We start from the raw sequence: 57,671 nt of genomic DNA, 5'->3' as shown, positions 1-57,671 counted from the left end.
GTAATGGTTCAGTTACTGGCTGACGGAAGATAACTCCAGGAGCTTTTCTTTCTAATGGCATTTCGTATAATTCACCTGTAATTGGTCCTTTACCATCAATTGGCTGACCTAAAGTGTTTACTACACGTCCTACCATTCCTTCTCCTGTTTTAAGAGAAGCAATACGTTGTGTTCTTTTGGCAGTAGAACCTTCTTTGATTCCAGTTGATGGTCCTAAAAGTACCACCCCTACGTTGTCTTCTTCTAGGTTCAAAACGATTGCTTCTAACCCATTTTCAAATTCAACTAACTCACCATATTGAACATTAGATAGCCCGTAAACACGAGCAATACCATCTCCAACATTAAGTACTGTTCCTACTTCTTCTAGTGTAGCACCAGATTCAAAACTTTCAACTTGCTTCTTTAATATTGCTGAAATTTCAGCAGGTTTGATTTCCGCCATCTTACTTTATAATTTAGACACTTAAATGTGTGATAAAACTAGTTACTTAATTCTCTTTTTAAAACTTGCAATTTGTTAGCAACAGAAGCATTGTATTGCTTGTCACCTATTCTTAAAATAAAACCTCCAATGATAGCAGGATCTATTGTATTTTCAATTTGAATTTTTTTATCAGAAAGGGTGGCAATTTTAGCCAACACTTTAGCTTCCAAAGCAGCATCCATAGGAATTGCTGTAGTAACTTGTGCCACTTCAACACCATTCATGATATCAAATAATTTAGTGTATTCTGAAGCAATACCTTCTAGAATTTCGAATCTTTTGTTTTCGAATAATAGATGAAATAAACTTTTAGTTACACCATTTGCAGAAGCAAAAACTTCTAAAAGGGCTTGTTCTTTAACTTCAACTTTTAAAGTTGGGTTTTGAATGAAAGTGCTTAATTCTAGATTAGAAGCAATAGTATCACCTATCAACTTCATGTCATTGTTCACTGCATCCGCTACTTGCTTTGCATAGGCAATGTCTAGAATTGCTTTCGAATATCGAATTGCTGCTCTTGTACCTGCCATGATTAGTTCAATTTAACGTCTCCTAACATTTTCTCAACCAATTTAGTTTGAGCTTCTTTGTTAGATAATTCGTCTTTTAATACTTTTTCTGCAATACTCAATGACAAAGTAGAAACTTGTAATTTCAACTCATTCATAGCCGCATTTTTTTCACTTTCGATTGCCGCTTTCGCTTGCTCGATCATTTTTTGACCTTGAGTTTGCGCTTCATTTTTGGCATCAGCAACGATTTTTTCTTTCATTTCACGAGCTTCTTTAAGCATGCTGTCACGCTCTAATCTCGCTTCTTGTAAAATACGTTGGTTGTCTGCTTGCAATTCTTGCATTTCTTTCTTTGCATTTTCAGCAGATTCTAAAGCATTTTTGATTCCTTCTTCTCTTTCGTTTACTGCGTCAAGAATTGGTTTCCATGCAAATTTTTTCAACAAAAGAATCAATGCAACAAATATTACTATTTGCCAAATAAACAAACCAAACGAAAAATCATTTATTAACTTATCCATTTTTATCTCTATTATATAATTTTAATGTTTTAATTTTAAAACAATAGTCACAACCAACCGTTGTAACTATTGTTTTTTTAGTCTTTAATTAAGATGCGAATAACGCAGCGAAACCAATACCTTCAATAAGTGCAGCTGCAATAAGCATAGCTGTTTGGATTTTTCCAGAAGCTTCTGGTTGACGAGCAATAGCGTCCATTGCTGAACCACCAATTTTACCAATACCTAAACCTGCTCCGATTACAATTAATCCTGCTCCTACAATAGTTGGAATTTGCATAATATATATATTAAAAATTAAACATTCTTTGTTTGTTGTTGAATCGTAAATTCGTTGAATCGTAAAACGGTTAAACAAATTAACGGTTAAACATTTTAATGGTGTGCTTCTTCGTGGTGGTGTGCTTCGTTACCAGCTCCAAAATAAAGAGCAGACAACATAGTAAAGATATACGCTTGAAGGAAAGCTACTAATATTTCTAGAATAGAAAGTGCAAATGCCAATCCGAATGACAAAGTACTTCCAATCCAGCTTTTGAAAATAAACATCAATCCAATGATACTCATCAATACTACGTGACCTGCTAAAATGTTAGCATACAAACGTATCATCAATGAAAATGGTTTAATGATTGTTCCTAATAATTCGATAGGCGCTAAGATAAATTTCATTGGTGTTGGCACTCCTGGCATCCAGAAAATGTGTCCCCAATAATTTTTGTTAGCTGTAAAAGTTGTAATTAAATAGGTTAAGATAGCTAATGAAAAAGTAATCGCAATATTACCTGTTACATTGAATCCAAACGGAGTTAATCCTAAAATGTTCAAGAAAAAGATGAAGAAGAAAATCGTCAATAAATAACTCATGTATTTTTTGTACCCTTTCTCACCAATGTTTGGGATAGCAATCTCGTCTCTTACATAGATTACTAATGGCTCAAAGAAACGTCCAGCTCCTTTGGCAATTCCTCCATTTTTAGCATACGATTTAGCTAAGCTTGAGAACAACACCAACATCAAAATAGCCACAAACAAAATACCCACTACACTTTTAGTAATTGACAAATCTAATGGCTGAACATTTGTTGGATGACCGTGCGCTTCAGTAAGTGTACCTTGAGCATCGGTTTTATAAATTTTTTCGTGGTGTAATTTATAGAAGTTTCCGTTGTGCTCTGCCACATCGGCTACAGGGCCGTGGTGAAATGCAGCTGAAGAGAATACTTGCAAACCATTATCCCAAAGAATAATTGGTAATGAGAAACCATAGTGTTCTCCTGTTTCTTTATTGGCATTAAAAGTAAAAGAATGTGAATCTAATAAGTGGTGATTGATGAATTCTTTGATTTCTGCCTTTACATCGTTTGCCTCTGTGTGAGCTACATCGTTTGAAGCTTCGGGTACAATAGCACTTTCTGAAGATACTGCTACCTCTTCTTGCTTCGTACTATCAACTACAGGATTGGCTACAGTAAAAAGGGGAAGGCAGGCTACTAAAATTGCAACTAAAAAGCGAAGTGGTTTGTTTGAAATCACCATAACAGTTAAATATCTTTATTTATTACGTTTCTGAAAATTTGGTGCAAATGTACATTTTTTATTATTATCCAAAAGGATATAAAAAATTATTTTTGACTGATTTTAACTTTTTTTAACCCTACTTTTTCTTTTCATTTACTAGTCCTATAGTGAACCCTGTTTCGAGTAGTAAGAAAAGCACGAAAAGACTCAAAAAATTAATTTTTTCGACTAAATTTTCGGGAGAGGAAAGCTGCAAAACTGGTCGCAATATGGCGTAACAAAAAATCATTTTTATGCTAGTAGCCCATAAAAAACTCATCCCTACTGTGTCAAAATTCTTTCTTTGAACTAATAGTAAGATGAAAACGATACACAAAGTGAAAATTGTAAAACATAAATAAAGTACGGGTAAGGAGTAATGGAAGCGAGAAATGTCTATCTTTAAAACATAAAATAGCCCTTCATGAGCTAGATACATCAAAAAAATAAGTACTAAAAGTGGGGTGATTTTTTTATAAAAATTGGAATTCATTTACTATTTTTGTTGATTTCGTTCACTTGACGATGCACATTATAAAGTGCCAAAAATACACCAAAAACCACTAAAAATTTCACATAATATATTTTGGGATGGGGATGTTTTTCATCTAACCACTGTCCTAAGTAGGCAAACAAAAAAATCACAACTCCCATTTGAATTGGTATATTGATCAAGGCCAACCATTTATTGGTTTTTCTTTTATTAGGATCGGGTTGCATTTACTTCTTTGGTTTCAGTTGTTTTCATTACACAAGTGGCTGTAAAAATAGCACCAGGCTCTATGGCTAATTTTCCGATACTAATTTCGCCTTCAACGGTAGCGGTCGCTTTTAAGTTCAACAATTCGTGTACTATCAATTTTCCTTTAAATATGCCTTCGATATCTGCATTTTTGCAAACAATATCGCCAATTACTTTTCCCGAAGGACCAATCACTAATTTCCCATTCGAAGTAAAATTTCCAATCAATTCTCCGTCTAGTCTAAAATCGGCTGGAGAAAAAATATCGCCTTTAATTTGAGTCGCTTCTACAATTCTATTGGTTTTACCTAATAAATCGGTGTAGGGTTGTTTGTTTTTTTTATCGAACATAGTTTAAGGCATTTTCGGAACTAAATAGGTGTCTAAATTCTTTTTCATTTGGACAATCTTATAATTTTCATCGCTTATCGGAATGGCCTTCTGCACCTCTGAAGGAGCTCCTTTTTTATTAAAAATCACCGAAACATCATTGGCATATATTTCGGATTGGAATCCGTGTACACATAAGATGCGTTCCTTATCGGTATAATTATCACAAGTATAATATAGATTTTCTAAATTTTCCTTAGCCATAAATTCTAAAACCTGCTTTTCGATGGCTCGTTCTTGTTTGTAATCCTCGATAGGAATTCTAAAAATAATCTTCCACTTTTTGGTGTCTACCGTACTAAATGCCATTCGTTCCAAAATTGGAATTTGTGTGGTGATAATCTCTTCCGCTTTTTTTCCTTCTTCGGTATTGGCATAGGTATCGGCTACATATTGCATCGCTTCTTTGTAAGCTGGCAGTCCTCTCGTTTTAGCTAGCGCATTTGCTTTGAGCAACTCAAACTTGGCTACAATTTCCTCGCCTGTCAACTGATTAATCATCGTGTTGCAACGCGCAATTACGGCAGTAAATTTTTCCTCCTTAAACCATTCGTAGCATTGATTGTATATATTTTCTGGAGAATCTTTCTCTTTCGAACCATCAAAATTTGGGTTGGTGATAATTTTAGCGTACCTAGAATCAGGAAACTGACTTAAGAGTTCTTGTTTGACTTTTTCAGCCTTAAAAGTACTAGTTTGTTGATAAATTTTATACAAATTATATTGCGTCGGAGGAATCAATTTTGCGTCAGGATGAAAACTTAGTAATTGTTCCAATTTAGAGCTCGCCAAATCATACTCTTTGAATTTTTCTTTATAAACGATTCCTAATTGATAATATTCTGTATTTCTCTCTTGAGTAATACTATCAATAGCCGCCTTTTTCGTAGGCAATTGATTCAGATAATAGGCCAAAGTAAATCGAGGATTTTCCACCTCTTTCTCTTCCACTTGCTCTTGATCTTCGGAGGTACTAGCCACTATTTCAGCACTTCCTTTTTTAGCGGTAGTAAAGAGCCAGTTTTCAGATAAAGGCCGGTTCCCGAAAGCTTTTCTAAATTCTAATTTCCCAAAAGCCACTGTTTTCGGATTATAAAAATAAAACGTATTGGTTGGCTCTGTTTGTTGGTTATCCGTTGGAGGTAAATAAGCTGTTTTGTTTTGTAACCCTGGTGCCGTTGATACCGCTGCAGGATCGGAGGAGGAAGCGGTTAAATTGCGTTCAATATTTGCCAATTTTTGCTTTTGTTTTTCCTCCAACACTCGCTTTATAGAATCTTGTTTTTTAATGGCCACGATATGTTTTTCATAGTAGGCATTTCGTTCCGATGGAGATAACGCCAAAACATTTAGAATACTGTCGTTTCTTTTGGTACTCGTTTCTAATCGAATGGCTTCGTCTAAATCTTTACGTTTTTTTTGAATTTTATAAAATTCTCTTGTTTTTGGATCAAGCTTCACTAACGTACTATCATAATATTTGGCTGCCAAAGGATAATCAGTGGCCTTGAAATAAATAGTACCAATGTTTCGATAATTGGACGCCGCTAAATAAGAGTCTTTAGGACGTGCCTTCAAGGAAGCTTTATAGAAAATGGTAGCCGAATCTGGTTTCTTATAATTGTCATAAAACAATCCCATATTATGATAGATAACATCATAGAAGGGGCGATTTTCACGATCGTTCATTAGTTCGTTATACACCGCTATAAAAGCATTGGAATTCCCCGTTTGATAATCAAACAATTGGGCTTTTCTTGCGTAGGACTGAATAATGTACTCTCTTTTGGCACTACGATTCATGGCAATTACGGCATCGTAGCAAAAAAGTGCACTGTCCCGCTTTCCTAGTTCTTGGTATAATTGTCCTAAAATAAAACGATACCGCGCCTTTTCTTCCTTATTTTTTGTAAAATCTATTGCAGTTTTAAGTTTAGCGACAGCGCTGTCTTTTTTTTCTAAATTCAAAAAAGCCTCTGCCAAAAGTGCATTGGCATCCGCAAAAGGTTGGTCTTTGAATTTTTCATCTTTGAGTAACTTTTGAATATTTTTTACTACCAAAGCATCGTTACCCAAACGCATATTGGTTTTTTCACGCCATACTTTCGCTTCGTAAATTTTACTGCTTTCGGGATATTTGTACAATATGTAATTGAAAGCATCTAAAGCAGGAACAAAACGCTGGTCGTAATATCTTGCTTTTCCTAACAAAAGGTACGCTTCATCAGTTTGATAATTAACCTCTCGCCCACCAATATTCATAGCGTGTTTTTGAATGGCTTTGGTGGCCTTGGTTTCAGCCAATTCAAAATCAGCATTTTTGGGTTTATCTTCAGGGGAAGTATTCTCAGAGAATTGCATTCTTTCTATAGGCAAACGTTCCCAAAAATTATCCTGGCTGCCCGTTGTAAGTCCGTTTACTCCTTTCTCTAAACCAATTTGACCATTGTATAAAATATTGTAACGCGTACTCAAAGCGTGCGAATTTCTGGCCAAAAAAGTATTCTTCTTGGTAGAACAAGCTATCAAGAAAATGAATAAAAATAGGAGATAAAAAGGCTTACAACCGGTAGTCTTCAATAGGAAACGTTTTATCATTTAACTTGAAAAACATCATTTTAGTATAATGACTGGTAAAAATACGTTTCTTTTTGAAATATTCGAATTTAAACCGCAAAAAACGCTTCTAGCTCGGCCAAAGTCTCAGTTGATGTTTGAATGTCTTTCACTACTTCTCCTTTATTCAAAGCAACAATTCGGTTACAAACTTCAACAGTATGTAACAAATCGTGACTAGAAACTAAAACGGTTACGTCTGGATTTTGAGCCAATTCTTTGATGATTTTTTTCAATCGGTTTACGGTCGTTGGGTCTAAGTTGGCAAAAGGTTCATCTAAAATAACGACCTCGGGATTGCCAATTAAAGTCGCAATTATCCCAACTTTCTTTTGGTTTCCTTTAGACAAGTCTCTCAGGTATTTTTTGTTTTTTAAGATTTCGCCATTAAAAAACTCTTCGTGTTTTGCCAATAAAGCATCTACATCGGCTTTGTTTTGTCCGCGTAAATCGCCAATGAAATAAAAGTATTCCTCAGGGGTTAAATACCCAATCAAAAAGCTTTCGTCCAAAAAAGAACCCGTAAAAGGTTTCCAAGCTTCGCTGGTATTCACTTGAACACCATTGTTAATAATGGCTCCTGTTGTAGGATGAATTAAATCAAGTAGTAAACTGAAAAAAGTGGTTTTTCCAGCACCATTATTTCCGACCAATCCAAAACTTTCTCCTTTTGGAATTTCTAATTGGTCTATTTTTAAAACGGTGGTTCCGTTGTATGATTTTGAAAGGTTTTGTACTTGTATCATAATGAAAAGTCTGAAGTTAGAAGTTAGAAATTAGAAGGTAGAAGGTATTCCTTTAAATTAGCTTTTTTGTTTGTAAGCCGCAATGGTTTTGTATTTTTCTCTTTTGTAAATTTTTTCAATTTGAAGGAACACCCAGTTTCTCATTGCAAAACCAATTACTCCCGCAAGAGCAACAAGGCCCAAACCTAATTCTTGTCCGCCAAAATATTTCCCCAAACCATACAAAAGCAAAGGCAAAACTAATTTTGGAATAGAGAGCAACATCGTGTTGACATTGAATGCTTTTTTGTCACCAAAGGCGCCTTGACTTTGCGTTAAATCGATTGGCGTTTTCGTAAAAGCCCCTCCTAAGAGCACCAAATGAGAATTGATACCAATATTATAAATCGCACCAGCCACAATAGTCAAATACACTTGCCACCCGAAATAAAGATAGAAACTAGCCAAAATCGTAGAAGCAAAAGTTGCTATGACAATTAACCACCATTTGGAATTCAGATAGCCACGATACGGAATATTTTGCGTCATCATCAATTGGTAATACGAACTGTCCCAACTCGGTACAAATTGACCAAATGTGAATAAAAACCCACCCGAAACAAAAATCCCAGCGAAAATATACATCACTTGTGGATGTGTTGGATTGCCAAAAAAAATCAATCCATAAAACAAAAACAGCACACTCATAAGAACCGTTGTTTTGGAACGTTTGTTTCTTTTAATTAATTTAATGTCATTCTTCAAGAAAGTTCCCAAAGTACCAAATTGATTCAACCAAGTCAAATCTTCTGTCTTAGCAATTTCACCTTTTACAGCCAAACCAGCATCGAGATACAATTCGTTTTTGAAATAAACAAAGGTATAATAGTACAACAATCCTAAGATTACAAGCAGAATACCAAACACCCCTGGTGAATGAAATAAAGCCTCAAAAAATGGAGCACTGTACACCGTTACATCAAAATAACCGTAATATTGTAATCCACCAAGCACTGCAACAATAGCAAGAAAAATTCCAAACAATTGATCTTTATTACTCAATATAATATTCAAAAAATTATTGATGTACACCAAAGCAAAAACACCCAAATGCCAATACACTACAGATGCCACATCATACCCTTCATAAATCAAAACGACACTTAAAGGAATAAAAAGAAAAGCGTGCAAAATATTGAAAAAAGACAAGGCTGTCTTTCCTAGAGAAAAATGTACAATCGTAGGTCGTTTAATCGGTAATACCAATAAAGGACGAATGTTGAGCACAGGGATTTTTTGAAGCATTAATCGAAAAGCCAAATCAAATAGAAAATAGTAGACCAAAAATTTATTGATAGTTACCAATGGGTCTAAATTCATTTTCTTAAGGCCGTAAAAACCGCCAACTCCTAGCGCTAAAAACAACAAGGTGAAATAAGCAATCAAAAAGCCCATTAAAATTCTCATCGCCAAGCTTGTTCCAAAGGAAGCTGAACGCAAAAAGGCTTTCCACTCGAGGTAAATAAAACGTAAAAACATAGTTATTTGGGTTTAGTTGAAGAGTAAGTAAACAAAAAATATAAAACGTTACAGATCAGATAAAAATTTTAATCAAAAAAACCTTTGGTCACCATACTAAATAGTTTATTACTTTTGTAAAAAAAATCAAATTATGCCTTCCTTTTTAAAACTCCTTATCAAAGAAGTAAAACGCGAAACGAAAGATGCCGTTTCCATACTTTTTAATGTCCCAGAAGAACTTACCTCTAATTATACTTTTACCGCAGGACAATACCTAAACTTGCGTTTAACCCTAGACAATCAAGAGATTCGCAGAGCCTATTCTATTTGTGCTGCTCCTGAAAGTGGGGAATTGCGCATTGCTGTAAAAGCTGTAAAAAATGGACTGTTTTCTCAATTTGCCACTAGCCGATTAAAAGCGGGAGACGTACTCGAAGTAGGACAACCCGAAGGGAAATTCACCTTCACACCTGATGCCGAGCGTCAAAGAAACTACGCCGCTTTTGTAGCAGGTAGCGGAATTACTCCTGTAATTTCTATCTTAAAATCGGTATTAAAAAGCGAACCAAAAAGTTCCTTTGTCTTGGTTTACGGTAATAAAACACCTGAGGAAACCATCTTTCATCAAGAATTACACGACTTGCAATTGCAATATGTTGGACGTCTTTTTGTACATTATGTTTACAGCAAAGTACACGCTGGAGAAGGCTTTTTTGGACGAATTGACAAATCGGTTGTGAATGCTGTACTTACGCAAAAACACGCCGCTTTGAATTTTGACAAATACTTTTTGTGTGGTCCCGAAGAAATGATTACTACTGTTTCTAATATCTTGAAAGAGAAAAATGTAAAAGAATCCGCCATTAAATTTGAATTGTTTACTTCTTCTACGCAAGAAAAAACCATTGCTACAGCTGTAGATGGTCACACTACTATTACCGTATTGGTAGACGACGAAGAAACCACTTTCGAAATGTCGGCCAAACAAACCCTACTCGAAGCGACTCTTAAACAAGGTATCGATGCTCCTTATTCTTGCCAAGGCGGAATTTGCAGCAGCTGTTTATGTCGTATCACCGAAGGTACAGCCGAAATGAAGAAAAATTCTATTCTTTCTGATGATGAAATTGCCGAAGGTTTAATTCTAAGTTGTCAAGCTTATCCAACTTCAGCGACACTTCGTGTTGATTTTGATGATGTGTAAGGTAAAATTCCAAAATAAAAATTCCAAATACCAATAATTACATAATAAACGAAAACTTCTCTGAAAAGGGAAGTTTTTTGGTTTACAAAAGTTTCATCACTGCTACAATCCCATTCACTATTCTTGATATCCTTGATACTATAACTTTATAGATATTGCCTACTTGAGTCTTTCTCTTGGCATTTAGCAAGGACTGCTTGAGTTCCGTAAAGAGGGCTTCGAAGGATAAATTGAAAACAAAAAAGTCGGAAGAAAAATCTCCCGACCATGACAACTACATTAAGAGGTTATGTTTTATATGATTTTTAAATCCGCCATAACTTTAAATTCTCCTTCTGTCAATTGATTTGACACATTTGCTCCCCAATTCATTCCTGTTGGCATGTACAGCCAAAGTATCTCATTTGTTTCACAATCTACAATTATTTTAAAATATACGATCGTAGAAAGCTGTACTACCATCATATTTGACTTAACAATTCCGTAAGGAGCAGTATATAAAACAGCGCAATTTTTAGATTTGTTCACGAGTGCATCATTTAATTCAGATTCTGGAACAAATTTTAAATCACCACCGTAATTTTTTATTGCTGCATCTTTTGTTCTACCCTTGGCCAGCATATTATCCTCAACCAACAATGTTTTTCCTTTTAATTTTGACACATTTTCTTTAGCTATTTTTTCAGCATATTTGTCAAAATTTAAAACTTTTTTATTAGCAATAATCCAATCCACATTCGCTTGTAAAAGAGATAAAGTGTATTTGTAGTCAGCTTCTGATAAAGATTTATCATTATTTAAATGTCTTGATGGTAGATAAATCTTAGAATCTGTTTTAACAATATTACTTTCAATTCTTGTAAATGCAATTGCGGGAACATTTTGATTTGTTTTAAGTCCCCAATAACCATTATCATTTAATTGAACTAGTCTTAAAACAGCATACGATTTATTCTTTGCTTTTTGTAGCGTTTCAATTTCGGTAGCGGTTTTAAATTCCATTTTGTCAGTGTAAATCCAATATTTTTGGGCAAAAACTTTAAAATCTCTGTTAAAATCAACTATAAATTTTTTGTAATCTTCTAATTCTTCCGCCTTTTTTGGTTTACTCAATTTCTTTAAAACATCTGGATCTTCTTCTAAAACTTCAACAAGTAAAGGCCTGGTTTTTAATTGTTTCAACTCTTCAGGATCTCCATAAAAATTAGCATTTATCTGAGCTTTTGAAACTACAGAAGTGAATAGAAATAAATACAATACGATTCTTTTCATACATTTTGTTATTAGGTTAATTTGAATTCAAAGTTAAAAAAATTAACAAATTAATTTGTATTAAAATTTATATTTTGCTTTTTAGATTTGTTATCAGTAGTAATACCGCTGTTTTAGTCCTACATGATTGAAATTCAGATTAATAAAATAACTAGTTTTTTAAAGTCTGATGTAATTTGACAATATCCTGATTGCGTAAAATTATTAACCTTACCGCCCCTCTCTGAAGTATGCACCCAAAAGCTGTGCTAATGTTTCTTCTGAGTCTTTGCAAATATTTTTGTAGTAAGCTTCCAATAAAAAAAATTTAACAATGTCAATTCCTGTTAGGAGATCAAAGTCCAAACTTCAAAAATAGTAGTTACTGTTCATTAGTATATACAAAAAAGATATACTTTTGTGTTATAAATTTAAAGCAGATGAAAACAGTATCCTTAAAAATTGACGATTCCATCTTCGGAGAAACTGAAAAAATTCTTTCTAAGATTAGTATGCCAAGAAATAGATACATCAACGACGCTATTGCACATTACAACAAGATTCAAAAAAGACAACTTTTAGAAAAAAAACTAAAAACAGAATCCGCCTTAGTAAAAAATGACTCGCTAAATGTATTGAAGGAATTCGAAAAAATAGACTATGCAGATTAATCAATACGAAATTTGGATCGCTGACTTGAATCCTAAAATAGGAACTGAAGCTGGAAAAACAAGACCCGTTCTAATTGTTCAGACCAATTTGTTGAACAACATTTCACATCCTTCTACAGTTATTTGTCCTCTGACAACAAATGTCCAAGAAGATTCCGATATTTTAAGAGTGCATTTAAAGAAAGGAATGGCAAATTTAAAAGAGAATTGCGATGTAATGATAGATCAAATAAGAGCAATTGACAACAAAAGATTGGTAAAAAAAGTGGGGGTAGTGCCAACAAATTTGATAGCTAAAATTAAAGAAAACATAGCCATAATTATTGACTTAGAATAAAACAGCATTGCCAAATTTTCCTAAAATCGGCTGTGAATAACAACAAAAAACTTTAAATCTTCATAGTATGAAATCCATACAAGACATTTTTAAAAACAAAGACTATCTTTTGGACGAGCCTGAAGTAGAAGAATTGATGGACTATTGCGAGGCTTTGCAAGATGAAATTGTGGAATTCAAATTTAAAAAAACCAACAATGGATAATTTTGATGAATATTTACGGCAAGGTGAACCAAACAAAGCAGAAAAAGCAAAAGTATGGAAAACCGCTATCGGCTTGCAACAAGTTGATGGACTAAAACCGTCTGACTATCTCATAACCATTGCTAAACAAAACATTGATGGCGATATTACCATTGAGGAAGTAAAACAACGCATAGACAGTTATTACATACAGCATCCTGTAAAAAATGACTCCAACAAAAATCAGGATAGAACCGAAGAAGCCGATAAAGTTTCGGCACGTATTGCAGAAATGCTAGGCGAAAAAACATTTACCTTTTCGCCTGCTGAATATCTTAGCATTCATCGCAGGTTGTTTCAAGGCATTTACAACTTCGCAGGGAAAATTCGGGATTATAATATTACAAAACAAGAATGGATTTTAGATGGAGAAACGGTTTTATACGCAAGTGCCGAAAGTTTAGAGGCTACGTTTGAATACGATATTGAACAAGAAAAAAAATTTAGTTTCAGTGGTTTAAGTCAACAGGAAATTATAGAACATTTAGCCCAGTTTATTTCCTACTTGTGGCAAATTCACCTTTTTGGAGAAGGCAACACAAGAACAACGGCTATTTTTTTAATAAAATATCTTCGCAAATTGGGTTTTAAAGAAGCAAACAACGATTTGTTTGCCGAGCATTCGTGGTATTTTCGAAATGCGTTAGTGCGAGCCAATTACGAAGATATATCCAAAGGAATATACAGAACAGAAAAATACCTTATTCGCTTTCTTTCCAATTTACTTCTAAAAGAAAACCACTCACTAAAAAACCGAGAACTGCATGTTCATTACGTTACACCTGTAAATGAACCTGTAAAATTAGAAATTGACACTGTAAAATTAGAAATTGACACTGTATTTGACACTGTATTTGATTTGATAAGGCATAATAACAACATAACAGCCACAGAAATCAGCGAACTTTTGAAGATAAGTTTAAGTACTACAAAACGAAAAATAAAAGAGCTTAAAGAACAAAAAAAAATAGAACGCAGCGGAAGCGACAAAACGGGCAATTGGAAAATTATTGAACCATAAACGTAAATCCCAATAATTGAAAATAATTTTTGAAATAGAAATTACCATTGTATATGAAATCCATACGAGACATTTTTAAAAACAAAGACTATCTTCTAGACGAGCCCGAAGTATTAGAATTGATGGACTATTGCGAGGCCTTGCAAGATGAAATTGTGGAGTTCAAATTTCAACAAGCCAAGAACAAAGAATTAGCGATGCTCGATATGCTTAAAGAAGTGCTCAAAGGTTGCAACGCTATCGAAAAAGAACAAATGGAACACGAGCGTTTTGGCTACGAAGCGCCGAATTATCAAGCCACTATTTCGAATTTGAAAAGCTATATTCTTGAACGCTGTCGAGACGAGAAGATTTATTTATAATTAAAATCCAAATTCATCAAATCACAATAAAAAAATTCCAAATTCCAAAAATTAAACAGTAAATAAAAACTTCTCTGAAAAGGGAAGTTTTTTGGTTTAAATGTGGGTGGTTATCTATAACATTAAAGTCATAGTTTGTAATACAAATATTGTTTTTATATTTGTTAAATAATGCACTGCAAACTAGCAACTTTATAATAGTTCAAAGCCAGAATAATAAAATTTTATGAAAGAAGAAGAAATTAGCGAAGAGATATTTAATACTATTTTATGAAACGGTTGGACTGAGATATCTGCTTTTGATAATATAAGTTATTCTAAAGTTGTAATTGCTCTTAAAGGTAAAGGATATTTAGTTACTCCTCATATAAATACAAATATCTACGAACTTAGTAAAACTGGTGAAGAAGTTTTAGAAGCTGGAGGATGGAAATCATATAACTTAAGCAAAACAAGAGAGAAAGAAATTGTAGATAAAACAAAATTTTATGAATATAAAATATCCAAATTTAAATATTATACTCTTTGGCCAGCACTATTTTTAGGCGTTATTGGAGGTATTTATAGCATAGTAGAAATGGCAAAATCGTTTTCAGAAAAACCTAAAACTGAATACACAAAAGAATCACAAAAATTGCAAATTCCTTCACAATCTTCAAAAGATTCGATGTACCTTAATTCTAAAAAAGGCGATACAATTACTCTCAATTGAACTGGCTTTGTGCCATTTATATACTAATTTCGAAATAAGTAAAAACAAAAAAAACAACTCTAAAAAATAATTTATGATTTTAGATTTTATTATTATTTGCGCAAAGTTTGTTGGATTTCTAATATTGTTAAAATTTATAATGGTTTTATTAATATTATCAATAGAAATGTTTTTCAAAAGAAAAGAAATACCCTTATATAAATCAAATTTTTATACATATTCTAGGATAATTTTACAAATTGCAAATTTCATTTTACATGTATTGCTTTATGCATATTTAGTTAAAACATTTGGGGCTTTCTATGGCACAGAAATATTATCAAGAAAACAATTATTATTCTTGTTTATCCCTTTGTTAATTGGGATATCATTAATGATTGCTATTGCAAAAGAATCGGATCGAAAATTTAAACCAGATTTCTCAAATCAAAATATTACTAATTCTGTTTCTGCCTTTATAGATTCTGGGCTACTAACCTTAGTAGTATTACAACTCATTTTATTATTTTTCCCTAGTACCATAAAATATGTAGCGAGTTTTTATTATTTGTTCTTATAATTTTAAAAATTTAGACCCCACAAAAAGTTGATTTAATTATTTGCAAGAAAAATAATATATTTGATAAATAATAAAGTCTGACAACAGTAAGACCTATATCTTAGTTACTAGCAATATTAAAGATAACTATGACTAAAGAAGAAGAAATAGAAATTGTACATGGTAGAGGAACTCATGTTGTCATTTTGGGTGCTGGCGCATCTTATGCTTCAACTTTAAAAACACCAGAAAAAAACGGAAAAAGATTACCGTTGATGAAAAATATTGTTGACATTGTTGGTTTAAATGATGTTGTAAATAACTTACCTAAAGAATATCAAATTTTAAAAGAAGATTTCGAAAAGCTTTACTGTAAAATATCGAAACTATCTGAATTTGAAGAAGAAAAAATAGTCATTGAAAAAGCAGTATATTCATATTTTAACGAACTTGATTTACCTGATGAACCGACTATATATGACTATTTAATTTTATCATTAAGACATAGAAAAGATATAATTGCAACTTTTAATTGGGATCCTTTTTTATATAAAGCATATGTCCGAAATAGTGAATTTATTGATAGCCCTGGAATTTTGTTTTTACATGGTTGTGTTTCAATTGGTTTTGATAAATCTACCGGTTGGTCTGGTCCTGCAGGTTGGTATTCAAAAAAAACTCAACAACTATTTGAACCTACTAAATTACTTTATCCAGTAGAAAGTAAAGATTATAATTCTGATGATTTTATCAAAGGTCAATGGGGTGCTCTTTCTGAAAAATTGAAAATCGCTGAAAGAGTAACTATTTTTGGTTATTCAGCGCCAGTGTCAGACGTTGAAGCAATTGATTTACTTCAAAAAGCTTGGGGTAACGTTGAGCAAAGAACAATGGAAGAATTCGAATTAATTGATGTTAGAAAAGAAGATGAAGTTAGAAAATCTTGGGATATATTTATTCATTCACATCATTATCATTATGCAACTAATTATTTTGATTCCTCTTTAGCTTTACATCCAAGAAGAACAGTTGAAAGTTATCATCATTGGGCATTGCCAATGAGTCCAAATGAGGCTTTCCAAGACGGAAATCAAATTCCTGATAATTTTACATCATTAGAACAACTTTGGGATTGGCACAGACCTTTAGTAGAAGCTGAAAAGAAATTTTATAATGAATAATAAAATACTGCTGGTAATAATTACAAGAAAGCTGGAAAATTGGTTTAATTTGAAAATAGTATGTATTGATACATTAACATAAAAAGGTTGAAATTTTACACAGTAAATAAAAGAGAATAGAAAAAAATTCCAAATTCCAAACTAAATACTGTTGGAATTTGGAATTTTATTTTTTGGAATTTATTTAAAATTTAGCCACAATCTCTTCTGGCACAATCGTTCGCATAGCGTCTTCATAGCCTGCTACTTTTTTATTGCCATATACCGAAGTGGGTAACTTTGGAAACAAATTTCGATCAGCCACCAAGGCGTTTTCTATAGGTTGATTAAAAGGTGAAAAACCAGCATAAGGATGGGTGGCTCCCCAAAGTGTAATGACTTTTACGCCCAACATGGCGGCAATATGTGCATTGCCAGAATCCATAGACAACATTACATCAAGATTACTAATCAATTGCAGTTCTTGTGTAAACTTGATTTTCCCTGCCATGTTTACCACATTTTTATAGGGTTTTGCCATGGAATCTAGTATTTCGGCTTCTTTTTTTCCTCCGCCAAAAAGTAAAATGGTTTGCTCTGGATTCCCTGCTAATTTTGCGATGACTTCTTGCATTAAATCCAAAGGATAAACCTTAGATTCATATTGTGCAAAAGGAGCTATTCCAATCAATTTTTGATTTGGATTCCCAATGATTTTCAAAATTTCATCTGATAAAACTGCTTTTTCAGGAAAGATAGGATTGGATACATCTAAAGTAAAACCCAGTGCTTCAAAAACTTGGCAATGTCTTTCAAACATCGTCATCAAAGGTTTGAACATCTTATTTTCAGGACGCGTTAGGGCTTTTTTTTCTGCTCTACCTTTATCTACCGCTACCACTTTTTTACCTGTCAACCTAAAAAGGGTACGCACAACCTGTGAACGAAGCACATTGTGTAAATCCACAAAAGCATCTATTTTCAGTGAATCCAACTCTCGAAAAAGACGTACTAGTCCCAAAAATCCTTTGTGTTTTACTTTTTCGTCAAAAGCAAAAAAAGTAAGATTTGGAATGCCATCAAAAAAAGGTTGAAAAAAAGGTCGAGAGACCATCGTGATTTTTACCTTGGGATATTGCTGAGCAAAGGCGCGAATTACGGGAACGGTCATCGCTACGTCTCCCATAGCCGAAAGTCGGATAATCGCGATATGTTGAATTTTTTTTGACAATAGAACTACGGCATTAAAAAACCATTAAGAAATTAAGTTCATAAAGCATTGCTAAATTTTCTTAATTCCTTAATGGTTCAATTATTTTGTTTTACTTTTTATTCTGATATAAAACGGGGTTCAAATCATCGTCGTTGTACATTTTCATTTGTTTGTACACTTTCATGAATTTGTCACCGTTTTCAATATCATGCAACAAATCATCGATGGCTGTAGACAAATCGGTTCTTTGTTCTAGAAGAATATTTAACTTGGTTTGACAATTGTCTCTGTGTTCTTGAGAAGCTTCAGCACGAGTGGCTTCTTCGTTCATATGATAAATTTTCAAAGCCAAGATGGATAAACGATCAAACGCCCAAGCTGGACTTTCAGAATTGATTTTTGCTGAATCTTTTACCGCTACACCGCTGTATTTTTGAAGAAAATAACTATCGATGTATTCTACCATATCGGTACGTTCTTGATTGGAGGCATCGATTTTTCTTTTCAAGGTCAAAGCTGCTACTGGATCGATATTCGGATCACGGATGATGTCTTCATAATGCCATTGTACCGTATCTATCCAGTTTTTTAGATATAATAAATGTTCAAACTTTTCTTTAGGAAAAGGATTTTTTATCGGTTGATCCACACTATCAAATTCATGATAATCTTTGATGCTTTGCTCGAATACGGAATACGCTAATTTTGAAAACATATTTTTAAAATTTAAAAGACAAAGATACTTTTTATACTTTTATACCATAAAAAATATCAATAAAATTCAAATCCAAATTCGAATCTCATGCAAATCCATAATTTATCAGAATCCGATAGTGTGTTAAATCATTTTTTGGCACAAATTAGAGCGGTCGATGTCCAAAAAGACAGCATGCGTTTTCGCCGTAACATAGAACGAATTGGAGAAATTATGGCGTATGAAATGAGTAAAATTTTTCCCTATGAAGCCGTAACTATCAAGACGCCTTTGGGAACAAAATCTACCACAAGTAGTAAAGATGCTACGGTTATTTGTTCGATATTGAGAGCAGGGTTAACCTTGCATCAAGGTTTTTTAAACTATTTTGATGCGGCTGAAAACGGTTTTATTTCTGCGTATCGTCATCATCCCAATAATGATGATTACTTTGATATTTTAGTGGAATACCAAGCGATTGCGGATATTGAAGGCAAAAACCTATTATTGGTTGACCCCATGTTGGCAACCGGACAATCAATCGTGGCTGTCTATAACAAAATAATTGAGAACAAAAAACCTGCCTCCGTACACATTGCAGTAGTTATCGCTGCGCCAGAAGGAATTGCTTACTTAAAAGAACATTTGCCCAACACTTGCCACCTTTGGATTGCAGCCATCGACGAGAAATTAAACGAAAAAAGCTATATCGTTCCTGGACTAGGCGATGCCGGAGATTTGGCTTACGGTCCTAAACTATAATTGAGAAAAGAAAGTAAAGAGACTACAAAGAATCAATACGCCTAAAATTAATTCTTGTTTAATTTTTTGCGGATACACTTCGAGCGCATTGTTGGCCATGATAGCCATAGGAGCAAAAGAAAACAATAATAACGAGTTGCTTTTGTTAGGTGAAAGAAGAAAAACAGTCAAAGCAATCAGAAAAAAAGCCATTACTTTCTTGTAAGAACTATGTAATAATTGAGGCTTGCTTTTGTAAGAAAAAATCATTATGATTAGAAAAAAAAGCGCAATAGTAACCCACAGGGCAAAAGCCCAATTTTGATAATTGTTAGTAAAATAATCTAACGATAACTCCACATATAATTGATCAAGCCAAAATTCTTGGAAAGTGGTGGTTTCAAAAGTTAAGAAAACTAAAAATCCTATGGTTACAACCACCAATGCGATTAAAGGCAAAAACCAATTTCGGTAATCATTGGAAACATGAAAAAGAATCGATATAAACACCAAAACTAAAAATAATATACACCAAGGCTGAAGAATTGAGGCCACTAAAATCCAAAGAGAGGCATCAAATATTTTTTCTTTTGAAGCCTTTAACGATTGTAAAGAAAGTAAACGCCTTAGTGCTAAAAGCAGCAATAAGTTAATCACAATTAGCTTAAAATCATCTAATAAAGAAGGGACAAAAAGAAGAAACAAAAAGAAAAAAAACACCACATAAGTACTGTCTTTGCTCAATCCATTTTTTTTAGACACAAAGTTAACAATAAAAAGAGTGGCTATTAAAAGCAAAAAAACAAGCCCCTTTTGAATCATTAAAAATAATGAATTCACCACTTTCCATTCTTGAAATTGATACAATAAAAAGAAAAACAACATTAAAATGACTACTAACGAATAATTTAATGGTGTAGATTTTTTAAAAACACTTGTAATCATAAGGATATTTTATACTTTTGTGACTGTAAATATAATACTTGTTTAAAAAAGGAAAGACGCTAACGACCAAAGATTATTTTATTTTTGAGAACTAAGCTTTTTTCAGACCACCAAAACCTAAATACAACACTAATTATTATACTATTATGAAAGCATTTTTTGAAGCCATTCAATTTTTATTTGTGGATGTTTTATTGAAACCTTTAGATTGGTTGCGCGATTTTGAGCTTATTTCTTGGTTTGGCGCTAATACTATCAACTGGGTTTTTATGATTATTTGTGCTGCTGCTATTGTTTATTGGATCAAACAATTGCAAATTTTTGATGAAGCAGGAACTGAAAATCAAGACACCACTGCCCATTCTTTCTTAAAATAAAAAGAATACTTTTAACATAAAATTCAAAAGCCCAGTAGTTACATTCGTTTCACTACTGGGCTTTTCTATGGTGACTTTTACACTAAGTCAAATCCTATATCTTTTCTATAATTCATTTTCTCGAATTGAATTTTAGAGACATTGTCGTAAGATTGCTGTAACGCCTCTTGAAAAGTAGCACCATAAGAAGTAATCGCCATTACGCGTCCTCCATTGGTAACAACAGCTCCGTTGTCTAATTTGGTGCCCGCATGAAAAACAATAGCGTTTTCTACGTTTTCTAATCCTGAAATTACTTTCCCTTTCTCGAAATCTTCTGGATAACCTCCTGAAACTAGCATTACGGTAGTAGCACTTCTTTCATCCACTTCTAAATTGAATTCGTCTAATTTTTCATTGGCTACTGCCAAAAACAACTCCACTAAATCCGATTTCAAACGAGGTACCACTACTTCGGTTTCTGGATCACCCATACGAACGTTATATTCAATTACAATGGGTTCGTTATTCACGTTAATCAAACCAATAAACACAAAACCTTTATACGGAATACCATCTTTTTGTAAACCCGCAATGGTAGGTTGTACAATTCGCGTTTCGATTTTTTCCATCAAAACAGCATCTACATAAGGCACAGGAGAAACCGCTCCCATTCCGCCAGTATTCAATCCAGTATCTCCTTCGCCAATACGTTTGTAATCTTTGGCGGTAGGCAAAATTTTGTAACTTTTACCATCGGTTAGCACAAAACAACTCAATTCAATTCCATCCAAAAATTCCTCGATAACGACTTTTGAACTCGCTGCACCAAACTTTTGACCTACCAACATGTTGCGTAGTTCGGTTTGTGCCTCGGCTAAATCCTGAATGATTAAAACGCCTTTTCCAGCAGCCAATCCATCGGCTTTAAGAACGTAAGGCGGTTGTAGTGTCGCTAAAAATTCACACCCTTTTTCTACTGTTTCGGCTGTAAAACTATCGTAAGCCGCAGTAGGAACTTGGTGCTTCATCATGAATTCTTTAGCAAATTCCTTGCTTCCCTCAAGTTGTGCTCCCAATTTTGAAGGGCCAATAACAGGGATATTTTTTAAAGTTGCATCATTCAAAAAGAAATCATACACGCCTTTTACTAATGGATCTTCTGGTCCTACGACTACCATCTCTATATTTTCTTTTAACACCACTGCTTTGATGGCCTCAAAATCTGTAGCGCTAAAATCTAAATTGGTTGCTATGGTTGCCGTTCCTGCATTTCCAGGCGCTACAAATAGCGTATCACAAAGTGGGCTTTGAGTCATTTTCCAGGCAAAAGCATGTTCTCTTCCGCCTGAACCTAATAGTAAAATATTCATGTTGTAGTGGTTTATTGTGTTGATTTTTCTTCTATTGAAGACGTGGTGCAAAAATAGCTTGTTTTGAATTGAAATAATAATTTTTTTAACTACTTTTGAAGTTATAATTTGGTTTACAATAGCGTGTAACTCCTTCAAATTTAAACCATGCAATCCGTTTTAAAACAACCGTTTACAAATGTTCAACTAGAACTTTTAAAAACTTTCTCTCATCAATTGACAGAAAGTGATTTGATTGCACTTAAAAAAACTATAGCTTTGTTTTTTGCAGAAAGACTTACTGTTCAGGCAGATAAAGTTTGGGAAGAACTAAACTGGAATGATGAATTAATGGATAAAAAATTGCATACCAAAATGCGTACATCTAAATAAATCCATTTGAAAAAAGTAGTCTTAGATACTAATGTTCTTTTAGTTTCCCTATCAACCAAATCAAAATTGCATTGGATCTTTAAAAATTTAGTAGACGAAAATTACATCCTCTGTGTAACTACTGAAATTTTAGCTGAATATGCTGAAATCATTGATCAACAAATGGGAAGTTTAGCTAGTGAGAGTGCTCTAGGCCTTTTAGAAAATTTACCAAATATTGAATTAATAACCAATTATTACAAATTCAATTTATTAAAAGATCCTGATGATAATAAATTTGTGGATTGTGCTATTTCATCAAATGCAGATTTTATTGTTACACATGATACAGATTTTTTAATTTTAAAGAAGATTGAGTTTCCTAAAGTAGCACTATTGAATACGGTGGAATTTAAATCTATTTTTGAATAAATGATACCCCTTTTTAATGTAACCCTTCGACTAAATGGTTTTCCGATTCGTGAAGCACAATTGGAATTGGATACAATTTTTACCTTATCCGATGCCGAACACGAGGCCTTTCTGGTCCAAAAAAAGAACGAAATTGTAGCGTATCATCTGGAGAATAATGCTTTTTATAAAACATTAGTAGGGAAAACAAGTGTTGAAAACTGGAACGATTTGCCCGTTTTGAATAAACAACATCTTCAAAAACCATTAGCGGAACGTTTGTCGAAAGGTTATACAACCAAAAATGTGTATCTCAATAAAACCTCGGGCTCAAGCGGTACACCTTTTGTTTTTTCCAAAGACAAATACGCCCATGCGCTAACTTGGGCATCGAATATCGTTCGATTTGGATGGCACGGTATCAATTTTAACAGCTCCTATCAAGCCCGATTTTACGGCATTCCGATGGATTTTTTGGGCTACCGAAAAGAACGACTCAAAGACTTTTTGAGTCACCGCTATCGTTTTCCTATTTTTGATTTGTCGGATAGGATTTTAGATGGTTTTTTGAAACAATTTGAGACCAAAAAATTTGATTATATCAATGGCTATACCTCTTCGATTGTTTTGTTTGCCAAATTTTTACAGCAAAAAAACAAGGTACTCAAAACGATTTGTCCAACGCTGAAGGTGTGTATGGTCACTTCAGAAATGCTTTTCCCAGAAGACAAGATACTCTTAGAAAAACAATTTGGCGTTCCTGTGGTTAATGAATACGGCGCGTCTGAGTTGGATTTGATTGCTTTTGAAAATCAAGACGGAGAATGGCAAGTCAACACCGAAACCTTGTTTGTAGAAATTTTGGACGAGAACAATCAAGCGGTTCCGAATGGTACTCCTGGACGAATTGTGATTACTTCACTCTTCAATAAAGCCCATCCTTTTATTCGCTATGACTTGGGAGACATTGGCGTTTTGGATGAAAAAAGCACTCCAAAAAAACCTATTCTCAAACAACTGATTGGGCGAACCAATGATGTGGCGCAATTACCAAGTGGTAAAAAATCACCGGGATTGACTTTTTATTATGTGACCAAAAGCATCATTGAAGACGACGGCAATGTCAAAGAATTTATCATCAAACAAATGCAAATCGATACGTTTGAAATTGAATATGTAAGCCAAACCGAATTAACATCTGCACAAATCCAAAAAATTGAAAGTGCGATTGCCTTGTATTTAGAAAATGGATTGATTTTTACTTTCATTCGAAAAGAAAAACTCGAACGAAGTCATCGTGGGAAATTGAAGCAGTTTACGTCAATGTTAAAATAACTGAAGGACGGAAATTAATCTTGTGTCAATAAAGACCCATAGGGTCGGTATATTTGTAGGAATGGGTTTTAACCCGTCCACAAATAGCATCATGCAACAAAGACCCATAGGGTCGGTATATTTGTAGGATGGGTTTTAACCCGTCCACAAATAGCATCATGTAGCAAAGACCCATAGGGTCGGTATATATTATTTTGTGGATATAAATAAATCATCCCTAAGGGATTTTATTGGAATGCTTACATTTACATCCAACGGATTAAAATCCGTTGCTACAATATATCCCGAGCCGATGTCTCTCTCGAATAAGAATAAAAGCTGGTTTCATTCGAAAAGAAAAACTCGAAGGAAGTCATCGTGGGAAATTGAAGCAGTTTACTTCATTTTTAAAAAGTAAATAAAATAATATATTAGTATTTTCAAAAGAGAACCTATGACTATCAATTCGCTACTTTCGGAGGAAACTATTGCTAACAAAATATACTTTATTCGTAACCAAAAAGTGATGCTGGATGCTGACTTATCTGAACTTTATAGTATTGAAACCAAACGATTAAACGAACAAGTAAAGAGGAACATATCTCGATTTCCCGAAGATTTTATGTTTCAATTAACTGAATTTGAATTTCAAAACTTGAAGTCGCAAATTGCGACTTCAAGTTGGGGTGGAACTAGAAAATTACCTTATGCTTTCACCGAACACGGCGTTTTGATGTTATCGAGTGTTTTAAAAAGCGACAAAGCCATACAGGTCAATATCCAAATTATGCGCATCTTTACCAAAGTTAGACAAATGCTTTTGGACACTACAGAACTAAAAATTGACATTCTTCAAATTCAGAAAAAACTAGAAAATCACGATAAGAATATTGAGCTAGTTTTCTCGTATTTGGATGAACTGGCCGAGAAAAAAGAGAAGGAGACACCTAGAACAACCATAGGGTATAAAAAATAAAAAAATGAAGATTACCATCATTGCAGGCGCAAGACCCAATTTTATCAAAATTGCCCCAATCATCAAAGCGATTGAAAAAAATCAAACAGAAGGAGTTACTATTGCTTATCGATTGATTCACACTGGTCAACATTATGACAAAAATTTAAGCGACACGTTTTTTGAAGAACTCAATATTCCAAAACCCGCTGCCAATTTAGAAGTAAAAAGTGGCACACAAGCCGAACAAACTGCTGCCATTATGGTCGCTTTTGAAAAAGAAATGATAGCCAATCCTTGTGATTTAGTGTTAGTGGTGGGCGATGTCAATTCGACGATGGCTTGTGCGATTGTAGCCAAAAAACAAAATATAAAAGTAGCACATGTTGAAGCCGGAATTCGTTCTGGAGACATGACAATGCCTGAGGAAATCAACCGAATTGTAACGGATAGCATTACGGATTATTTCTTTACTACCTCTACCTCAGCTTCTGAAAATTTATTACAAAAAGGAGTCGACCCCCTGAATGTTCATTTTGTAGGGAATGTGATGATTGATACGCTTTATCAGAATTTGAATCGAATCGTGAAGCCTGTTTTTTGGAAGGAATTTGATTTGGAAACTAAAAATTATATCATTCTAACGTTACATCGCCCTTCGAACGTAGATGAAGAACAATCGTTGGTTCAATTACTTTTAGGAATCGACAATATGGTTGGTGACAAAAAAGTGATTTTCCCGATTCATCCTAGAACCAAAGCCATTCTAGGTGAAAGAGAACTAAATTTAAAAAACATCGTTATGGTAGCACCACAAGGATATCTAAATTTCATGTTTCTTATCAAAAACAGTTTTGCCGTAATTACCGACTCAGGGGGGATTTCTGAAGAAACTACGGTTTTAGGCATTCCTTGTTTTACTATGCGAAACACTACCGAGCGTCCGGAAACCCAAACCATTGGCACCAATACTTTGGTTGGAACTTCAATAGAGAATCTAGAAAAACACTTCGACGCTTTTGTAAACCCCAAAAGCCCTTCTAAAAAAGCAGCTGGAATTCCTGAATTTTGGGACGGAAAAGCGGCGGAAAGAATTATTTCTATTTTACTTCAAAAGTAAAAACCACAAATTTTTAAAATCTGTTGCTGATGACAACAAAAAATTAAGGCACTCAGAGTTCCAAAAAAGAATAATACTTGCAGTCATCCTACCTTTTAAATTATGTTTGAAAATTATCAGACTAAAATAAATTGGTGAATTTGCGGTAATCAAAAGTAAAAACCGCAAATTCGCAAATTATTACGATACTAGGATGTTTTAACATTTTCAATTATCATTTCACTTTCAGATAAAAATCAAATCCAACTGAGACCGTAAACCATGGAAGACCTTCTCATCATTTCCAATTATTATCCGCCAGAAAAAGGAGCCGCCGCTAATAGGATTGAACAGTTGGCTTTGAAACTGAGTCAAAATAATTATAAAGTAACGGTGCTTTGTCCTTTAGGAAACTATCCAAAAGGGGAATTGTTTGCTGACTATAAAGGAAAATTTTCTGTTGTAGAAAAAAGACAAAATATTACGGTCAAACGTCTTTGGATTTACCCTAGTGTCAGCAAAAACATCTTCAAAAGAACGCTTTCGGTTTTATCGTTTTCGAGTATCCTTTTTTTTAGTTTACTTTTCAAAAAAACACCTCAAAAAGTAATCGTGCAATCGCCTCCGCTTTTATTATCTTTTGTCGCCGTTTTAGCACTTTGGATCACGCGAAAAACGATTTTACTGAATGTTTCTGATTTATGGCCAACCGCTGCTATTGAACTCAAGGCCATAAAACCCGGAAGTATTTCGCATAAAGTTTCCTTATTTTTTGAACGCTTTATTTATGCCAACGCTTCGACTATTTTAGGGCAATCCAACGAAATCATTCATCATATTAAGGAACAATTTCCAGAAAAAAAGTGTTACTTGTATCGCAACTTTCCGGATCATCAAACAGAGGGAATTCAAATGCATACAAATGTAAATGAACCCATAACATTATTTTACGCCGGATTATTAGGCGTTGCACAAGGGGTTTTAGAATTGTGTCAAAAAATAGCCATAGAAGGACTGAATATAGAGCTACATATTTTTGGAGATGGCGCCGAAAAAGTAGCCCTTGAAGCTTTCATCGAAAAAAATCCGGATAAAAAAATTATTTTCCATGGAATGTTGGAACGCCATCTCCTACATGAAAAATTAAAGAATTTTGACCTTGCAATTATTCCTCTAAAAACCAGAATCTATGGTTCCGTTCCTTCCAAAATATTTGAATACAGTACTTTAGGATTTCCAGTACTTTACTTTGGTGGTGGCGAAGGAGAAACCATTGTCACGGAAAACAAATTAGGTTGGGTAGCGCCAGTAGGTGATTTTGAAAAATTAAATTCAGTGCTTAACGAAATTTCAACTATCGGAAAATCTACGATTCAACACCTACAAAAAGACGTGTACAAAACCGCCCAACAAGAATTTAATTTGGAACGGCAAATCCAACAATTGATAAAGGAAAACGTATTTTAATAGGCCTTCTCCTCGCCTTTGAGTGTATTGAAAATTGTGATAACAATGATTTTGAGGTCTAACAAAATCGACCAATTTTCCATGTAGAAAATGTCGTACTTTACTCGGTTGATAATATCTGCTTCTTTTTCTACTTCGCCACGATACCCTTTGGTTTGTGCTAATCCTGTAATGCCTGGTTTTACAAAATGACGCACCATAAACTTATTGACGCGTTGGGCATACATTTCGGTATGGCTCACCATGTGTGGCCTTGGTCCCACTACCGACATTTGTCCTAAAAAAACATTGATGAATTGTGGCAACTCGTCGATGCTGGTTTTTCGTAAAAATCGGCCTACTCGAGTAATTCTGGGATCGTTTTTGGAGACTTGCTCTAAATGAGCTTCCGAATTCAGATTCATGGAACGAAACTTATAGCAATTGAATTCTTGGTAATTTAATCCATTTCTTCTTTGAATAAAAAACAAAGGACCTTTGGATTCCAACTTAATGATAATGGCCAAAATAGGGGTAAGCCAAGTTAAAATTCCGATAATGACCAATGCTGAAAAAAGAAGGTCAAAAATCCGTTTGACACTTTTATTTAGGGAATCATCCAAAACAATGGTGCGCAATGAGAGTACCGGAATATAATCGTAATAATCAAAAGTAAAGTTTCGGGAAAGAATTTGACTTTCGTTAGGAATAAACTTCAAGGTTTTCAAATTATTATCTGCAAAATAAACCAAATCCGAAATTTGTTTTTGCGTCAAATCGTCCATCGCGCAATACATTTCGTCGATTTTATTTTCTAACACAAAATCACAACATTCCTTTATCGGGTTTTTTTGAAAAATAGTTGCATCAAACTTTTTTTCGAGTACGTAGCCATAATCTGGATTTTCAGAGAAAAAAAGCTGCAACGGAGCTATGCTTTTGGGACTTCCTAAAAGTACCACCCTTCTAAAATTTCCGCCAAAAAAAATACGGTATTTTTGTAGAAAAAAATAAATAGCTAATTTAAAGATCAACACGGTACTGATTACTATAGTGCTAAAAAAAAAGATGTTGCGAAAGGAAAAGCTGGCACTATTCAAAAAAATGAGCATCAATGAAAACCCCGCAAAAATCATCCACTGCTTCAAAGAACAATTCAAAATCGCAATGACTTTAGTATACCGATAGACCTCATAAAACCCTAAAGTCGATGCAATAAGCAGCCAAATAATGATAAATTCCAAAGGAATATACCAAGATACTAGAGAGACCCCGATGGAATAATATAACGCTATCAAAATAATCCCACTATCCAATATATAGGAAAAGGGGCGAATGTATCCTGAATATCTACCGGTTTTGGTTTTCACTGATGATGAAAATGAGCTTTGGGATTAAAATATATATTTCGAAAAATCCTTGTGTTCTTCTTTTGACAATTCTTCTTTGGAAAGCGATTTGAAATAATCATAGGTAATTTTCATTCCTTCGGCACGACTCACTTTAGCCTCCCAGCCCAATAATTCTTTGGCTTTGGTTGTGTCTGGTTGACGCTGCAAAGGATCATTAATCGGTAGCGGATGATACACCACTTTTTGAGAAGTACCCGTTAGTTTTATGATTTCCTCTGCAAAATCTTTAATCGTAATTTCGTCTGGATTGCCAATATTTACTGGATATACATAATCCGAATGTAATAATCTAAAAATACCTTCTACTTGATCGTCTACATAACAAAAAGAACGCGTTTGCATCCCATCGCCAAAAATAGTCAAGTCTTCGCCACGAATCGCTTGCCCAATAAATGCTGGAATCACTCGACCGTCGTTGAGTCGCATTCTAGGCCCGTACGTATTGAAGATGCGAACAATTCTAGTTTCCACTCCATGAAAGGTGTGATAGGCCATCGTAATCGACTCCTGAAAACGTTTTGCTTCATCATACACGCCACGAGGTCCAATGGTGTTGACGTTGCCATAATACTCCTCCGTTTGCGGATGTACTAAAGGATCTCCGTATACCTCTGAAGTGGATGCAATAAGAATTCGGGCTTTTTTAACTCTAGCTAATCCCAATAAATTATGAGTGCCTAATGAACCTACTTTTAAGGTTTGAATCGGAATTTTTAAATAATCAATAGGACTTGCTGGTGAAGCAAAATGCAAAATATAATCTAACTTTCCGGGAATATGCACAAATTTGGTAATATCATGATGGTAAAACTCAAAATTTTCCAACTTAAATAAATGTTCTATATTCTTTAAATCTCCAGTAATCAGGTTATCCATCCCAATTACATGATAGCCTTCGTTAATAAAACGATCACACAAATGCGATCCCAAAAATCCTGCGGCTCCCGTGATAAGTATTCTTTTCATTGCTTGCATATTATTCAATAACAAATGTAGTTGATTTGAAGAAAATTCCTTTACAAACCCATTCATTCTTTTAAAATTCGAAGCAGGTAACAAAGGTTTTTTGGCTATCATCGTCCCGTGATCCGCTATATCTTTGCTTTTTAAAAGAAAAAAGCAAAGGATGCCGCTACTCCCGGGGCTAAGGAACGACAATAAGCTTTTTGGGATTTATTTTTTACTCAATTGTAAGCTGGTTTTAGTATAAGTTCTTTAGAAAACTATATTTTTGCTTCCAAGCAAAAAATAAAAATTTGAAAGTTGTACATATCATCGAAGCATTAGGCGGAGGCGTTTATACCTATTTTGAAGATCTAACCCATCATTTCGAAAAGAAAAATATCCGTCAAAAAATGCCAACTTCCATTCTCTATAGCGACAATCGCAATGAAATCGATCCTCAAAAAGTCGCTCAATTATTCTCCACCATTTCTACAGTAAAAGTGGCCATGAAAAGAGAAATCAATCCTATTTCGGACTTCAAAGCCATACAACGTTTGTTGCGTGAACTCCAAAAAATCAAACCCGATGCTGTACATTTGCATTCCTCTAAAGCAAGTGTTTTAGGGAGAATCGCTTGCAGTTTTTTGAATCCAAAACCATTAGTTTTTTATACGCCACATGGTTATGCTTTTCAACGTACTGACATTTCTCCCCTCTCCAAAAAAATGTACTGGTATATTGAAAAATACTTCCAAAAAATCTTCGGAGGAATCACTATCGCTTGTGGCGACTCTGAGTTTGAATTAGCAAAACAACTAGGAAAAGCCGAAATGATTAGAAATGGCATAGACATTACTACCATCCAAAGGTATCTTCAACCTGTTTCGAATACTAAATTAACCATAGGAATAGCAGGTAGAATAACTGCCGCTAGAAACCCCAAACTATTCAATGCCATTGCTAAACAATTCCCGGATTATCAATTTGTGTGGATTGGCGATGGAGAAGAGCGAAATCAAATTACAGCTCCAAATATCAAAATTACCGGTTGGTTTTTAGAAAAAAAACAAGTGTACGAGCAAATAAATGCTTTAGATATTTATCTTCAAACCTCCCTTTGGGAAGGATTACCCATCGCGGTTCTTGAGGCTATGGCATTAATGAAACCAGTAATTGCAACAAAAATAAATGGCAATAAAGATACTGTTGTTCCCAACGAAACTGGATTTTTATATCAAGAAATGTCGGAGTTAACGGCCTACTTCAAAACCCTTGAAAATCCATTAACAAGAGCAAAATTTGGCACTAATGCGCTGAATAGGTGCAACCATTTGTTTGATACCAACAAGAACTTTACAGCGCTTGAGAGAGTGTACGAACGTTACTTTTTTGCTGCAACCAAAGGCTCCCAAAAATAGAAAACCAAAAGCCACTAAATGTAATTCCATCAAAACGCAATAAAAAATCATCCGTCAAATTCGACGTGAAAAAAAGAAAGAAAAAAGAAAAAATCAGTGCGTTTTTCAAATCAATTCCCAAATAGCCAATTGCACCAATATAAAGCAAAACTACAAGCGGTCCTAAAATACCAAATTTTAGTAAAAAATCAAGAAACTGATTATGGGTAGGAAAGGCATATTTCGCTAAAAAATGCTGATGCGTTTGTTTAAAATACTTCACTAATGCAGGTTTTCCATCCGATGAGCCTACACCAAAGGGCAAATGTTGTAACGATAATTCCCAAGCTGATTTCCAGATAGAAACTCTAGTTACGAGAGAATTAAAAACCTTTATTTCGGGGTGATCAATTTCGTCTAACTTTCCCACCTTGTCCATATAAGCAAACGTCACCGAACTGTATTTTTCTTTCATATAAGGATTTTTTTGAATAAAGAGAAATAAAACCCCAGACACTACACCACCAATAACTATAGTATAGAGCAATAATTTTTTTAGGTCAAAGCGTGCTGCAAAAAACGAAAACACTACCAATAAATACCCAACTAAAACATTGAATAAAGCCATTCGAGTATTGACTAAAAGCACAAAGAAAAAGGAGAATACAAATACCAAAAAAGATAAAAAAACAAATCCCATCTTCTTTTTCATTTGCCCCCTTTGCAATAACAAATACAAAGCCGAAATACTCACAAAAGCCAAGTGCATATTGAGCGCTGGAGCATGAATTCCGATAGAATTTGCAAAAACATAGCCCATTTCCCATAGGTGAACGCCATGCCAATACTTAGTGACATATTCCGGAAAAACAAATACAAACCGAAGCGCAAAAAAAATCATTACTAAGGTCGTAGTATTTACATAAAATTGTAGCAATTTTTGAAAGGATATTCTTTGGTAATTCCCCAAAATAAATAAAGGAAACAAGACCAATGCCGTACTCTTTTCAATGGATTTAATCCCTTGCACCAAAGAATCATTATTCCAGAAAAAAACTAATTCTAACAAAAAAGGAGAAGCGATGATACCCGCCATAACCAACGCTTTTTTGGACCATTGTGTTTTCTTAAAATAGAATATATTAAATATAACGAAAGCGAAAATTAACCAAGTACAAGGCTTCCTGAAAATTAGCGTACAAGCTATCGCTACCAAAAAAAAAGAAAAAATTTTATTGAAATGCTTTTCGGAAATGGTCATAATAAAGAGCATAATAAATTAGTGGGAAAACACCCATTTTGTGTCGAATCGCCGATCCTAAATCCGGTTCGAAAACCCCTTGAAGGATAAAAAAAGAGAATACAAAAAGAAGCATCCATAACTCATAAACGTATTCTTTTTTGTCTTTTATACATCGAGCCAATCGAACTAATAGAATATAAAACAGGAATAATTGCCAAACTACAAACAATAAAATCTGTGGAGAAAAAATATGTTTCAATCCATTAAGCGGAACATTTACCGTAAAAAAACCATACAAAATCCCAATAATTTCTCCATACCAAGTGTCTGCTTTTACCGGAGAGACGATACTAGAATTAGCATCAACAGACCCGATTCGGGCACTATTAATAAGCTCTCGACTTTGCTCCGAAAAAAAATGTCCTTGTACAAAACCATAACTCAATGACAAAAAAATAATTATTGCAATTCCGTAAAACAATGTTGTAAAAGTTCGATTCGGAATTTTGATACAAGTAATCCAATACATTCCCATAGCAACTATGGGCAACAAGGCAAAATACGGTCTATACATCACTCCAAAAAACACAAAAAGAGACAAGGTTATAAATAACGTTTTCTGAAAAGAAAATGGCTTTTTTTGAAATAAAAAAACTATTGCAGAGAGGTACAAAAAAGTAATAAACTCCTTAGAAGGCATCGCCATAAAAATAGCCATCATGGTAAAAGCCAAATATACCAAAACGTTCTTAATCGTCACTTTCTCGAACGTACTTGGAATGCCTATTTTGTACAAAATACTCATCAAAATAGGGAACTGAATCAATGCAATTACCGAAAAAGGCAAATAGCGCAACCCTGTAACTTTATAAAACAAAATAGTCAATGGGTAACTTCCAAAATAACCTATTTCGTTGCCTTTATCATAAGCAATAATAGCAGCATCATAAAAAAAACGTTTGGGCAAAATAAAACTCGCAGCAAAGGCCACCAGCAGATTGAGTCCTACAAGAAGTAAAAAAGCTGCTTTATTTTTTTTTATGAGTAAAGACATTTAGGCCTGATTGAAAATAGAAGTGACAAACTTAACTCAAAAACAACTTAACTCCATCTTTGACATACACAAAAAGAGCGGTTCCAAGATTCCAAAATAAAGCACTTGCCGAAAAAGCAATAGCGGCACCCAGCATTCCATAGGAAGGAATCAACAAATAATTGAGTAGAAAATTAAGGACAAGAGCACCCAAAACAATACGTTGAAAAATACGTTGACGCCCTGTCATATTTAAATAAACTGGAGCAGACCCAAAAAAAACACAAAAACCTTGTCCCAAAACCAACACTATTAATGCCTCTTTGGCCACTACATAATTGGGACCAAAAAATTGCAAAACGAACTCCGGAAAGAGAAGCAGTCCGATAACTGCGGGCAGCGTAATCGCTACTATTAATCGGGAACTGTTTTGAACTATTTGCTGTACTTTTTCAATTTCTTTATTCGAAAAACTGGCTGCAATAGCTGCCGAAACAGTAATATTTACTGTCAAAATAATAACAGACAACAAAGTCATTAACTTAACCGCGACGGAATAATAAGCTACGGTAGCATCACCATGATATTTTTTTAAAAACAAGATGTCAAAACTCATCATCAAAAAAATAGCCATTCCACTTACTGCAATCGGAAATGAATGCGTGATAATCTCACTAGATGAGAAACAATCAACAGTAGAAGTTGGAGGTTTTTTGCTGAAAAAATAAACTGTCAATAATGTCGTTAGCACTCCTGAAAAAACAAAACTCAACAAAAAAGCATCCACTAAATACGGTTCTAATTGCCATTGCACTAATAAAAAAGCAATCACAATTATAGGTAAGTATTTGAAAATATTCCGAAATAGTTCAGCTACTACTATTTCCTCTAATGCTCTGAAAACCTCAACGTTTAGAATAGAAAGCCCATAAAAAAACAAGGCAGCCGAAGCTTTTAACAGAAGGAAATAAGTTGCATTATCCGCAAAAAATAATGTAATAACAGAAGCATCCAATAGTATAATAAAAAGAAATAAAAGCAGGGAAGCAAAAAACAGCATCAAGACCATTTTTAGATATACTTTTTTCAAATGTCCCAAAGAGAAATTCGGATACAAACGCCCTTTGAAATACAATATGGATTGATCAAAACCCAATAAACAAATACTTCCGATAGCAAAAAGAAACGTACGAACAAAATCATATTGCCCTACTATCTTAGGTGTATACTTTTGCGTTAAAAACAACGTAAAACCAAACAAAAGGACCACCCCAAAAACCCGGATCAATAAGGTTAAAAAACTTTGCCGAACCACAGGGTTTTGAACCGTTTTAAGTAAGTGAAATCGAATTGTTTTTAACACATTAGGTCTTGTTAGCAAAAGAAAAAGATTTTTTAGGAAACAACCGTTTTAGATTTAGCCAATTGCTTTTGATAAAATCGGAGGAACAAATGAATACCTACAAATAAAAATAAAAGAACGATTGGCAATACAAACTTCATCTTTCCATTTACTGCTATTGAAGTATTACTATTCAAAGTGAAAGTTACTTCTTTGATTGTTTTTTGAAAGTTGATTAATTTCAAACGATTTACACCTTGAATAAACAACAATTCTTGTTTGGTTTTGATAACATCATTCAGTTGAGTGTTTTCATTATAGTACATCAATTTGTCGTTTTTTAACGAACTCTTTACATTGGCCGAAAACCCATTAAGAACACCATTAATTTGTTGAATAATGGTATCATTTTGTGCAATATCTTGTTTCAAATTTGCCAATCCAACTTTTTGCATTGCCGAGAAATAGTCAGATTGATTGAGGTAGTTCAGCAATGGTGTAATCAATTCCTTCTCATTAGTGATCCCATTTGTAACAACTGCTATATTGTGATAGGTGTAGTTTTTACTGGTAATATTGTCCTCTAGTACTTTTTTTACCTCACCAACCTCAGCCATTAACTTAATCAGTTCAAAATTGCGCTCTTTTTCTTCAATAAATTTATAAACATCGGCAATAGGTTTGATTTCAATTTTTCTTAAGGCCTCGGGGTGCAATAATCCCACTTCTTTTTGTAAAAAAGCAGCATCCCCTGCATTAATTTTAGATTGAAGCAGATTGATTTTGGCATATAAATAATCCACACTTCCAAAGTTGGGAATCACAGTGATTTCATGGGCATACAATGTATTGTTTTTATCCAAAAATAACCCCAAACCAAAACCAATGATAAGCAATCCTACCACTATTTTCCATTGGTGTACAAAAAACTGAATACAATTGAACAGTAGCGTATTCAATCGTTCGAAACCCTTTTTTACCTTGGTGGTAATTTGAAATACATCAATTTCTGAATCGCTATGCGAAGGTGTACTCATGCGCTATTTATTTATTATTCAGGATTTGTTCTAAAATTTTAATCGTAATCAAATACGTTGGTTTTACGCCAGTCGTTCCTAAACCTCCTGAAGCCAGCGTACTTCCTGTTTCAAGCGGATTATCAGAAGCGTAGTAAGCATAACGCACTTTGATGTCTTTTGGTACACTCTTTCTGATTTTGGATGCAGATTGTATTGCTTTTTGGTAATAAGATCCTTCCATTTCTAGACCTATTACCCCCCAAGTCGATTCGTGGAAAAACTTCAATAAATCTCTATTTTGAAGCGATGTGCCCAAGACAGTAACCATCGGTCCTGCAAAAACAGCGATGTCATTCCCTTCAAACATTTCGGCGGTCAATTCATTTTCAAAGAAATAATTATCGGCGGTGCCTTCGTTGATATGCGCATTCGGAATCATAATATCGCCTTTGCCTCCTTCGAGAATACCGGCTTTTCCCATAATAGAAACTGATTGTACAGTAAGCAAGATCTCTTTTTTGTAGGGTTTTAATAATTCGTCAATGGTTTCATAGGCTTGTTCTCCAAAAGCATAATCCATAACAATCAAAACAGGCGCTTTGTCTCCTACTTGTGCCTTTGGAAAAGCGGTTTTGGACCAATCAATTTTGGCGGTATCAAACAATTGTACATCAATATTGGTTCCTGAAGTATCTGGCAAAAATACCATTCCATTTTTTTCGGCTACGGTTTCAACCTGCTTGCGTAATTCTTTGGCGCCTGATTTGCTCAATTCTTCATAAATTACAAAATCCGATTTGTCCTTAAACTTCGATTTTAGGAGTGGTGTGGCAAAAATTGAATTCATCACACTATGCATATTGGCACTAATGACATGAATAGGTCGGTCTAATAAGTTGTTGGCTTTTAAAACCTCTTTGATATTATTGGCCCAAATTTCGCCATGAATATGATGCCCCAAACGTTCTCTCAAAATTGGGCTAAAGGTGATCGTTCTTTTATTATTCTCTACCACTTCTTCGATGGCTAATTTTCCTAACCAATATATAACGTGCAGAAAACGATCCGGCGTATTCTCGGAACCAAATGCATCATAAATATCTAATACTTCTTCGAAGGTTCTTCCTAAAATATTAGACGCATGCGAAATCGCTTTTTCTTTTTCGATTTGTGTAAGCTTCTTAGTTTGGTTTACGGCAGCTTCTAGTTTTAACCAATCTCTAGATACTTCGCCAGCATCATCGAGCAAAACACGGTCTTTGATTTTATGGGATTCAATAAAAATAAAGGTCAAATGTGTCAAAATATCATAAATATCTGAACGTCCGCGAGTGATTTCAACATTCATTTGCTCTTCGTCAATTCGGTAGCAATTTCTTCTTCGCTTTGGCGGAACAATAGCCTGAAAATGGGATTTAGAATAGCCTTCATCCGAAGTTAAATTGATAAAACGGCACTGCTCAATCCCTACAGGAAGTCGTTCGATAACGTATAGCAAACCATTCAATTCTACTTTTTCATCGGCAATAGTACCATAAATTTCGGGGCGCAAGGCCAATAAAGCTTCCCGCAAGGTATCACCAGAAACCCCCATTGGTTTATAAAACCCACGGTTGAATAAATGGCGAATGGTAATGTACATTTTTTCTATCGCCGCAGAAGATTCTTGCGCTCTAGATCTTGATATATGTTTGGTTGTATTCATCTTGTTTGTTTTTTATCACTTTTCAAAGGTAAGTAAAAGTTTTTTTTAGTTGGTTACCGTTAATTTCATCGCTAATTCTAAATATTTGTCCTTATAACGAGCTGTAGAGGTTTGCGCAACTCTAACATTAAGATTATGCCACTTTCCTTTTTAACGGGGAAAATACTATTTGAGCTGCTAATAAGTTGCTGGTAATTTAGTAAACACTATTCTCGCTAAGACGGCAAGGCGCAGTATTTACAAAACTTTTTTTACAACTTAGTAAGAAATCTATAAAAAGTGTGACACTATTTTGTTTCATTATTTATGCATCCCTTTCAGTCCAAATAATCATAAAAATTAGTGCTGTTAATGACCGTAAAAGTATGATCTGGATATTGATTAGCAAATGTTTTGGTCAATTTTACTTTTGTTTTTGAATTCCATTTGATTTCGAATGTTCTCAATTGACCATTTTTTTCAATGATTAAATCAACCTCTTGTTGTTCTTGCGAACGCCAAAAATAAAATTTTTCAAAACGCTCATTATATTCACTGGATTTTATGAATTCATTAATAACATAATTCTCAAATAAATTGCCCTTATCTTTTCTAGTTTCAAATGGGGAAAAATCATTGATAATGGCGTTTCGAATTCCTAGATCATTAAAATATACTTTTTTCCCCTTTTTGATTTCAGTTCGTTGATTCGTGTGAAAGGAATTCAATCTGTAAATTACAAAGGATTGCTCTAGCAAATGGATGTATTCCTCTACCGTTTCGCTCTTCAAACCAATGAGTTTTCCTAATTCGTTGTAATTGACTTCGCTACCTATTTGCCACGCCAACGCTTTTAGTAATTCTTGCATTTTCTCGGGTTTTCGAATGCCTTTGAATAACAAAATATCTTTGTATAAATAGCTATCAGACAATAATATCAATATTTTTTCAGGATTATTTTTGGTAGTTACAATTTCGGGATAATATCCATAAACCAAGCGATGTGGAAGCATTCTGATTTCTTCCAAAAGACCTATTTCATTTTTCATTTCATTGAATGAAAGCGGAAACAATTTATGCTCAAATTTTCTCCCCGTTAACGGCTCATTGAGCTGATTTCTTAATTCGAAAGCGCTAGATCCTGTCGCAATTACCTGAATTTCTGGCAAATGATCTGTAATTAACTTTAATTTACTCCCAATATCAGGAATTTTTTGTGCTTCGTCTATTACCACAACTGTATTCTTCCCGAAAAAAGATTGCAAACGCGTTGCATTAGCATTTTCAAAAATTAAAGAAACATCTGGATTTTCAGCATCCAGCCATAAAACATTCTCTTTATTTTGAAGTAAATTCCGCAACAAAGTACTTTTCCCCACTTGTCTAGCTCCAAGTAGTACGATGGCTTTTTTTTGAAAAAACTCTTCTTGAATCGTTTTTATAATGGTTCTGGCGATCATTTTTTATGTCAAAAATACCTAATTTTTCCATTGTAATGGAAAATAAACTACTTTATTTTCCATTACAATGTAAAAATCAAGGTTTTTTAATTGCTTTTACTAAGACATCCGCTATTTTTCGATCATTACTCAATCTCGGAATTTTGTTTTGTCCGCCCAATTTTCCGATGGATTTCATATAGTCTTGGAAACCGTTTTTGGCGACTTTGGTGATCACTACCTTTCTCAAAACGTTGCCTACAATCAAATCATCATAATAGATATTTTGCTTGCGCATGGCTTGGTCTAAGGCTTCGGCAAAAACTTGCTCATCTTGAGGTTCATTTTCAAATTCGATGAACCATTCGTGGTAAGGCAATCCTTCTTTTGGCGTAATCTGTGGCGCCACTGTAAATTCATTAATGCGAATAGTGGTGCCTTGCACCGCTTCTTGTAAAGCACTTTCTACTTCTTTGCCAATCACGTGTTCCCCAAAAGCCGAGATATAATGTTTGATTCTACCCGAAACCATAACACGATAAGGTTTCAATGAAGTAAACTGTACGGTATCCCCAATATTGTAGCCCCAAAGTCCCGCATTGGTCGAAATAATCAGTACATAATTGACACCTAATTCGACTTCGCCTATGGTGTAACGCTTTGGATTCTCGGTAAAAAAGGCATCACTTTTGATGAACTCATAAAAAATTCCTGAATTCAAAAGCAACAACATTCCTTTCTCTTTTTGAGAATCTTGGTAAGCAAAAAAGCCTTCGGAGGCAGGAAAGAGTTCAATACTGTCTACTTTTCGGCCAATTAAATTTTCGAATTTGGCGCGGTACGGTTCAAAATTAACGCCTCCATAAATGAAAAGATTAAAGTTTTGGAACAATTCTCCAACGGGCTTTTGCGCTTTTTGCTGTAATTTTTCGAAATACATTTGTACCCAAGACGGAATTCCAGAAATCACTCGCATGTCCTCATTCACCGTTTCCTCTACAATAGCATTGACTTTCGTTTCCCAATCTTCAATACAGTTGGTTTCCCAAGAAGGCATTCTGTTTTTTTGCAAATAACCTGGAACAAAATGAGCGGCTATACCTGATAATCGTCCTAATTTGATGCCGTTTTTCTCGGTTAAAATGGGACTTCCTTGTAAGAAAATCATTTTTCCATCTACAAAATCGGTCTTTCCAGTTTCATGAATATAATGCAAAATTGCATTCCTAGAGGCTTCGATGTGGTAAGGCATCGATTCTTTGGTTAAGGGAATGTATTTCGCTCCAGAGGTGGTTCCTGATGTTTTGGCAAAATAAAGCGGCTTGCCTTTCCATAGCACATTTTCTTCTCCGTTCACCACACGATCCACATACGTTTTTAGTCCTTCATAATCTCTTATGGGTACATTTTTAACAAAATCTGCATGCGAATTAATTGTTTCAAAATGGTGGTCTACTCCAAATTGGGTGGTTCGGGCTTCCCTGATTAATGATTTAAAAACTTCCTTTTGCACAGCCACTGGGTTTTGGCTCCACTGTTTTGTTTTTCGAACTATTTTTTGTGCAAATATTCTTGCTGCAAATGATTTTAAAGACATTATTTTAGTTATTTCCAAAATGAATTAGTACTGCAATTCATTTTATTTATGAGTTATAGGGGCTTTTTTTGGGATTCTTCTTTTGCGTTCACTTCTTTTCTCAAAACCAATTCTTCGTCACTAGCCTGCATCTTTTCTATAGGAATGGTTGGGTGCGTTTGCACTAAAATGGAATCTTTATTAAAGGTTACATGCTCTAATTTTCCGGTCAATACTTTTTGAATGCCTTTGAGATAGGTTTCATTTTTTTCTAAGGCGAGGGTCAACGAATCGGTTTTGAGGGCCAAAATAGTAGCTTCTTTTTTTAATTGTGAAGAAGCATAGCCAGGAATATATTCACGAAGTGGTGTAAAAGCAATTAATAAAGTGGTACCCGTAATTAAGAAAATAGCGCCTAATGTCCCCGCAACAAAAACATTCAACAAACTTAATTTGAACGAAAACAACTCTTCAAAAGTTGCTTCATTGATAAGAATCAACCGTTTTTTCATTAATACAAATCCTTTGAAAGAATTGGGTAACAACCGATTTATAAACATAACGCTATTAATTTGGACAAATATAACGATTAATGATTGTTTGCCGATTGCCATGACATCATTTCTAGCTTGTTGCGTCTTAAACCCTCTACTATTTAACATTAATCTAGACAAATATTTCACCGAATAGCATTCAGATTAAGGAATTCTGTATACATTTGCAGCGTTATTAAGTACAAATTTGCTTTTGCAACAAAAAATATAATCATGGGAAGATTAGGAGTTACAGAAATCCTTGTTATAGTAGGTATCGTATTATTACTTTTTGGAGGAAAAAAAATTCCAGAATTGATGAAAGGTTTAGGTAGCGGACTCAAAGAATTCAAAAACGCGGCCAAAGACGAGCAACCTGCTAATTCAAAAAAAGAAGAAGAAACGAAAGAGTAATTTTTCTTGTGTACATCATAAAAAAAACCAACCAGTAAACGGTTGGTTTTTTTTTATTACTAAATGTTTATCTTTACTGTAAATAGGAAATTATTACGAAACTAACTAATTTACAGATCATTACAATTGTATTGCTATTACTCTACGTTATTTGGGAGATTAGCGTTCAAATTTGGGATGAAAAAGAGGAAACTGCGGTGATTCGTGGTGATTTGGCTTTCATTTATCCAATTTTATTAGTGCTTATTATATTCTCTTTGTTTCAATATTTTAGAAGCAAAAACCAATAGTACAAATATAATTTTTAGAAGATGAAATGTTTAAACTGCAATTCAGAAACCTCTGGCTCCTTTTGTTACCACTGTGGACAAAAAACGAGTACTGCCCGTTTTTCTTTCAAACATATTTTTAAAGCAGATATTGCTAATCAGTTGTACTCTTTTTTTAAAAGCGAAATATTTTTTACCATTAAAGAATTATTTACTAGACCTGGACACTCCATCAGAGAATATCTCGAGGGTAAAAGAGTGAATCATATGAATTATATGAGCTTATTTGTTTTACTCTCAGCCATTGGTATTTTTTTAGATAAATACGCTCAAGTAGGAATGGCAACGCTAAGTGCAGATGATGATGAAACCCAAAAAATAATGGTCAATTATTTTAATTTTGTAAGAGACAACCCTAAAACATTCATTTTTATTACTATTCCCATCGTTTCTTTTTTTACTTTTTTACTATTTAAAAGAAGTAAATTTAATTTTCCAGAACACCTGATTATGAATGTCTACAAGGCATCCGCACTTTTAATCATCGCCAAAATAGTAACTCTTTTTTCTATCGTTGTTTCTAATGTTGCTTTCTTAAAAGTGATAGATCAATTGGTATCTTATGCTTCTATTGGTTATTCTATTTGGTTTGTTTACCAGTTTTTTTATGATGAACAATACTATAGCAAGGTGAATATCTTAACTAGAGCTACAATAGCCGTACTTATGGGAACGTTGTTTTCTACAATTTTCATGTTTGTTTTTTGGCTGATCGAATATTTGAATGGTGGCGGAAAACTAAATTAATTAAATAAAATGCAGCACGACAATCATCCCCCAACGCACTATTTAGATTGGTCAAAATTAGGAAGGCACTCCGTATTCTTGTAATTACTTCTTGTTCTATTAGGAATTTTATTTTTGCAGTTTGGTTCAATTCCTTCTTTGCTTTTGGGAAATTATCTTGGTGTAGATTTAGAACAGCCTATTGTAATCGTCTATTCTTTCTTAATACCCTTGCTATTATTACTTTTTATAGGAGCTTTAAGTTTTAAGCGACCTATTTTTAGTTTATATGCTGCTACAAAAAAGGCGTTATGGAAAGATTTTTGGATAGGAGTATTTTTTATGTGGTTACTATCGGCGCTATTTATTTTTGCATTAGTACCCGATCATAAAGTTTTCTATGTTGGTATTTCCGATAATTTTACTCACTATGCATTCCTTATGTTGGGCACCTGCATAGGGTATTTAATTCAAACGGGTTGCGAAGAACTTTATTTCCGAGGTTATTTTATGCAAGCCACCTATAGTGTTTTACCCTTTTTTGCCGTCGTAATTGGTATTCAGGCTTATGTTTTTGGGCAATTACACGCTGGCAATGTAGCCGCTTGGGGCAATTCCTTTACCTCAAGTATTCCTTATATGCTACAAGCCATTTCTTTTGGTTGGGCAGCTTGGCGTTCGGGCTCTTTATTTTTAGCTTGGGGATTGCATTTTGGCAATAATTCTTTCTTAACATTTTTTGTTGCTACAAGAGGCGATGTAGTAAAATCTAACGCTTTATTTGCGGTTGATACCCCTCCGTTAGAACGTACAATTATTGAGTCTTTTATAGTCCTTGTGCTGTTAGTTGTTTTTTTAGAAATTATCTACAAAAACAGATACAAAGAAAGATCACTGTTGACCATGCTTCCAAAGGAAGACGTTTAGTTTAAACGTATGATTTTAAATAGAGAAGCCGTATCACAATACAAATTGATACGGCTTCTTTTTGCTTTATATTAATTTTTATCCGCCGTAAATCACAGCATATGGAATATAATATTTTTCTGAACTGTTTACAATCAATTCCCATTCATCTGAACTGATTTTTGCAAAATTCAATTTACAATTTGCCGATTTACAAGACCATTCTCCTTGGGAAAACACAAAAACACGCTTGCTTTTACCTGGTAATGTAGCATGCACTTCTGCCCCACCATTGGATCGAATTACTCCAAACTTGGCCGATTTTTGTGTAGAACCAATTGCTGCTCTCAAATCGCCTGTGGCATTATAATTAGTGCCTGAAACCTTAGCATCGCTGACATTTGATACTACCGGAATGGCTATACTTAATGAATAATTACCCACTTCACCTCGTCTTGCGGTACTTCGCATTTGATACACTCTTATCTTGTATGTTCCACTTTGGGCTAGGGTAATACTGCATTTATTTCCTTCATTTTGTCCAATAAATATCGCTTCTCCTGAGGATCCTGGTGGCAAAACATTAAAATAAACAATAGAATTAGCATTGGCCAAACTAATATTTAGTTTTTGCCCTTGATTCGCACCTATCGTATAGTCGATTGTTTGCTCTCCAGTAATTTTTCCTTGGAGCACTGTTGCCGATTTTCCAACAGGAAAAGCTACTTTTTTTGTAGTGATTTGTGCTATAGTAACTAGTGGAATTGCAACAGTTATTAACATAAACACCTTCATTGATTTAACACATAGTTTCATAATTTACTGATTTTAAATGTTATATCTCATAAAAATAATAAAATTTATGGATACGTGATACAAAAAACAACTTATTCATTTATGGATTCAAAATATTTGCCATTTGTAATAAGTTCAACTAACTTAGTGTTTAATTTAAATTCCATATTTCATGAAAATCAATACGATACTTCTTTTCCTATATTTAAGTTGCCAATCCCTCCTTGCTCAAGACATTCAAGGTTCTTGGGAAGGCACGCTGAGCAGTCAAGGCAGACAATTACCTTTGATTTTTACTATTCAAAAAACGGGAACCGTCTTTCAAAGTACATTAGATAGTCCCACACAAGGCGCTAAAGGAATTCCGATTCAGGAAACTATTTTTGTTAGTAATGAATTGCAGTTGAATGCCCCGAATATGAATTTAAAATACAGTGGGGTACTCAATGGTAGCGTAATTGAAGGTACTTTTGTTCAAAATGGGGCTTCATTGCCCTTGGTTTTAAAGAAAATGAAAGAAGGTCTAAAGATGGTGGCACACCCTCAACAACCTCAACCCCCTTTTGATTATCCTATCGAAGAAGTGACTTTTGTGAATCCAAAGGATAAAAATACCCTAGCCGGAACACTAACATTACCTAAAAATAAAAAGGAATTTCCGGTAGTGGTCTTAATTACTGGTTCGGGAGCACAAAATCGCAATTCGGAGATTTTTAATCACCAACCTTTTGCGGTAATAGCCCACGATTTTGCACAAAAAGGAATAGGGGTTTTACGATTAGATGACAGAGGTGTGGGTGGATCTAGTAAAGGCCATCCAGAGGATACTTCCGCTAATTTTGCTACCGATATTTCTGCGGCTGTCGATTTTTTAGCCTCCAAAGGGTTCAAAAATATTGGGGTTTTAGGCCATAGTGAAGGCGGCATGATTGCCCCGATCGTGGCTACCCAAAATAAAAAAGTGCAGTTTGTGATCTCATTGGCAGGTCCCGGCCTTCCCATAGATCGTATGATGCTATTGCAAAGCCAATCAGTAGCTAAAACCCAAGGAGCTACTGCCAGTCAAATTGCCGCTAGTACTGCTTTTAATGAAAAAGTATATGCTTATATCATCAACTATACCGGGAGTAACTTAAAAACAGATTTTCAACGTTATATCAAACCTGAATTTGACAAACTAGTACAAAATCAAGGACTTTCCGAGTCTCAAAATCAAGATTTAATGACACAGCAAACAGCTGCGGTTACCAATCCGTGGTTTGTTTATTTTTTAAAATTCAACCCAGATTTGTATTGGTCAAAAGTAAAAATACCTGTCCTAGCGTTAAATGGTAGTTTAGATGTACAAGTAAAGGCCACCGAGAATTTGGCGGGTATCAAAGCTTCACTAGAAAAAGCAGGCAACAAAAAAGCAACCATCCAAGAATTACCAGGTCTCAACCATTTGTTTCAAGAAGCAAAAACGGGCTCGGCTGCCGAATATGCAACTATTGAACAAACCATCTCCCCCACTGTATTAAACACCATTAGTGATTGGATTTTGAAAAGGTAAAAGTGATTCCTTAAAAAAATAAAGCCCCAAAATTCATCTGAGTTTTGGGGCTTTTGTTATTCTTTTTCCTCTTTCTCCACTGCATCTTTATAATCTGGATACAAGAATTTATTGTAAGGAAAGCGAGTAATATGAATTTGTCGTACCGCTTCATATACCCGTTCTCTGAATTCTTCGAAGTTTTCTTTTTGGGTCGCTGATACAAATAACGCATTCTCATGTCCTACCCTATTCATCCACGTTTGTTTCCACTCCTCGAGCGTAAAGTGACGGGGCGTTTTCTCCGTCATCAAATCATCTGCATCGATGGTCAAATGCTGGTAAGCATCAATTTTATTGAACAGCATCAAAGTGGGTTTATCATTGGCTTTGATATCCAAAAGAATTTGATTCACCGAACTAATATGATCCTCAAAATCAGGATGTGAAATATCTACAACATGCAGCAACAAATCGGCTTCGCGTACCTCATCAAGAGTACTTTTGAACGAATCTACCAATTGTGTAGGTAGTTTTCGGATGAATCCCACGGTGTCCGAAAGCAAGAATGGTAAATTTTTGATGACCACTTTTCGAACGGTGGTGTCTAGGGTGGCAAACAATTTATTTTCTACAAAAACATCGCTTTTGCCTACCGCATTCATCAGCGTCGATTTGCCCACATTCGTATATCCTACCAACGCCACGCGAACCATCGCCCCACGATTGCTACGCTGAATACCCATTTGTTTGTCGATCGTTTTGATTTTATCTTTTAGTAACGAAATACGATCACGAACAATACGGCGGTCGGTTTCAATCTCCGTTTCTCCCGGACCGCGCATCCCGATTCCTCCTTTTTGTCGTTCTAAGTGCGTCCATAAACCCGAAAGTCTTGGCAACAAATAGATGCATTGTGCCAATTCTACCTGTGTTCTTGCATAAGAAGTTTCGGCTCGTTGCGCAAAAATATCCAAGATCAAATTGGTTCGGTCAAGGATTTTACAGTCGATGATTTTGGAGATATTCTTTTGCTGCGAAGGGGTCAATTCATCATCAAAAATCAAAGTCGAAATGTCATTTTCTTTGACAAAAAGATGAATCTCGTCTATTTTTCCCGTTCCCAAAAAAGTTTTAGGATTGGGTTTGTCCATTTTTTGCCAAAAGCGTTTTACCACTTGTCCTCCAGCGGTAAAGGTCAAAAACTCTAATTCGTCTAGATATTCTCGAAGCTTCTCTTCACTTTGACTTTGTGTCACGATCCCAACAATGGCGGTTTTTTCGAAATTTATTTTTTCTTTTTCTAACATAACATCAAATAAGAGGCAAATTTAATCATTTGCTTTTAAAGAAGGTGGCCACGAATGCTCTAATTATTTTTTATTGGATTCAAAAAAAGAAAGCCACGAATGCTCGAATTATTTATTTAATGATGACTTAGCAAAATGAAAGACCGCAAATTCGCAAATTATTTTTTATTGGATTCAAAAAAAGAAAGCCACGAATGCTCGAATTATTATTTAAAGAAGGCTTCGCAAAATGAAAGGCCACGAATGCTCGAATTATTTTTTATTGGATTCAAAAAAAGAAAGCCACGAATGCTCGAAATTATTTATTTAGGGATGGCTTAGCAAAATGCTCACCAATTACTATTTAAAAAATTCGAGCATTCGTGGCTTATAACTCCCAAAACATCACTCGTAAGTATAGATTTTTACAGTTTTAATCATGCCACTGTCTTCGATTAAGGAATATGACGCGGGATAGTTTTGAGCATTGTATTTAAAGATCCCTGCACGAACCACCGTATTGGCTGTCGAGCTAAACTTTAATTCATTGTGACCACTGATACAGGTAAACTCAAATTCCTCTTCTTGAAAGGAAACCAATGGGACAATCACTTGGTAATGGGGTCCAAAAATGTTTTTAACCATCAACAAATTAGCCGATGCTTTGTCGTCATAACCAAAATACTTGATGGTCTTATCGCCCAAAAGTCCGGTTTGTTTGATAAGATTGCCTTTGTCATAAAAATATTCCGTTTTATGAATAATTTGTTGGTTCCGATCTCTAACCGAACGCCGAACGAGAGTCGCGTTTTCCACTACATAATCGACTTCCTCTACAAAAAGTTGTTGGGTAGTACTTTTTTGGGTCACCTGTTTGATACGGGATCCTTCATAAGCAAAAGTCACGGTTTTAGTGACTTGACTCCCGTTTTCATCATATTTTTTAGCAAACACTATCAAACGGTTTGCTGTATCATACTTGTAAGTAATCACTTCTTTCCAATGACTACCGTTGCGCTCTTTTACGGTATGATCCAGCAAACCTTGAGCATTATAAAAAAACCGCTGGGTTACATCTGAAGTTGTTATACTACTGAGTTTTCCTGACTCAAAAGCATACGTTTTGTGCACTGCCTCGCCACTTTTATAATTTCTAAAATTGGTTTTGACCACCGCAATTTGTTTTAATTGAACCGGTTTGTCTATTGCCTGACTGTGAGAGCCAAGTGAAAAAGCCAACATAACGATGGCTACAAAATACGTTTTCATTTTGGGTTAAATATTGATTTGGGACGGCCAAAATACAAAAAGGATTATTAGTAAACGCGATTTAGAAAATCATTTCTTTTGGGATACAATTGAGACCAAAACAACTATAGTTAACTAAGATGCGGTGAAAAAAGAAGTTATTCACCGCATTTTTTGCGGCAAAAAAAATCAATTGACTCCAGCTTTAGCTGGAGTTATGGGGATGGATTGCATTGGCTTTAGCCAAGTAAACGCAGCTAATTTTGGCTAAAGCCTTTAAAGCTTTTAAATTTCAACCCTCCAACTAAAGTTGGAGGCAATTAATGTCCAAAAAAATACCTGAATAATTGCTAATTATTTGATGGTCAAATTAGTTAATTTTGATTCCCTACTTATCCCCAAAAAATTGCACATCATCTACCATAAAAGCACCATCTAGCGCGGCATTTTTTCCAGAGCCTGTGTAGCGAAAGGCAATATTGACTTTGCCTTTATAACTACTTAAGTCAATCGCACCTGAACCTATGAATTGATACCAGGGTGTGGCTTGTTTGGGGACTAGGGCTGGCAAAGGAATCCATGTGGCTGTGGCTACATTTACCCCATCAAAATTGCTGGAAATAAAAACATCTAAAGTATTCAGTGGTGAATCTACATCGAGATGATGTTGGGCCGAGCGGAAGGTTAAAATTTCTTTGGTTTGGGTATCTAAGTCGATTTTGGGCGAAATTAACCAAGCTACATTCGAGACTACTTTGGTTCCCGAAATCGCAAACTCGGCGTACCCATTGCCATTATAAACCGTGCCTTTCCAAACTGGTGTTCCTTTTTGGGCTAAGTTCGCCCAACCGGGCAAGCTCAAATTCGTTTTATCCACTACTTTTTCAAAATCCTCTTTGAAGAAAGGTGTGATACTGGCGCCTGTCAAGTTCACATCTTTTTCAGATCGAGCAATAAGTTGGTAATCTGTACCAAATTTTGACAACACACCTTTGACTTTTCCCGACCCTTTTGGGACTATTTTACTGGAAAAATCGGCAAAACTAGAGGTTCTAAAAATAACTTGATTCCCCCATTGATCCATCAAATTCCAATTAGTCCCTCCACCAATATCTTCACTTTCTTCATAATATTTTCGACCTACAGCTTCAGTGGTAAATTGAACGTTTTGCAATTCGACCAAGGTGTTTAAGTTGGCGTCATTCAAGAGTTCGGGAATGGTCATCGTTTTGGTTAATTGGGATTCATCGATAATAGCACAAGAGGGGAAAAGTACCTTTCTGTACTCATTTGGCGAAAGCCTCCCTACCCCACCTTCATTATAGGAATTGACAAAAACAGCCCCTATACGAAGTCCTCCAAAATGAATATCGGTATATTGGTTTTTGAGTTGAAGATAGACTTTGTTTCCCAATCGAAATTCGATATACAAATTTGACACATCCACAGGTACGCTAAAACCAACGGCAGGTACCGTAGGTGTAGCCAACGTTTGAAAGCTGATCGTTTTGAAAAAATTGCCCCCTTCATCACTCGAAACCACATAAGCTTCAATGATATCGTCAAAAGGGTATTGCGCCACAATAGCATTGGCAGTAGTCTGAACATGGGCTACCGTTTGGTTGACTTTCAAATCAGGTTGCGTACATGCTAATTTTGGAATATCAAAATCTTCTTGAGCACAATTTGTCAAGATGAAAGAAAAAACAAGGATGCATGAAAAAGTAGCAATAAAACGTTTCATAGTGGCATAATTTTTATGAAATTGATTATAAATTCAGATAGAGAGAAACAAAATAAATGCGCCCATAGCCTTGGAAATATTTGTGACCAAAATTGGGCGTCCCGCTGGAAATCTCCTGATTCCTTCGACGGAAATTCGCATTTCGGGCTTGTTCATATCCACCGGTTTGGTAGTTTGAATCCAGGAGATTAGCTACACTGACAAACAGTCCCAAGGTTTTCCCTTTGAGGCGCCACGTTTTTCCGCCTGTGCAATTTAAGAGTACAATAGGAGTCAGTTGTTCTTGGCGCAGTAATTCTTTGGCCCGTTCTTCGGTAGCCTCTGGAAAAGGAAAACCATTGGTGGGATTTCTGAAAAAAATAGCCGTTCTGGCCAAGGGCGAAACGGAGATATACGATTCAGTAATGTAATTTAAATTAGTCCCCACCCACCAAAAGTGAGGGTCTCGATATTCCAAGCCCAAACTATAGGCTTGTTGCGGCAGTCCACTTTGATGGTAATGTTTGAGCGTTGCTTTTCCAAAATCAAAAACAGGATTGATGTTGTCTATCGAAGCTTGGGCATCATTGGTGATGGTCACGTTGGGGTTACTGGCATAAGTATAATGTCCGTAAGCGGCTGCCAAAGTTGATTTTAGGGTACTGCTTATAGGATATTCCAAACTTAATTCGGCGCCCCAATTTTGTTTGTCGAGTTGCGTAAGCGTTTGTCCTACGAAAGCATCGGTAGCAGTAAACCCTGCTCCATCCTCAAAAATTCCTTCGGCGTAAAAAAAAGAATTCTCTGTGGTGTTTTTTAAATAAGAATAGTAGGTCGTGCAACGGACTTTTAGCCAAGGTGTTCGGTATTGATACGAAATTTCGGCGCTGCTTTGACTTTCGCTAGTGAGGCCATTCACCATACTATTATTCAGTCGAGCATTAGGAAAACTGCTTTGAATCGTAGGTGCTTTACTCAAATGGGCGGCATGAAATAACACCGCTTGTTTTCCGGAGAAAGAATAGGTCATCCCCGCTTTGAAACCAAAATTTTCAAATGTGATTTTTGGGCTTTTACCCAAAGAATTGCTCTCGTAAATTCCATTTTTGTATAACCCTTCTCGTTGATAACTACTAGTTGAAAATTCCTGTCCGAGGTAGCAATGAAGGCCTGGAAAACGAAATTGCAACTGAGTAAAAGCTTGAATGACTTGCGCTTTCATGAAATAATTATAGCCAAATGTATCGCCTTCAACCACTTGCCGATTCGGATGATTCAAGTCGGATTGTGCTTGATTCCCGTCATAAAAGACCTCCAAATCTTCAAAATGACTACCTCCCAAAAGATCGACTACTTTTTGATATTGCGCTATTTTTGAAGATTTGAAATTCGCGCCTGCTGTAAGCGAAATGTATTCTGAAAGTTGGGTATTCAAAAGAGAATTGGCTGCAAGCACGGTTTCGTCAGCTCGATCTTCATAAACAATATACTTGCTTTTGGAAGGTTCGTATCCGATAATCACTCCATTCGAATCAAGTATGGGTTGTTGATTGGCTTGGTAGAGCGCATTCCAATTGATTTGAGGATTTTCTAGGAAGGCGCCCCTACTTTTTTCGGCATTCTCAAAATCGGGAATAAAGGCACCCGAAAATTCTCCATTGTCTTTTTCGTAAAGCGAGCTGTAATAACTTGGCATTTTTCGATAGTAAGTCGGGTCGGGATTGTTAGCATTTTGAAAATCGATATTGCTATTGCTGATGGTGCCCCATTGATAAAGTACTCCCGATTGAAGCTGTGTTTTGTCGTTAATTTTAAAATAGTGGTTCAACAGCAACAGGGGTTCTCTAACGGTTTTTATTCTGGCATTGCGCGGCTTACCGTCTTGAAATCCCCAATAGGAATTGTATCGTGTTCCCATTAAATTAAAGACCTCGGCGGTGTTTGGAGCGGTTTTGGCACGAGCATTTGGGGTGTAGATTCCGGTGAAATTGAGCGAATGTTTTGCATTGAATTGTTTTTCGACACTGATAAAAGCTGAATTTCCGTCAAAATAAGTGCCTTCGAAATAGGGATTTTCTCCCATTCTTTTTCCTGCTGAAACTACGAATGCCCAGCCTTTTTTGCTGACTCCAGAAACATAAGTCGCCATCATTCTCCAGTTATAGGTGGTGTTAGTTCCAGCAAAAGAGAGACGGCTTCCTTGTCGATAACTAGAAGCTCTTGTACTGATGTGCTGTGCGCCTAAAAGTCCCCCAAAACTGTAATCGAATGGCGCAGTACCGATGGTGATTTCCTGATTGCGCAACACATCGTTGATGCCTCCCCAATCGCCCCATTGCGGTCGCCCATCCAAGAGTTTGTTTAGTTCAAGTCCATTTAATACTAATGTTGCATTTTCGGCATCAAGCCCTCGAATCCTAAAACGGGTTTGTCCCCACTGAAAAGCGGCGGCTTGTTGCAACACATCGCGAGAAGCCTGCAATAACGGGCTTGTACTTTGAGCACCATTCAACTCATCGTTGAGTTGGTCTTCTGATAGCGCGATGGTGGCACTTTGGAGTTCCGACATTAGATCAGGGCTGAGTAGAATAGTACCCAAATCAGACATCGTATTTCGATGAACATTTACGGAAAGTAGCTGATCTTTGTAGCCCTGAGAATGTACTAAGACATAATAGGTATTAGGCAGAAGCTCTTCAAATACGGCCGTTCCTGTTGCCGAAGTAAGTTGCAAAAAAGAGGTGTTTTGAATCGTAACTACCACTGAAGCAAGGGCTTTTTTGGATTGGGCTTCGATTACTTTTAGGGTAAATCCAGTTGCGTTTTGCGCATAATTTTTTTTAAATAATAAACATAAAACAATAACCAATAGTTTTTTTAGCATAGGCGTTTTTTTAAATAAACTACTTCAATGGAGGAACTTTAGAAAAGCATCCTCCAATGAAATAGTTTGGGAGTGTAAGCTCCCAAATTAATTAATAAAACGTTTTTGGAAATTTGAGTATCGGACTCAAATGCTTTGAAAAAAAATAGTGGTATTTTATATAGGTAATATCGTAAACTATTGACTTCTATTATCTAACAAATATAAATGTAATAAAAAAACTATTAACATTTGTGTTTTTGAAATTTTTTTTCTGAAAAACAAAAAGTACTTTTATAGCCCTGATGGGAACGGCATCCTTGTGGTCCCGGGGTTCGGGACCACAAGATATAGTGGACAGCAGGACGACTCGTCTTGATTGCAGGGGGTTTGTGCTCCTCTCAAACTACCCTTCCATTTTAATTTTAGTTACCATTACTGCGATAATAAACCCAAAAACGCCTATAAAGGCAAAGGAGAATTGGAGTCCAAACGCTTCGGCGATGTACCCAATAACTGGCGGCCCCATCAAAAAGCCCAAAAAGCTGATACTAGAAACCGAGGTTAACGCTTGACTAGTAGGTATGGTAGGATGTTTTCCGGCCAAACTTAACATGGTAGGAATAATGGTAGAAACACCTAGTCCTACGACCATAAATGCCAGAGTTGCTGGTATAAGATAGGGAAAAATTACGGCAGTGAAAAGCCCTATTGAAATGACGCAACCACTGATTTGCATGACTTTCTTGCGTCCCCATTTTTGGGTGAGTCGATCGCCAAAAAAGCGTCCAAACGCCATCATTATCATGAATGAAGTGTACCCTAAAGCACTTAAAGAACCGTCTACATGAATGATTTCTTTGAAATAGACGCCACTCCAATCAAACATCACTCCTTCGCTAGCCATGCTACAAAAACCAATAATCCCTAACCACATGAGTGTGGTATCGATTTTAAAAAAAGATTGTTTTTTGGTTGGTTTTTGAGTTTCCTTGGCTTTGATTAAAAAAGTATAGTTGGTCGCCACCAAGAAAAATACGATTATCCCTATCATCACAAAATGAGCATAAGTTGGCATATCAAAACCTAAAACAACCAACCCTACCAATGCGCCCATGAATCCGGCGATGCTCCAAACTCCGTGGAATGAAAGCATGATGTTGCGTTTGAATAAACCCTCGGTGTAAACGCCTTGCGTATTGACGGAAATGTTGGTTAAATTTGCCGTCAATCCTAAAAAATATAATCCGATAGCGAGTTGCCATCCGTTTTCGGCTAAGCCCAAATTAGTCATACAAAAGGTATATAGTAAAATAGCAACGGGTAACGTTTTATTACTTCCGAAACGAGTCACCAATTTTGCCGAAAACATCATCATGGTCAATTGTCCCATGGGCAAGGCAAATAAGATGCTACCTAGCCCGGCTTCGGTTAAATTTAAAGCGGATTTGATCGTAGGAATTCGGCTTGCCCATGTAGCAAAAGTTAATCCCATTCCAAAATAGAAAAGTGAGACAGCCCAACGAATGCGATTAAGGTACGATTGTTTTACTTCGCTATATGCTTTTTTGTATTTCCCCTTTTTTTTGAGGCGTTCTAAAAAATTAAAATAAATCAAAATAGTTGATTTTAAGTGTTTTATATTCAAATTTAATAAAAGGTTTTCAATTCAATTTTAAAAACCTGCTTAAATTTTCAGTAGGCTATTTATACCTGAATTCTTTTTTGGTGTTGATGACTTTGCAAGGCTGCTTCTATGATTTGCATCACTTGAACGCCTTCTGCAGCGGAAACAGGTACTTTTTTGCCGTGGAGTATGGCTTGGTATACACCCTCAAAAAAGGCATAATAATTGCCTTGAAGCGTGGGTACTTTTTCTTTAACCCACTGCTCCCCTATTTCGGTATGCAAAAATCCTTGTAGTGCTTCGGGTTCGGTACCCCAAGTGGTCAAATTGGGTTTTTTGCCTAGTTTCAGTTCGTCTTCTTGTACATCGCCACGTGCTTTTAAAAACGATCCTTTTTTGCCGTGAAGGGTATACGATGGATGTGGTTCGCGCACAAAAAAGCCAGCTTTGAGTCGGACTCTTAGGTCAGGATAAAATAGGGTGATATCAATCCAATCGTCTACTAAAGAGTGGGCTCTAGTAATCCGGATGTCTCCATTTACGGCCTCTGGAAAACCAAACAAACACAAGGCTTGGTCGATGATATGTGGACCTAAATCTTTCAGAATTCCAGCGCCGGCATTTTGAGTTTCTTTGTGGACTTTTGGACTCAAATTGGGATTGTAGCGATCGAAATGAATCTCGGCTTCTACGATATCTCCAAGGATTTTGTCTTGCAGGACTTTTTGAACGGTTTTGAAGTCGCTGTCCCATCTTCGGTTTTGAAAAACGGCCAATTGCAGTCCTTTTTCATTGGCCAAAGCTTCTAGTTCTTGAGCTTCGGCAACGGTGGTGGTGAAAGCTTTTTCTACGATGGCGTGTTTTCCGGCGAGCAAGACTTGTTTGGCGTACTCATAATGTGTTCCTACAGGCGTATTCACAATTACCAAATCGCAAGCGTCTTGGAGTAAAGCTTCCAAAGTAGCGTAGCTTTTTACAGAAGGAAAATCAACTTGAATCATTTTTTTACTTCGTTCCCAAGCCCCCATTAGTTCAAAGCCGGGATGTAAATCGAGAAAAGGCGCGTGAAATACTTTTCCGGACATGCCGTAGGAAAGTAGAGCCGTTTTAATTTTTTGCATAGTCTAGATTGAAAGATTGAAAAGATTGAAAAGATTAAAAAGATTGAAAAGATTAAAAAGATTAAAAAGATTGAAAAGATTAAAAAGATTGAAAAGATTGAAAAGATTGAAAGATTGAAAGATTGAAAAAAATGCTTCCTTTTGGCAAATTTACATAGAATTTTGGGGCGAGTCTCTTTTTGAGTTGATTTTGGGCAAATTTTGACATAGTGTTTTAGAGATTGTTTCCGTAAAACAAGAAGACCTAAGTAAAGCTTCTTATTTTTAATTGAAAGGAGTGTAGCAAATTAACAAACAATTAAAATCCTAAGTAGTATATTGCGCTCACAAATACAATATAAAACGCTATTTTTGTGCGTTATTTAAGAACTAAAAGTATACAATGGAAATCGTTATCAAGTTTGCTCAATTTTTATTGAGTTTGTCCTTATTAATTATTCTACACGAATTGGGACATTTTATTCCTGCCAAATTATTCAAAACTAGAGTAGAGAAATTTTACTTGTTTTTTGACCTTAAATTTTCGTTACTCAAAAAGCAAATAGGCGAAACCGAATACGGTATTGGTTGGTTGCCTCTTGGCGGTTATGTAAAAATCTCTGGGATGATTGACGAGAGTATGGACAAGGAACAAATGGCCTTACCCCCACAACCTTGGGAATTCCGCTCCAAACCCGCTTGGCAACGTTTGATTATCATGTTGGGTGGTGTTACGGTAAACTTCATTTTGGCGTTCCTTATTTATATAGGAATGGCTTTTGCTTATGGAGATATGTTTGTCGCCACCGATGATATGAAAGACGGATTATTAATTGAAAATCCGGTAATGAATAAAATTGGTTTCCAAACCGGTGATAAAATCCTTGCTGTTGATGGCGAAAAAATTGCAAAATTTGACAACACCATCAACATGAAAATCATCATGGGGAAACAAGTTCAAATCGAAAGAAATGGCGCTATTCAAACCATTCAAATGCCTGTTGATTTTGTGGACCAATTGTCAAAATTAGAAAAAGGCCCTTTAGTAAGTATGCGTATGCCGTTTGCGGTTACTGCTATTTCTGAAGAATCGCTAAATAAACAATTGCAGCCTAAAGATGTTATCATTTCCTTGAATGGGCAATCTGCCAAATATTACGATCAAGTTACCGCTATCTTGAAAGCCAACAAAGGCAAAACCCTGCCAGCGGTTGTGATTCGTAACGAAAAAGAGGTGCCGGTACAAGTAATCGTGAGTCAAGACGCTAAATTGGGCATTCAAGTGGGTAGTTTAGGATTAGAATCGTTAGAAAAATTAGGCTACTATAAAATTAGCAAACAAGAATATAGTTTTTTCGAATCGATTCCAGTGGGGATTACCAAAGGAAAAGACCAATTGGTAAGCTATGGCAAACAATTGAAAATGATTTTCAATCCAGAAACCAAAGCGTACAAACAAGTGGGCGGATTTGCAGCTATTTTTAATATTTTCCCAAGTTCTTGGAGCTGGGAAGTATTCTGGAACATCACGGCTTTGTTATCGATTATGTTGGGAGTAATGAATTTATTACCCATTCCAGCCTTGGATGGTGGACACGTAATGTTTTTGTTGTACGAAATCATTAGCGGCAAAAAACCAAGTGACAAATTCTTAGAGAATGCTCAAATGGTTGGTTTTGTTTTACTTATCTCGTTACTTTTATTTGCTAATGGAAACGACATCTACAAGGCGATTGTAGGCCGATAAAAAAAATGAAAAAAAGTTGAAATTTTGTTTGCAAAACTTGAAATTAGGTGTATCTTTGCAACCGCTTAGACAAACAAACAATGTCAGTCAAAGCCACAGAAAACGTTCCTACTACGCATTATAATACACAGTTTCCTCCTTAGCTCAGTTGGTTAGAGCATCTGACTGTTAATCAGAGGGTCCTTGGTTCGAGCCCAAGAGGGGGAGCTTAAAAGCCTGACAGTAATGTCGGGCTTTTTTTATGGAAAAAACTTTTTGGACTGGGTTTGAGTCCGCCA

At 35.3% G+C, this 57,671-nt stretch carries 55 protein-coding genes and 1 tRNA gene (1 of these 56 cut by a window edge); 24 read left to right on the top strand and 32 right to left on the bottom strand.

The window, feature by feature from the left end; all coding sequences use genetic code 11:
- The 10 genes from atpA to ACSVH7_RS02955 all read right to left on the bottom strand — a co-directional run.
- Positions 1-445: the 5' end (the start) of a F0F1 ATP synthase subunit alpha gene (atpA, locus tag ACSVH7_RS03000; RefSeq protein WP_315170722.1), read on the bottom strand. Its footprint begins 1,133 nt before the window's first position; only the first 445 of its 1,578 coding nucleotides appear in the window; its start codon is at positions 443-445; the stop codon falls past the left edge of the window.
- Positions 446-483: 38 nt separating this feature from the next.
- Positions 484-1,017 carry an ATP synthase F1 subunit delta gene (gene atpH, locus ACSVH7_RS02995; protein WP_438065208.1) on the bottom strand — a complete coding sequence of 178 codons (534 nt, stop codon included), beginning with the start codon at positions 1,015-1,017 and terminating at the stop codon, positions 484-486.
- Between the two features lie 2 nt (positions 1,018-1,019).
- Positions 1,020-1,520, bottom strand: a complete 501-nt coding sequence (locus ACSVH7_RS02990; RefSeq protein WP_438065207.1) for a F0F1 ATP synthase subunit B — start codon at positions 1,518-1,520, stop codon at positions 1,020-1,022.
- A gap of 88 nt (positions 1,521-1,608) precedes the next feature.
- The gene (atpE, locus tag ACSVH7_RS02985) at positions 1,609-1,800 is read right to left on the bottom strand and encodes an ATP synthase F0 subunit C (RefSeq protein WP_078212011.1); all 192 of its coding nucleotides are present in this window, start codon (positions 1,798-1,800) and stop codon (positions 1,609-1,611) included.
- Positions 1,801-1,895: 95 nt separating this feature from the next.
- Positions 1,896-3,059 (bottom strand): F0F1 ATP synthase subunit A, encoded by a 1,164-nt coding sequence (gene atpB, locus ACSVH7_RS02980; protein WP_438065206.1) that lies wholly within the window; start codon positions 3,057-3,059, stop codon positions 1,896-1,898.
- A 510-nt stretch (positions 3,060-3,569) separates the two neighbouring features.
- The gene (locus tag ACSVH7_RS02975) at positions 3,570-3,800 is read right to left on the bottom strand and encodes an AtpZ/AtpI family protein (protein ID WP_438065205.1); all 231 of its coding nucleotides are present in this window, start codon (positions 3,798-3,800) and stop codon (positions 3,570-3,572) included.
- Positions 3,784-4,173, bottom strand: coding sequence for a bactofilin family protein (locus ACSVH7_RS02970; RefSeq protein ID WP_438065204.1), 390 nt, complete (start codon positions 4,171-4,173; stop codon positions 3,784-3,786). Before ACSVH7_RS02970 ends, ACSVH7_RS02975 begins: the two co-directional genes overlap by 17 nt.
- Before the next feature lie 3 nt (positions 4,174-4,176).
- Positions 4,177-6,792 (bottom strand): tetratricopeptide repeat protein, encoded by a 2,616-nt coding sequence (locus ACSVH7_RS02965; RefSeq protein ID WP_438065203.1) that lies wholly within the window; start codon positions 6,790-6,792, stop codon positions 4,177-4,179.
- An 86-nt stretch (positions 6,793-6,878) separates the two neighbouring features.
- Positions 6,879-7,574 carry an ABC transporter ATP-binding protein gene (locus tag ACSVH7_RS02960; protein ID WP_438065202.1) on the bottom strand — a complete coding sequence of 232 codons (696 nt, stop codon included), beginning with the start codon at positions 7,572-7,574 and terminating at the stop codon, positions 6,879-6,881.
- A gap of 57 nt (positions 7,575-7,631) precedes the next feature.
- The gene (locus ACSVH7_RS02955) at positions 7,632-9,092 is read right to left on the bottom strand and encodes a DUF5687 family protein (RefSeq protein ID WP_438065201.1); all 1,461 of its coding nucleotides are present in this window, start codon (positions 9,090-9,092) and stop codon (positions 7,632-7,634) included.
- Positions 9,093-9,225: 133 nt separating this feature from the next.
- On the opposite strand from ACSVH7_RS02955, the gene ACSVH7_RS02950 reads away from it, so the two are divergent.
- Entirely contained in the window at positions 9,226-10,278 is a 1,053-nt protein-coding gene (locus tag ACSVH7_RS02950) for a 2Fe-2S iron-sulfur cluster-binding protein (RefSeq protein WP_438065200.1), read from the top strand.
- 294 nt (positions 10,279-10,572) lie between these two features.
- Here the strand turns inward: ACSVH7_RS02950 and ACSVH7_RS02945 are convergent, their stop codons facing one another.
- Positions 10,573-11,550: a hypothetical protein gene (locus tag ACSVH7_RS02945; protein ID WP_438065199.1), complete on the bottom strand. Its 978-nt coding sequence runs from the start codon at positions 11,548-11,550 to the stop codon at positions 10,573-10,575.
- Between the two features lie 419 nt (positions 11,551-11,969).
- Here ACSVH7_RS02945 and ACSVH7_RS02940 point away from each other — a divergent pair, with 419 nt between their 5' ends.
- From ACSVH7_RS02940 to ACSVH7_RS02910, 7 genes are all read left to right on the top strand, one after another.
- The gene (locus ACSVH7_RS02940) at positions 11,970-12,200 is read left to right on the top strand and encodes a hypothetical protein (RefSeq protein WP_438065198.1); all 231 of its coding nucleotides are present in this window, start codon (positions 11,970-11,972) and stop codon (positions 12,198-12,200) included.
- Positions 12,190-12,537 carry a type II toxin-antitoxin system PemK/MazF family toxin gene (locus ACSVH7_RS02935; protein ID WP_438065197.1) on the top strand — a complete coding sequence of 116 codons (348 nt, stop codon included), beginning with the start codon at positions 12,190-12,192 and terminating at the stop codon, positions 12,535-12,537. The genes ACSVH7_RS02940 and ACSVH7_RS02935 overlap by 11 nt, the downstream gene beginning before the upstream one ends.
- 67 nt (positions 12,538-12,604) lie before the next feature.
- Positions 12,605-12,742 (top strand): hypothetical protein, encoded by a 138-nt coding sequence (locus ACSVH7_RS02930; protein ID WP_438065196.1) that lies wholly within the window; start codon positions 12,605-12,607, stop codon positions 12,740-12,742.
- The gene (locus ACSVH7_RS02925; protein WP_438065195.1) at positions 12,735-13,802 is read left to right on the top strand and encodes a Fic family protein; all 1,068 of its coding nucleotides are present in this window, start codon (positions 12,735-12,737) and stop codon (positions 13,800-13,802) included. Before ACSVH7_RS02930 ends, ACSVH7_RS02925 begins: the two co-directional genes overlap by 8 nt.
- Positions 13,803-13,855: 53 nt before the next feature.
- Complete coding sequence (locus ACSVH7_RS02920) at positions 13,856-14,164, top strand: hypothetical protein (RefSeq protein WP_438065194.1); 309 nt, start codon at positions 13,856-13,858, stop codon at positions 14,162-14,164.
- Between the two features lie 785 nt (positions 14,165-14,949).
- Entirely contained in the window at positions 14,950-15,435 is a 486-nt protein-coding gene (locus tag ACSVH7_RS02915; RefSeq protein ID WP_438065193.1) for a hypothetical protein, read from the top strand.
- 128 nt (positions 15,436-15,563) lie between these two features.
- On the top strand, positions 15,564-16,595 hold the full coding sequence (locus ACSVH7_RS02910) for a hypothetical protein (protein WP_438065192.1): 1,032 nt from the start codon (positions 15,564-15,566) through the stop codon (positions 16,593-16,595).
- Between the two features lie 184 nt (positions 16,596-16,779).
- On the opposite strand, the gene ACSVH7_RS02905 is transcribed toward ACSVH7_RS02910, so the two are convergent.
- Complete coding sequence (locus ACSVH7_RS02905) at positions 16,780-17,760, bottom strand: glycosyltransferase family 9 protein (protein ID WP_438065432.1); 981 nt, start codon at positions 17,758-17,760, stop codon at positions 16,780-16,782.
- Positions 17,761-17,896: 136 nt separating this feature from the next.
- On the bottom strand, positions 17,897-18,502 hold the full coding sequence (locus ACSVH7_RS02900; protein WP_438065191.1) for a DUF4254 domain-containing protein: 606 nt from the start codon (positions 18,500-18,502) through the stop codon (positions 17,897-17,899).
- Positions 18,503-18,589: 87 nt separating this feature from the next.
- On the opposite strand from ACSVH7_RS02900, the gene upp reads away from it, so the two are divergent.
- Positions 18,590-19,243, top strand: coding sequence for a uracil phosphoribosyltransferase (upp, locus tag ACSVH7_RS02895; RefSeq protein WP_438065190.1), 654 nt, complete (start codon positions 18,590-18,592; stop codon positions 19,241-19,243).
- Here upp and ACSVH7_RS02890 read toward each other — a convergent pair.
- Entirely contained in the window at positions 19,238-20,167 is a 930-nt protein-coding gene (locus ACSVH7_RS02890; protein ID WP_438065189.1) for a DUF6427 family protein, read from the bottom strand. The genes upp and ACSVH7_RS02890 overlap by 6 nt on opposite strands.
- Before the next feature lie 146 nt (positions 20,168-20,313).
- On the opposite strand from ACSVH7_RS02890, the gene ACSVH7_RS02885 reads away from it, so the two are divergent.
- Complete coding sequence (locus tag ACSVH7_RS02885; protein WP_438065188.1) at positions 20,314-20,544, top strand: DUF6341 family protein; 231 nt, start codon at positions 20,314-20,316, stop codon at positions 20,542-20,544.
- Between the two features lie 77 nt (positions 20,545-20,621).
- On the opposite strand, the gene purD is transcribed toward ACSVH7_RS02885, so the two are convergent.
- Positions 20,622-21,896, bottom strand: coding sequence for a phosphoribosylamine--glycine ligase (gene purD / locus ACSVH7_RS02880; RefSeq protein WP_438065187.1), 1,275 nt, complete (start codon positions 21,894-21,896; stop codon positions 20,622-20,624).
- A 147-nt stretch (positions 21,897-22,043) separates the two neighbouring features.
- On the opposite strand from purD, the gene ACSVH7_RS02875 reads away from it, so the two are divergent.
- The 6 genes from ACSVH7_RS02875 to ACSVH7_RS02850 all read left to right on the top strand — a co-directional run bounded on the left by ACSVH7_RS02875 (position 22,044) and on the right by ACSVH7_RS02850 (position 27,493).
- Positions 22,044-22,268 (top strand): hypothetical protein, encoded by a 225-nt coding sequence (locus ACSVH7_RS02875; RefSeq protein ID WP_438065186.1) that lies wholly within the window; start codon positions 22,044-22,046, stop codon positions 22,266-22,268.
- Between the two features lie 6 nt (positions 22,269-22,274).
- Positions 22,275-22,679, top strand: coding sequence for a putative toxin-antitoxin system toxin component, PIN family (locus tag ACSVH7_RS02870; RefSeq protein WP_438065185.1), 405 nt, complete (start codon positions 22,275-22,277; stop codon positions 22,677-22,679).
- Positions 22,680-23,993, top strand: a complete 1,314-nt coding sequence (locus tag ACSVH7_RS02865; protein ID WP_438065184.1) for a phenylacetate--CoA ligase family protein — start codon at positions 22,680-22,682, stop codon at positions 23,991-23,993. It abuts the gene before it with no gap.
- 433 nt (positions 23,994-24,426) lie between these two features.
- Complete coding sequence (locus ACSVH7_RS02860; protein WP_438065183.1) at positions 24,427-24,948, top strand: ORF6N domain-containing protein; 522 nt, start codon at positions 24,427-24,429, stop codon at positions 24,946-24,948.
- A 4-nt stretch (positions 24,949-24,952) separates the two neighbouring features.
- Positions 24,953-26,047: a non-hydrolyzing UDP-N-acetylglucosamine 2-epimerase gene (wecB, locus tag ACSVH7_RS02855; protein ID WP_438065182.1), complete on the top strand. Its 1,095-nt coding sequence runs from the start codon at positions 24,953-24,955 to the stop codon at positions 26,045-26,047.
- Between the two features lie 261 nt (positions 26,048-26,308).
- Positions 26,309-27,493 carry a glycosyltransferase family 4 protein gene (locus ACSVH7_RS02850; RefSeq protein ID WP_438065181.1) on the top strand — a complete coding sequence of 395 codons (1,185 nt, stop codon included), beginning with the start codon at positions 26,309-26,311 and terminating at the stop codon, positions 27,491-27,493.
- Here the strand turns inward: ACSVH7_RS02850 and ACSVH7_RS02845 are convergent.
- The gene (locus tag ACSVH7_RS02845) at positions 27,490-28,842 is read right to left on the bottom strand and encodes an exopolysaccharide biosynthesis polyprenyl glycosylphosphotransferase (RefSeq protein ID WP_438065180.1); all 1,353 of its coding nucleotides are present in this window, start codon (positions 28,840-28,842) and stop codon (positions 27,490-27,492) included. The genes ACSVH7_RS02850 and ACSVH7_RS02845 overlap by 4 nt on opposite strands.
- Positions 28,843-28,866: 24 nt before the next feature.
- The gene (locus tag ACSVH7_RS02840) at positions 28,867-29,850 is read right to left on the bottom strand and encodes a UDP-glucuronic acid decarboxylase family protein (RefSeq protein WP_438065179.1); all 984 of its coding nucleotides are present in this window, start codon (positions 29,848-29,850) and stop codon (positions 28,867-28,869) included.
- 290 nt (positions 29,851-30,140) lie between these two features.
- Between ACSVH7_RS02840 and ACSVH7_RS02835 the strand changes: the two genes are divergently transcribed.
- On the top strand, positions 30,141-31,247 hold the full coding sequence (locus ACSVH7_RS02835; protein WP_438065178.1) for a glycosyltransferase: 1,107 nt from the start codon (positions 30,141-30,143) through the stop codon (positions 31,245-31,247).
- Here ACSVH7_RS02835 and ACSVH7_RS02830 read toward each other — a convergent pair.
- The 8 genes from ACSVH7_RS02830 to ACSVH7_RS02795 form a co-directional block, all read right to left on the bottom strand.
- Complete coding sequence (locus ACSVH7_RS02830) at positions 31,183-32,322, bottom strand: O-antigen ligase family protein (RefSeq protein ID WP_438065177.1); 1,140 nt, start codon at positions 32,320-32,322, stop codon at positions 31,183-31,185. The two genes, ACSVH7_RS02835 and ACSVH7_RS02830, sit on opposite strands and share 65 nt — an antisense overlap.
- 136 nt (positions 32,323-32,458) lie before the next feature.
- A complete protein-coding gene (locus ACSVH7_RS02825; protein ID WP_438065176.1) occupies positions 32,459-33,523 on the bottom strand; it encodes a hypothetical protein in 1,065 nt (354 codons plus the stop codon).
- 31 nt (positions 33,524-33,554) lie between these two features.
- Entirely contained in the window at positions 33,555-34,883 is a 1,329-nt protein-coding gene (locus ACSVH7_RS02820; protein ID WP_438065175.1) for an MATE family efflux transporter, read from the bottom strand.
- A gap of 14 nt (positions 34,884-34,897) precedes the next feature.
- Positions 34,898-35,881: a hypothetical protein gene (locus ACSVH7_RS02815; RefSeq protein WP_438065174.1), complete on the bottom strand. Its 984-nt coding sequence runs from the start codon at positions 35,879-35,881 to the stop codon at positions 34,898-34,900.
- Between the two features lie 7 nt (positions 35,882-35,888).
- A complete protein-coding gene (locus ACSVH7_RS02810; RefSeq protein WP_438065173.1) occupies positions 35,889-37,568 on the bottom strand; it encodes a DUF6909 family protein in 1,680 nt (559 codons plus the stop codon).
- 317 nt (positions 37,569-37,885) lie between these two features.
- Positions 37,886-39,007, bottom strand: coding sequence for an ATP-binding protein (locus tag ACSVH7_RS02805; RefSeq protein WP_438065172.1), 1,122 nt, complete (start codon positions 39,005-39,007; stop codon positions 37,886-37,888).
- Between the two features lie 76 nt (positions 39,008-39,083).
- Positions 39,084-40,583 carry a GH3 auxin-responsive promoter family protein gene (locus ACSVH7_RS02800; protein WP_438065171.1) on the bottom strand — a complete coding sequence of 500 codons (1,500 nt, stop codon included), beginning with the start codon at positions 40,581-40,583 and terminating at the stop codon, positions 39,084-39,086.
- 53 nt (positions 40,584-40,636) lie between these two features.
- Entirely contained in the window at positions 40,637-41,122 is a 486-nt protein-coding gene (locus ACSVH7_RS02795; protein ID WP_438065170.1) for a peptidase, read from the bottom strand.
- Between the two features lie 207 nt (positions 41,123-41,329).
- Between ACSVH7_RS02795 and ACSVH7_RS02790 the strand changes: the two genes are divergently transcribed.
- The 3 genes from ACSVH7_RS02790 to ACSVH7_RS02780 all read left to right on the top strand — a co-directional run bounded on the left by ACSVH7_RS02790 (position 41,330) and on the right by ACSVH7_RS02780 (position 43,491).
- Positions 41,330-41,509, top strand: a complete 180-nt coding sequence (locus tag ACSVH7_RS02790; RefSeq protein ID WP_438065169.1) for a Sec-independent protein translocase subunit TatA/TatB — start codon at positions 41,330-41,332, stop codon at positions 41,507-41,509.
- 311 nt (positions 41,510-41,820) lie between these two features.
- Entirely contained in the window at positions 41,821-42,585 is a 765-nt protein-coding gene (locus ACSVH7_RS02785) for a DUF3667 domain-containing protein (protein WP_438065168.1), read from the top strand.
- 144 nt (positions 42,586-42,729) lie between these two features.
- Positions 42,730-43,491, top strand: coding sequence for a CPBP family intramembrane glutamic endopeptidase (locus ACSVH7_RS02780; RefSeq protein ID WP_438065167.1), 762 nt, complete (start codon positions 42,730-42,732; stop codon positions 43,489-43,491).
- 78 nt (positions 43,492-43,569) lie between these two features.
- Here ACSVH7_RS02780 and ACSVH7_RS02775 read toward each other — a convergent pair whose 3' ends face one another.
- Complete coding sequence (locus tag ACSVH7_RS02775) at positions 43,570-44,286, bottom strand: hypothetical protein (RefSeq protein ID WP_438065166.1); 717 nt, start codon at positions 44,284-44,286, stop codon at positions 43,570-43,572.
- A 151-nt stretch (positions 44,287-44,437) separates the two neighbouring features.
- On the opposite strand from ACSVH7_RS02775, the gene ACSVH7_RS02770 reads away from it, so the two are divergent.
- Positions 44,438-45,817, top strand: a complete 1,380-nt coding sequence (locus ACSVH7_RS02770; RefSeq protein ID WP_438065165.1) for an alpha/beta hydrolase family protein — start codon at positions 44,438-44,440, stop codon at positions 45,815-45,817.
- A 56-nt stretch (positions 45,818-45,873) separates the two neighbouring features.
- Here the strand turns inward: ACSVH7_RS02770 and hflX are convergent, their stop codons facing one another.
- The gene (gene hflX / locus ACSVH7_RS02765; RefSeq protein ID WP_438065164.1) at positions 45,874-47,106 is read right to left on the bottom strand and encodes a GTPase HflX; all 1,233 of its coding nucleotides are present in this window, start codon (positions 47,104-47,106) and stop codon (positions 45,874-45,876) included.
- A gap of 384 nt (positions 47,107-47,490) precedes the next feature.
- Entirely contained in the window at positions 47,491-48,354 is an 864-nt protein-coding gene (locus ACSVH7_RS02760) for a hypothetical protein (RefSeq protein WP_438065163.1), read from the bottom strand.
- Positions 48,355-48,478: 124 nt separating this feature from the next.
- Here ACSVH7_RS02760 and ACSVH7_RS02755 point away from each other — a divergent pair, with 124 nt between their 5' ends.
- Positions 48,479-48,604: a hypothetical protein gene (locus ACSVH7_RS02755; RefSeq protein ID WP_438065162.1), complete on the top strand. Its 126-nt coding sequence runs from the start codon at positions 48,479-48,481 to the stop codon at positions 48,602-48,604.
- A gap of 117 nt (positions 48,605-48,721) precedes the next feature.
- Here the strand turns inward: ACSVH7_RS02755 and ACSVH7_RS02750 are convergent, their stop codons facing one another.
- The 4 genes from ACSVH7_RS02750 to ACSVH7_RS02735 all read right to left on the bottom strand — a co-directional run bounded on the left by ACSVH7_RS02750 (position 48,722) and on the right by ACSVH7_RS02735 (position 55,667).
- Positions 48,722-50,077: a DUF5689 domain-containing protein gene (locus tag ACSVH7_RS02750; protein WP_438065161.1), complete on the bottom strand. Its 1,356-nt coding sequence runs from the start codon at positions 50,075-50,077 to the stop codon at positions 48,722-48,724.
- Between the two features lie 25 nt (positions 50,078-50,102).
- Positions 50,103-52,940, bottom strand: coding sequence for a TonB-dependent receptor (locus ACSVH7_RS02745; RefSeq protein ID WP_438065160.1), 2,838 nt, complete (start codon positions 52,938-52,940; stop codon positions 50,103-50,105).
- 385 nt (positions 52,941-53,325) lie between these two features.
- Positions 53,326-54,537 carry an MFS transporter gene (locus tag ACSVH7_RS02740; protein ID WP_438065159.1) on the bottom strand — a complete coding sequence of 404 codons (1,212 nt, stop codon included), beginning with the start codon at positions 54,535-54,537 and terminating at the stop codon, positions 53,326-53,328.
- 89 nt (positions 54,538-54,626) lie between these two features.
- Positions 54,627-55,667: a Gfo/Idh/MocA family oxidoreductase gene (locus tag ACSVH7_RS02735; RefSeq protein ID WP_438065158.1), complete on the bottom strand. Its 1,041-nt coding sequence runs from the start codon at positions 55,665-55,667 to the stop codon at positions 54,627-54,629.
- A 382-nt stretch (positions 55,668-56,049) separates the two neighbouring features.
- Between ACSVH7_RS02735 and rseP the strand changes: the two genes are divergently transcribed.
- Both rseP and ACSVH7_RS02725 read left to right on the top strand, forming a co-directional pair.
- Positions 56,050-57,393, top strand: a complete 1,344-nt coding sequence (gene rseP, locus ACSVH7_RS02730; RefSeq protein ID WP_438065157.1) for an RIP metalloprotease RseP — start codon at positions 56,050-56,052, stop codon at positions 57,391-57,393.
- Between the two features lie 133 nt (positions 57,394-57,526).
- Positions 57,527-57,600: transfer RNA gene (locus ACSVH7_RS02725), tRNA-Asn, on the top strand.
- Positions 57,601-57,671: the final 71 nt, after the last annotated feature.

The organism is Flavobacterium sp. TSSA_36, from assembly GCF_051547165.1.
Classification (GTDB): Bacteria; Bacteroidota; Bacteroidia; order Flavobacteriales; family Flavobacteriaceae; genus Flavobacterium.
Note: the sequence above shows the minus strand (reverse complement) of the source record. Positions and strands in the feature narration are given on the sequence as shown.

Bases quoted from the DNA above. Each gene is read 5' to 3' on its own strand.
- atpH (WP_438065208.1), bottom strand. From the start codon at position 1,017: ATGGCAGGTACAAGAGCAGCAATTCGATATTCGAAAGCAATTCTAGAC.
- ACSVH7_RS02990 (WP_438065207.1), bottom strand. From the start codon at position 1,520: ATGGATAAGTTAATAAATGATTTTTCGTTTGGTTTGTTTATTTGGCAA.
- atpE (WP_078212011.1), bottom strand. From the start codon at position 1,800: ATGCAAATTCCAACTATTGTAGGAGCAGGATTAATTGTAATCGGAGCA.
- atpB (WP_438065206.1), bottom strand. From the start codon at position 3,059: ATGGTGATTTCAAACAAACCACTTCGCTTTTTAGTTGCAATTTTAGTA.
- ACSVH7_RS02975 (WP_438065205.1), bottom strand. From the start codon at position 3,800: ATGCAACCCGATCCTAATAAAAGAAAAACCAATAAATGGTTGGCCTTG.
- ACSVH7_RS02970 (WP_438065204.1), bottom strand. From the start codon at position 4,173: ATGTTCGATAAAAAAAACAAACAACCCTACACCGATTTATTAGGTAAA.
- ACSVH7_RS02960 (WP_438065202.1), bottom strand. From the start codon at position 7,574: ATGATACAAGTACAAAACCTTTCAAAATCATACAACGGAACCACCGTT.
- ACSVH7_RS02955 (WP_438065201.1), bottom strand. From the start codon at position 9,092: ATGTTTTTACGTTTTATTTACCTCGAGTGGAAAGCCTTTTTGCGTTCA.
- ACSVH7_RS02950 (WP_438065200.1), top strand. From the start codon at position 9,226: ATGCCTTCCTTTTTAAAACTCCTTATCAAAGAAGTAAAACGCGAAACG.
- ACSVH7_RS02945 (WP_438065199.1), bottom strand. From the start codon at position 11,550: ATGAAAAGAATCGTATTGTATTTATTTCTATTCACTTCTGTAGTTTCA.
- ACSVH7_RS02940 (WP_438065198.1), top strand. From the start codon at position 11,970: ATGAAAACAGTATCCTTAAAAATTGACGATTCCATCTTCGGAGAAACT.
- ACSVH7_RS02935 (WP_438065197.1), top strand. From the start codon at position 12,190: ATGCAGATTAATCAATACGAAATTTGGATCGCTGACTTGAATCCTAAA.
- ACSVH7_RS02930 (WP_438065196.1), top strand. From the start codon at position 12,605: ATGAAATCCATACAAGACATTTTTAAAAACAAAGACTATCTTTTGGAC.
- ACSVH7_RS02925 (WP_438065195.1), top strand. From the start codon at position 12,735: ATGGATAATTTTGATGAATATTTACGGCAAGGTGAACCAAACAAAGCA.
- ACSVH7_RS02920 (WP_438065194.1), top strand. From the start codon at position 13,856: ATGAAATCCATACGAGACATTTTTAAAAACAAAGACTATCTTCTAGAC.
- ACSVH7_RS02915 (WP_438065193.1), top strand. From the start codon at position 14,950: ATGATTTTAGATTTTATTATTATTTGCGCAAAGTTTGTTGGATTTCTA.
- ACSVH7_RS02910 (WP_438065192.1), top strand. From the start codon at position 15,564: ATGACTAAAGAAGAAGAAATAGAAATTGTACATGGTAGAGGAACTCAT.
- ACSVH7_RS02905 (WP_438065432.1), bottom strand. From the start codon at position 17,760: ATGGGAGACGTAGCGATGACCGTTCCCGTAATTCGCGCCTTTGCTCAG.
- ACSVH7_RS02900 (WP_438065191.1), bottom strand. From the start codon at position 18,502: ATGTTTTCAAAATTAGCGTATTCCGTATTCGAGCAAAGCATCAAAGAT.
- upp (WP_438065190.1), top strand. From the start codon at position 18,590: ATGCAAATCCATAATTTATCAGAATCCGATAGTGTGTTAAATCATTTT.
- ACSVH7_RS02890 (WP_438065189.1), bottom strand. From the start codon at position 20,167: ATGATTACAAGTGTTTTTAAAAAATCTACACCATTAAATTATTCGTTA.
- ACSVH7_RS02885 (WP_438065188.1), top strand. From the start codon at position 20,314: ATGAAAGCATTTTTTGAAGCCATTCAATTTTTATTTGTGGATGTTTTA.
- purD (WP_438065187.1), bottom strand. From the start codon at position 21,896: ATGAATATTTTACTATTAGGTTCAGGCGGAAGAGAACATGCTTTTGCC.
- ACSVH7_RS02875 (WP_438065186.1), top strand. From the start codon at position 22,044: ATGCAATCCGTTTTAAAACAACCGTTTACAAATGTTCAACTAGAACTT.
- ACSVH7_RS02865 (WP_438065184.1), top strand. From the start codon at position 22,680: ATGATACCCCTTTTTAATGTAACCCTTCGACTAAATGGTTTTCCGATT.
- ACSVH7_RS02860 (WP_438065183.1), top strand. From the start codon at position 24,427: ATGACTATCAATTCGCTACTTTCGGAGGAAACTATTGCTAACAAAATA.
- wecB (WP_438065182.1), top strand. From the start codon at position 24,953: ATGAAGATTACCATCATTGCAGGCGCAAGACCCAATTTTATCAAAATT.
- ACSVH7_RS02850 (WP_438065181.1), top strand. From the start codon at position 26,309: ATGGAAGACCTTCTCATCATTTCCAATTATTATCCGCCAGAAAAAGGA.
- ACSVH7_RS02840 (WP_438065179.1), bottom strand. From the start codon at position 29,850: ATGAAAAGAATACTTATCACGGGAGCCGCAGGATTTTTGGGATCGCAT.
- ACSVH7_RS02830 (WP_438065177.1), bottom strand. From the start codon at position 32,322: ATGGCGGGTATCATCGCTTCTCCTTTTTTGTTAGAATTAGTTTTTTTC.
- ACSVH7_RS02825 (WP_438065176.1), bottom strand. From the start codon at position 33,523: ATGTCTTTACTCATAAAAAAAAATAAAGCAGCTTTTTTACTTCTTGTA.
- ACSVH7_RS02815 (WP_438065174.1), bottom strand. From the start codon at position 35,881: ATGAGTACACCTTCGCATAGCGATTCAGAAATTGATGTATTTCAAATT.
- ACSVH7_RS02810 (WP_438065173.1), bottom strand. From the start codon at position 37,568: ATGAATACAACCAAACATATATCAAGATCTAGAGCGCAAGAATCTTCT.
- ACSVH7_RS02805 (WP_438065172.1), bottom strand. From the start codon at position 39,007: ATGATCGCCAGAACCATTATAAAAACGATTCAAGAAGAGTTTTTTCAA.
- ACSVH7_RS02800 (WP_438065171.1), bottom strand. From the start codon at position 40,583: ATGTCTTTAAAATCATTTGCAGCAAGAATATTTGCACAAAAAATAGTT.
- ACSVH7_RS02795 (WP_438065170.1), bottom strand. From the start codon at position 41,122: ATGTTTATAAATCGGTTGTTACCCAATTCTTTCAAAGGATTTGTATTA.
- ACSVH7_RS02790 (WP_438065169.1), top strand. From the start codon at position 41,330: ATGGGAAGATTAGGAGTTACAGAAATCCTTGTTATAGTAGGTATCGTA.
- ACSVH7_RS02785 (WP_438065168.1), top strand. From the start codon at position 41,821: ATGAAATGTTTAAACTGCAATTCAGAAACCTCTGGCTCCTTTTGTTAC.
- ACSVH7_RS02775 (WP_438065166.1), bottom strand. From the start codon at position 44,286: ATGAAACTATGTGTTAAATCAATGAAGGTGTTTATGTTAATAACTGTT.
- ACSVH7_RS02770 (WP_438065165.1), top strand. From the start codon at position 44,438: ATGAAAATCAATACGATACTTCTTTTCCTATATTTAAGTTGCCAATCC.
- hflX (WP_438065164.1), bottom strand. From the start codon at position 47,106: ATGTTAGAAAAAGAAAAAATAAATTTCGAAAAAACCGCCATTGTTGGG.
- ACSVH7_RS02760 (WP_438065163.1), bottom strand. From the start codon at position 48,354: ATGAAAACGTATTTTGTAGCCATCGTTATGTTGGCTTTTTCACTTGGC.
- ACSVH7_RS02750 (WP_438065161.1), bottom strand. From the start codon at position 50,077: ATGAAACGTTTTATTGCTACTTTTTCATGCATCCTTGTTTTTTCTTTC.
- ACSVH7_RS02745 (WP_438065160.1), bottom strand. From the start codon at position 52,940: ATGCTAAAAAAACTATTGGTTATTGTTTTATGTTTATTATTTAAAAAA.
- ACSVH7_RS02735 (WP_438065158.1), bottom strand. From the start codon at position 55,667: ATGCAAAAAATTAAAACGGCTCTACTTTCCTACGGCATGTCCGGAAAA.
- rseP (WP_438065157.1), top strand. From the start codon at position 56,050: ATGGAAATCGTTATCAAGTTTGCTCAATTTTTATTGAGTTTGTCCTTA.